Source organism: Collimonas antrihumi (assembly GCF_018304965.1).
Taxonomy (GTDB): domain Bacteria; phylum Pseudomonadota; class Gammaproteobacteria; order Burkholderiales; family Burkholderiaceae_D; genus Collimonas; species Collimonas antrihumi.
Genome location: NZ_JAGQED010000008.1, coordinates 57343 through 112630 on the forward strand (window position 1 = coordinate 57343; position 55288 = coordinate 112630).

Below are 55288 nucleotides of genomic sequence, written 5' to 3' on the forward strand. Positions count from 1 at the left end.
GTCGGCTATCGCCGCGATAGCTTCGCCGCCATGTGAGCGGATCGCGGCCACCGTAGCGTCTACGGCATCGCGGGCGCGGCCGTTGACGGCGACCCGTATGCCACAGCGGGCTAGCGCCAGGCAAGTGGCAGCCCCGATCCCGCGCGAACCACCGGTAACAAGGGCTACCTTGCCGCGCAGATCTGGGTAGGTCGGAACAAGGCTGTTTGATTCGGTCATGGCAGGTCTCCAGTGAATGCTTGACGCCAGATTACAAACTGATTAGGCTAAAATCAAATCATCAATTATTGGTCAATCCATCAAAAAAAAGATGTCTTACCTACTTCATCTGCGCAGTTTCATCAGCGTCTACAGGCACAATTCGATCTCGCGCGCTGCGCTTGCCCTGCAGTTGACCCAGCCTGCGGTATCCCGCCACATCAAGATATTGGAAGCACGCCTGCAGTCACAGCTGTTCACCCGTCTTCCGCGTGGATTAGCGCCGACGCCAGCCGCCATCGAACTGGAGCGGCAGGCCGGACTGCATTTGGACGCGCTCGAGGCCATCATCGGCAGCGGCGCGGGCCAGCGTGACGCCCTTGCCGGTGTCGTCCATGTGGGCGCGACCAGCGGCTTTTCCAGGCTGTTGCTGTCCGCATTGAGCATGCTGCCGCGCTACGCTATTCGACTTGACCTGCGCGCGATGCCGCCGCCGGCCTTGGTGAAGGCGCTTGTCGACCGCGAACTCGATGTGGCTGTCACGCTAGCGCGCATACCGCACAAAGGTGTCGACTATGAACTGTTGTATGAGGGGCGTCTGCAAATGGTATGTGCTCCGACTTTTCGGGACCGCCTGCCCAAGTCGGCTGCACCGAAAGGTCTGCCGCTGATCGACTTGCAGGGGCCTGTGCCGCCATTGGCGAGTTTTTGGCGCGAGGTGTTCGGCTGTAACGCTGAGCAGTGGGGGGATGTTTAGATTGATCCAAATAGAAAAGATAAAAAAAGTCCGTAAATGCTTGATTAAACAGGATTTAACGGCAATTTAAGGAATTATCAACAGACGTTTGATTTGATCCGATTTTTGATAAAAATGTGGTCTATTTATCAAAATAAATGACGGCAATGTGTTCGTTCCCTGTTCAAAAAAAGCGACAGCCGACATCGATACAATCAACACCGGCTATAATTGGTATCAAGATAAGTCAGTGGACTGGAAAAGGCCCAGCTTCCGAGCTTGCAAAAGACCGTATTATGAGGATTGCCGCACCTCCTGACTTATCCATCTAATCTAGCTTACCCGCCACCAGCGTAAATTGCGCTTGCTTCAAATTCGGCAACTCTGCCGTACCCAACGACACCACACTGACCACCGCCTCACCCCGATATTTCTGGTTAGGCCGCAACGCTACTTTGGGCACCCGCTTATTAAACGAACCTTTGGGAATGACAATCAGCGTCTTATTCTTGGTATCCCAAAGCACCGCACGATAATCACCCATCAATTCTGGCAAGCGTGCTATCCAGTCGGACGGCCACGCCTGCGCGGAGGCCGTTTTGTGCGCTCCTTCCAAATGAATCGTCTTGCTATCAAAGACCCCGATGGTCAGCGACTTCAATTGCACGTCTGGGAATGCTTTTGCCAGCCCCATCGTTACACCGTCCGGCAGATAACCAATAATTTGTGCTACGCCACGCGGCTTGCCATCTTTGCGGGTCGACTTGTACCAACTATGCCAGCGCTGTGACAGCACCTGTCGATAATCCGCATTGATTGATTGACGCACCGCCGTGCCTTGCAATTCCATCGGCATCGTCGCCAGCTTTTGACCAAGCGCCAACTCAGGCGATAACCAGGATTCACCAACGTTATGGTCCCAGCCCGCATCGACCCCGATAGGCACCACGTCTGTGACTTCGCCATCCTTGTCTTTGACGTCGCGCTTTTTGATTACTGGCGACTTGGATGGCTTCTTGCCTGCCGCTTCCAATTCCGCGAGAGAATAAGAACGCACCGTACACCGGCAATTCCAGCCGTTAGGTGGATAGTGCGTTTTCCAGAATGGATCGTCTACATGAAGAATCAGACCATCCCAGGCCAAATGCTCTGGCCGTGTGTTCTCATCCTTGACGGCGCGGTATTCCAAATAAGGTCGCCGATCCTTATTGCTCTCAATCTGCTGCCAGCGCCCGGCCATATAGGCACTCTGCATATTGGTGTTAAAGATCAACGCGGTGCGCCAACCTCGCTTGCCCTTGTACGTCCAGCCATTGCGCTGTACGGTATCGTCAAAGTCTCGCCGAAACTGGCTTAATGTCTGGCCGTCATCCAATGCCTTAAGCAGTGAGGTATGAATATCTCTAACCACATCCAGCGGCGCGCCGGCCACCGTGAACTGTTTCCCGTGAACCGGCCCGAGCAAGTCATTCCAGCGTTCGGTCGCCACCGGCACCTTGCCGCGTAGATTGGCAATCGCCTGATCCGCCTTGACGCCGAACGGATTAACGCTGGGCGTTGCCATCGGCGGCCCCTTTGGTAAAGGACCACATCAGAGCCTTGTTGGTCACGTCTATCAATTCCGCATTGTCGATATTACCCAGCAATTTCCCCAATTCTTCCCGCATGTCGGCGAGGCTTTTACCGTCCTTTTCACCTTGCGCCAGCATCCGCGCTATAGGTTCCAGCACATGCGCCTCCAACGCCGCATCGGCTGCTGTGGCCGCGCTGGCGATAATCTGGTTTTCCTCGTCTTGCCCCTTAAATACGGACGCTTTGTCCCCGCTGGAAAACTGTACTGAGCTGGAAGGCGTGCCTGGCAACAGCGCGTCGTCGTCATCTAAGGCCATCGGCATATTCAATTCTTCCAGCATGGCCTTACGTGACGGCTTAGCCCCCATATCCGCAGCCAGTTTATAGGTCTCAGCACGGCTTTTTCCTGCCTGGGTTGGTTTGAAAAACTCCAATTCGGGCGACGGCACATCCGCGCCAAAGTTAAAAGTCGTGATGTGCCGGAAGATGCGCGAGAACGACGATGCCGCAATGGCACGGTCGGAATCATTAATGCCAGCCTGCCGCTCCGCTGCCGTCTCGCTGGCCGCACGTGCCCCAGTGTTCTGCAATTCGGCCACCATCGCCTGGCCAGTCAAGACCTTCGACATCTCCCGATTACAAGCATTGATCAGTGACTCTTGCGGCAGGTGATTGCCGGCAGCGGGCACGATAAGTTCAACACCGTCACCTTTCGGCACCACGGCATAGCCACTTTCAACCATGGTTTCGATTGCTCTCGACAGATCGGTGATGTCCTTATCACTTGCACCCTCGGCGTAACGCCCCACCGGCCACGGCAAACCATGTCGTTCGCAGTATTTGACGAAATACTTCCAGCCGCCAGTTTTGAACGTCCACGGCCAGAAGCAGGAAGACAGCAGAGCCTGCCCGTATGGATTCGTCACCTTTGCCATGTGGCGAGAAATGACAAAGCGGTGCGGCTCAATGATGTCGCCGTTACGGTTGGCCTTGGTGATCAACAGCGGCACGGCATCGTAGTCAAAGCCGAAGCGGTGTAGCGGCCTGTCTAATACCCGCACGGGCACGATGTAACCATCCCAATAGTCCCAGACCAGTTCATGCGAGGTATAGCCGGTAAAGATCGCCGACATCATCTGCCACATGACCTCTTCCCAATCTGCCGCATCATTCGGACTCAGGCTTTGCATCCATACCTCGCACAGTTCCCGTGCCGCCTGGGCGCGTGGATCGTCCTCGGCCCAGGTCACGACCCGATAGTCCATATCCTTGAATTCACCACGGATAGAACGCACGTCACCCATCACATGGGCGTCGGCCAGGATGGACGCGTAGATGCTCTCGGCGATGCCCATGGAGCGCAAGATTGGATCGGGATTAGGTAGCATGTGCAGATTGCCGAAAAAGCGCGGGTCTGTATCTATCCCCGCCGCCTGCTTACCAAAGGTGTTTTTAACTGAACGAACCAGCTTTTTAATGTCGAGTGCCATAATGTTTTCGTGGACCTGTAATAATTCGTGGAACCGTGCCGGTGAAGGTGCTGAACGCCAGCATGAATAACATTTGTAGCGCGTCAGGACCGTCGTCGTGATCGGCTTCAGGATAATGGCGTAACTGCGAATTCAACACCGTGTGGCGCTGATGAGAGCGCACTGTACCGTTAGCGATATGCGGTTGCATCGATAGAATCCGCAAATCCTTATCGGTGCCCGGCACAATCCCCCTTGCTGGAATCGGAACACCAGCTTTGCGGGATTCCTTGACGATTTCATCCTTAAAGAACTCCTGGAACTGCACCGATTCGATGCCCCACACCAGGCAGTTATATTCGCGTTGCAATTCAATTAGCGTCATGGTCTGCAAACTTGGCACCATCCGCGCAATGCGGGCCTCGACCACGTCCAGGACACCGTGATTGCGATCCAAGCCGCCGACCAGAATGGCGCAAGGATCACGTCTCTTGTTTTTTTTGCCCATGGATGGATCGTGCGCGCCGAAGAATACCCAGTCACGGCTTGGCTGCACCCAAAATTCAATCACTTTAAAGGGGGCGTTTTCGTCGTTATCGGGATCGTTCTGATACTCGGCGTCGAAAGAGGCATGGTCGGCAGCGCGGATTTTCATCAACATCAGCAACGGGCGCATCGATGGCCAACTCACGATGGCACCTGCGTCCATCTCAGTCCGGCGCAACGTATAGAACACGTCTGCCGCAGTTTCCCCGTCGTTGATATAAACCTCTTCCCATTGCTGCCACAAATCCAGGCGGGCTGGGTATTCGATGATGGCTTTAAATTTAACCGAGGTCCAACGAACATTTTTATGCGTCCGATTGGCGACTGAGTCGTAATGCAGAATGGTGTTGAGATAAATAATGTCCATGCTGCCATCGGGTGGCCCCAGCGGCAACACAGTGCGATTGAGCCATTTTTCCAGCTTGTCGCGCTGCTCTTTTGACATCACATTTTCATCATTCTCGATATCGTCCAGAATCACCAGGTCCGGGCGATATGGCCCGTGGCGCAAGCCACGCATGCGCTTGCCAGAACCGAATGCCTGTATCTTGACGTTCGTCTTCGTCAGCAGTACGCCGACGTTCCAGACGCGGCCAGCGCCGCAGGCATCGGGAAAGTCCATCTGCAAGCGCGGATTACTTTCCAATTCGACTTTGATGGCTTCCAGCATGGATTGCGCCTGGTCGAGCGCATCCATGATTATTGGGATAAAACGCTTGCGTTTGGTGACGACGCACCACAAGGGTAGCAACTGCGTCACCAAGGTCGATTTCGCCTCACCACGCGGTGCAGAGACATCAACTTTCTGTCCAACGGCAGCGTCCAGTTTCTTCGGCAACTGGTCGAAGACCCACTGGTGAAAGACTGACGGTTCTGCCTTGATATAGTGCGGGAAATACGTTTGTACAAAGAACTGAAAACTGTTCTGCACGCGACTGACGCGCACATCCCGCGCCGCTGCATCGACAGGAAATGCAGCGCACGCGGTCTCGATCAGATTGCGCTGTTCCTCCGCAAATGCGGCCAGTTCGGCAATAAACTGTTTCGACGACAATGAGTTTGATTTCTTACCCATACTTTCTCGCTATCTCAGGGCCATAACCTTCGATCACTTCGAGAAATGGCTCACGCAATTGCGGGAATTTACCGCCGATGTAGTGCGACAGATCGCGCAAGAGATCCATTGCAATCGACAGTTCTGACAGCCGCGGATTGCCGCGTGCTGCAGCATTGACTGTTTTGACATAGCTGTCGGATAGCTGCGCAAGAATCTGCGCTTTCTGCGCTGGTGCCATGTCTTTTTTGACTTTGACATCCTCCAACGTCGCCAGAAATTGAACGGCCATTTCTTCCAACACCTGGCCGGTCAATTCCTCCATGCCGCCGCCCGACATGCGTCTGGCTGCACGTGCAATGTCCCAATCGTCGCCATCAGCCTTGGCCTTGCGTTTCCAATTACGCGCCGACTGATACGATGCGCCGCCCAGTTCGGCAGCGGTCGCCAGCGTCTGGCCCTGCACGTACTTGCTACGCACTTCAGCTCTTACCTTGTGGTCAATAGCCATTCAATTGCCGCCGAGTTTCATCCGAATGAATTCCACCGTCACTGCGGCGACAATAGCTGCCGCGCTGCCGGTGGTCGCACTCTTAAGCATCAAGGTGCGTTGTCCACCTTCCAACGTATGCACGCGAGATTCAACACTTTGCAAGCGCTGGTTGTTGGACTGAGTCATATCGTCAATGCGCCGATTTAGTGCGGCGTGATTGTTCTGTACTGCAGAACTCAAGCCTTTGAGTTCACCCATGATCTGGCCTAACAGCAGGCGCACTTCTTTATCGTCCACGGTGTATTCCTTCATGACGTTGTTGGCATCCGGCACAGCGTTGCGCGTTTCGGACGGCAGCGCGGCGGGCGACTGGGATCGGTTCATCGCAAGCGATGCAGAATTCCGCGCCCTTGCCAGCGCAGGCTTGGCGGCTTTGTTCGATACCAGCAACCCGTGCCGCTTCTTCCATCTTTTGCGCGAATTCAAATTGTTTTTCATTCATGTTTATCTTGCTCGTCGATATAGATCAAACATCCGGCCCGTTCTATGCCAAGCCGTCTCAATAGTCCGCAGGTTTGCGTAGCCAGCAGGTGATACAGGTGCGCTACGTCCCGGTGGTTTTCTTCCAGGTCGCGTAGTTCACCGCTGGCCGGTTGCGGCAGCATCGGCGGTGCTTGGGTGAGATTCGCGGGTGGCAGCACCGGTATCGGAACTGATGCCGGCATTCGCTGCACGCCAGCGCTGCAAGCGCTCAGCAGGTAACACACAAAGATCAACAGCATGCGGCGCATCATTGGAAGCCTCCCTGTCTAGTTTTTTAAAATTGGCGTGGATTTTCTGGCGGTTGATCTCGACGGCATGTCCCGTTTCCTGGTTCCGTTCCAGCTGATGCTCTACCCTGACGAACTCCGTCCGGTATCCGGCCAACGCTGCCTCCCTGCGTTCTGCGTCGCACTTGCCTTTCGTCCATTCGGTTGCCATGTAGCCGCCCGTGGCAAAGCCCAGTGCGCCAGCAATCAATGAAGCTAGTGCCAGGCGTAGTATCAGAATCATGAGCAACTCCCATTGCCCCAGCCCGCTCTCACGTAATGCGGTTCATGGCGATGCAAAATGCGGCGGGGATAGTCGGCGTTTTCGGATTGATTGGCGGCTGTAATACCTGGGTTGATCGCACACGTGGCACCTATGCAAACCAACGGCGTGGCGGATTTAGCCTTGCGCTTGTTGACCCATCCCAACCCACCGTTATAGGCTGACAATACAAAGGCCATGCGCTCACAGTGGTTTGTTGCAGCGACGCGGTCATAGAGAAATTTGTCATACCGCACCAGGGCGCGCATCGCCCATACAGGATTGGTCGGCGCATTGTGGGCGAGATCGGGGTAGACACCGCTAATCCAGTCGGCAGTACCAGGCATGAACTGCGATAGCCCTTGTGCGCCCACTCGACTACGTGCCGTCGCATTCCAGGCGCTCTCCTGGTGTATCTGCGCTGCGAAGGTCGCTGTCGGCGCTTCCAGTCCCCACACCAGATGCGCCTGCTGGCGCAACTGATGCTTATACTTGGCCGCGTCAGCAGGCACCTGCGCTTTGCATTCTTTGCTGACCAACATCGACATGAGCAACGATGCAATCAGTATGCCCGTGCACACCTTACTTGCCTCGTAGATGGCACCAGCTAACCACCTCAGAATGCGCTTGAAATTGATTTGAATCATGCTGCTAATCCAGCGCAGATCAAGCTGGCACCGATGATGATTGCGCGCCGAATGAAAGCGGCTTGCAGCAGCTGCGCGGTGGCGGACGGCAGAATTTCCAGCGAATAGCCGTCAACATTCGCCGCTTGTGTATCGGATGGCTGATCGATATGGCACACGCCATCCCGCTCCAAATAGACATGCGGCCGCGCATATGGAAAAACGGCGCGGTCAATCCAGTAGCCGCCCCAGCCGCCAAGCGACAGCAGATGAGCTTTATAAAAAGAAATCGACAGCAGGGTTTCCGATTGACGGAAGAAATACGCCAGCAGCATCAGCACAAGACTGACGACCAGGCACAGGGTCAAACGTGGGGTTTTGTGATGCATCACGCACTCCTAAACAACCAGGGTGCGCTTGCGGTGGCACCCGTAACCATGACAAGGTCAGGTTACGGGTTGGGGACTTTTATGTACTTATGAAATGCTTCACAGGATGAGCGTGACGGTAGTGACGCTCATTTATCGTTTGGAGAAGAAATTACTTGGAAAATGGAAACCGATTTTCTTTCTTCAATTCTACAGCGCCCTTTCCAAGGATACTATAGTGCAGGTTTCCATTTGGCATAACAATCGCAATCTCACCAGTATCGGTTGGACGCATTGCGTAATAGCGCTCACCGGTATCTGAGTATTTTTCAAAAAATACTGTGTAGCTACTGATTTTTTCTGCACCCCAATCATTCGCACTTGGGTGCGCATAAGATCTTTCCACCGTCCCATCAGGATGTATCACCCATTTGATCCACATGAAAACATATTCGTTTTTTGGATCAATGGGGCTCGTATATGTCCAAGTCCCAGAGAAATATCGTGTTGCATCTTCCACGCTTTGAATCGACGAAGGTAGCTTTTTGTGCTCTTCGTTCGCAGCTATCATGAGGCCGTATGCGCACAAACAAAAGAAAAGACTGCCGCCAAGTAATGCAATAACAGTTTTCCCTTTGCTAGGTACCGACTGCCCGCGCTTTTCCAGCGTTTCCGTGTATTTGGAGTAATTAAACTTAACTAGCAATAACTGGTAAATCCCGAGGACTGCCATGCCCGCGCTCAAGAGCGCGCCAGCCCAATAAGCGAAATAGATCAAGAGGATTTCCCTCTCCAGTGCTCAGCCCACGAACTCATCGCAAGGGCCAAAACACAGCGCATTCTCCAATAGTCCAAATCTTTAAGCGTCGAGGTTCCGAACTGACGCAAAGAAAACTGCTCCACTTCTGTTTTCAGAGTAGGGATAATTACCCACATGCGTATTACCTGGGCGATCATCGCGGCCTCCTGCTGCGGTTCTCCCAGGGCACAGGAACGCCATCCCGCCAAATAAGTAACAGCCTTGCGGAATATGTCGGGCGTCATTTGTTGTACGCCTTTTACATCCATTTCCTTATTCAATGCGACGCGAATGTGCATTTGGCTAATGATGGATTTTTCAGCCTGTTCCACCTCTACCACTAATTTCGTCAATTGTTGGCGCTGATCCCAGTTCAATGTTTGCTCTGGCGGAATTGGTGTCGTCACATTGATGATATGTAGGTCACCGCTAACTTGAATAATGCCGTTTCCCTTTGCTGACTGTTTGATACCGTCCTCCGTTCTTAGCTATTGTCATTTTCCCACTGGTGCAGGCAATGCTATGTTGGCAACGCTCTCGTGTCAATAACATGGTTCAACTCATATTCATTTGGACTTCAATTTTTTTGCACTAGAAATGCGGGCTGCGCCGCCTACCTGCACGATTCCATTCCCCTGCGCGACTTGTGCTTTGCCACTGATTTTTTTTGCGACGTTTTTTTCTTTTGCTGGTTTTTCTTTCGCCTCAGCCTCTTTCGATGCAGTGGATAACGTCGGCAACAAGGCCATAACCATGTTTGCAAACTGCTGTGGCGTGACTGTTATTCCACCTGATTCAACCATTTTGAACGCCGACTCCGCAGCAAGCGATACTGCTTTGGGATCAGGTTGCCGAATCCCAGTAATTATGTACTGAACATCCGCTCCAACACTGGCAAAGCGTTCTAGCACGAATGCATTCGGAAAGGCAGCACCTTTTTCCCATTCAATTTGCGTGCGCTTTGAGGCCTCTCCTAGCAGAGAGAAATCCTCCTGCGTGTAGCCGAGTCGCTCCCGTTCTTCCCTCAATCGAATGCCAATCATAGTGAACTAAATCCCGTAATTTTTTAAAAATGTGCAATTTATCTCTTTACAAGTGCAGTTTTCTGCACAATAATGAGCCTCATCTAATCATCAGATGATGTTCAAAAAAGAGAGGGAACTATGACAGGCGATCAGGTAAAGCGCAAGTTGCGTCAACAAGGAAAGACCCTGCGGCAATGGGCGCAAGAGAACGATTTTGATTACATCTTGGTATCCAGAATCATTCGTGGTGTTCAAAAGGGAAATTTTGGCAAGGGGCACGAAGTTGCTGTCGCTCTTGGTATGAAACAAGAGTCAGAAACCATTTGAATCAGATTTTAAGGAGCAAAAAGTGAAGAAAAATATGATCGTCATCAATCCGTTGGACGAAATGCCTGCTGCAAAGCCAGTAACGACGGCCAAAGCGCTTTCCAAGCAGGACGAAAAATCAAATCGGACAACCGTTGTCCGGTTTACAGAAGTGCAAATACGTCAGTTGGCGATGAGTTTCAATCTGGATTTTGATTTACCCAAGGATGTTCGGATAGATCGTGCTGTACAGCATATGAATCAGTCAGCGCGGTACATGCTTGCCGCTGGCATCGATTTTTTAGGATTAAAAGAAGAGTGTGAGCATGGCGAGTTTTTGAGCATGCTGGAATCACGCGGGATAGAGGAGCGATCTGCGCGCCGTGCCATGCAATATACCGAGTTCTTGTTGTCGCGCACCGAGGCCGAACGTGAACAACTCCTGGATTTGCCAAAAAGCCACGTCCTGGCTATCGCCAGCGCAGATCCAGAAGTTATCGACGACCTATTGCACACACCAGATCAAGAACTAAAAGATCTGTCCGTGCGCGAACTGCGCAACACGATCAAGGACTTGTCGTCCCGCAAAACCGATATGGCGGTGCAACTGGAAACCGCCGATCAAAAGATCGCGCATCTTGAAAAAATCATCAAAGATCTGCGCGAAGCGCGGGTTAAGACTGGCGGCAATGTGCCGGTAGTGGTGCAGGACATTCGCCTTGAATGCGCCGCCCTGCATAAAAAAGCAGCGTTATCGCTGGACGATATGGAGCATTTAATTATTGGCTTGCATTCGGGAGAACTCTCAGTAGGTGCTATATGGCACGACCCGACATTGCGCCATGTGTTCGCTTCCATTACAGCGTTACATGCCCACACCGGCAGCATGATTGCCGCGCTACAGGAGCACTTCGGCGACGCATCAGGTGGCGAAGTCACGGTTATGGATGTCTTCAGCGATGAAGAGGTTTTGCGCTGCGCCCAGGAGTACAAGCAACTGATCGCGGAACACGAGCATGAGAAAAAAGCGCGTGAATGGGATAGAGAAATGGAGCGCCCACGTGGCAAGGGGCGTCCGTCTAAACGACCTGAATTAGAGGTGTGAAATGGCTAATCCATCACGCCGACAATCGGATAATCTAGCTCATAGACCGGCCAGAGAGGAGATAGTAATTCCGATTCTAACTGCTCCAGAAAATTCGTCGCATCCAGAATCGCATCCTTGTAAGCCTGACCAACCAGCAACGGCGGTTGGCTTACCAACAGGCGCAGCAGTACCTGCGCTTCCTTTGCCAAGCGGTACATCACGCAAAGCACAGATAGCCGCTGAATTGGTGATGGAAAAGAGGCGGCAGGAGAGAAAACAAATTGCTTTGAGGCGGTTTTCGCGAGCTGTTTCCGAGCAATCGGTATCGCCTCATGTACAGCAAGTCGCCATTGCTCCACAGTCACCGCCGCGAACGCGTTTTGGTGCTTTTCTAGTAAATCTTGAATGGCCTCTTTGGCGCTTGCAGCGACGTCTGCTGCGTAGTGCGAATACTTGTAAGACATGGTTCATAACCTTTTCTAAGCGTGGATGACTGATATGGCTTTAACTCAACTTCGTATTGTGCCAGACGCGCAACTGCCCGCATTGCTGCATAGCGATCCATGGCTGGCTGCTTCGGAAGATCAACGCCGCGTCGCGCAATGGCGGCATCAATTAATTGCTCCTGCGCTGGCCCTGATGGATCAAGGCGCGTCCCTGAACCATGCGGCGGAACTGCTGGCTGTGAAGATCGTCGTCGGCAACCTGGACACGGAACAGCGTTTGCTGACCGCACAGCTTGCCAGCGATGCCAGAAAAATCATTTCCATGCCAACTATCAAGCGCTGGATAGCTGCCTACAAGCGCGATGGCAAGACGGGATTGTTGACCAAGCACACCGGGCGGGTGCGCAAGGATGCAGGCTGGGAGGCGCAGGCGACAGCCCTGTTTAACCTGCCAAGCAAACCGAGCTATGCAGCAGTGGCGTTGAAATTGCGTAAAGAAGGTTTCGAGACAGCGACGGATTCGCGAGTAAAGCGCTACCTGAAATCGTTACCCGCCACCCTGGGACAGAATTCGCCGCAACGTGTCGGGCGCAATCTGCACAAGCTACAACGCAGTATCTGGAAACAACGTGACCGCACCAGTCTTGAGGTCGGCGAGGTATATGCAGGCGACGGTCACACCATTGATTGCTACGTGGCGCACCCCAATACGGGTGGCTTATATCGGCCTGAATTGACCGCGTTTATTGATATCCGGTCTGCTTATATCACCGGCTGGTATTTGAGTGAGGCTGAATCGGCGCTATCGACGTTGTTTGCGCTGTCTTCATCCATGGTCACACATGATCATGTACCCGCCGCACTGTACCTGGATCGCGGCGCTGGCTATCGCGGCAAGTTGATGAACCACGAAACCACGGGGTTCTATGCACGCTTTTCGATGTCGGTGATTGCGGCATTGCCTGGCAATCCGCATGGCAAGGGCTGGATAGAGCGGTGGTTCCGCACAGTGCGCGAACACCATGACAAGTTCTTTTACGGCGGCATGGTCTATTGCGGTGGCGACATGGCGCAGGAAGTCAATCGTCGGCTCAGCGTAGACATCAAGAACGGCAAGCGGAAAGTGCCATCGCTCAAGGACTACGAACAGAGCTTGGCGAACTTCATTGACGAATACAACCATACACCGATGCCAGCCTTGGACGGCAAGACACCCGCCCAGGTATGGGCCGACTTACAAAAGGTCTCGGTGGAACTGCCTACCGAAGCGATCATCCGGCCTCGCGAGATTCGGAAGATTCAGAAGCGCCACATTGTCGAACTGCACAAGCGCATTTACTGGCATGAATCCCTGAGTCTGTATGAGCAAGGCACGGATATTCACATTGAATACGACCTGCATAACGATCAACAGGTATGGCTGTTTGAATCGTCAGGCCGCTTCATCTGCGCCGCGCAACTGCAGGAAACACGCGGCATTGTTGATGCCTCCCGCCTGGAGGAAATGCGCACCAAGCGACTGAGCGGTCAGGTAACGCGCATTGCGCAAAAACATGATGAAGCGCTTGCCAGGGCACAGGACTGCATCACGGTAGATGCCCAGCTCCAAGGGTTGGCCTCCATGACATCCGCGCCGCGCCTGGCAGATAGAAGCTGCAACAAAAAACGTAACGACGAAATAGTACTCAATCTTTTGGGAGACGACTAATGGCTAAGCCAGCAACCAAACAAGCAGCACCGTTATCCGTGCCAGTAACCTGGCCGGACAACTACGACGAAGACCACCAAGCAACTGTCGGACAGATTGTCCACTGGCTCAATGACAACGCGATGACGCAAAGCTGGCTGGCACGTTTGTCGAGGATGTCGCCATCGACGGTGTCGCAGATCCTGGGCGGTAAATATCCGACCTTGCCTAGCAAACAGTTGCGTGAAATGCAGGCCGCTATTGAAGCGCACGACAATCGCGCCTCCATTGCTACCGTACCGTTCGTGCCGACATCGGTCTATCAGATGGCGCGCCTGGTGTGTGACCGTGCCCGAAAATATGCCAACTTCGGCGTGCTGGTTGGATCCGTTGGTGTAGGCAAGACCGCCGCCCTAAAGCAGTATCAACAGGACAACGAACACACCACGGTCATCGAAGCCAATCCGAATATGACAGCCGGTGTATTGCTGACGGAACTACTGTCGGCCCTGGGCGCACCTTGTCCTAATTCGATGGACAAGAAGTTCAGCGCCGTAGTGGAAGCCCTGGCCGACAGTACTCGCCTGCTGATCATTGATGAGGCCGAAACCATGATGCCGCAATGTCTGCATTACCTGCGCCGTATTCGTGACAAGGCTAATGTCGGCATCGTACTAGCTGGCACCGAGCGCCTGATGCAGTTGATCAAACCAGCACGTGGGCAGTTCGATCAAATCCGCAGCCGAGTCGGCTTTTGGCCTAGTGCCATTCAACGCGTCGAGCGAAACGATGTCGATGCGATTGCCCAGGCCGCGCTGGCTGACCAGGGCGAATTGTCCGGCGAAGTGCTGGACGCGTTGTGGCATTACTGCCAGGGGTCCGTGCGGATGCTGGTTGAGAACATGATTCCGGCGCTGCGCGATTACGCGTTGTCCAAATACGACATTTCCGCCGAGGTCATCGACAAGACGGCAGAAAAAGTCCTGTTCCTGCCACCGCGCCGCGCTGCTTGATCCATCTTCAACACGTCCAAACAGGAGAAACCATGATGCACATCATTCAACAACTGAAACGCAAATGGCGCGAATTCCGCCTGCAATGGCTGATCAAGCGGCAGGAAGCAATCGATGCGGTATTGAACGAGCAAGAACGCGCCTATGAGGACGGTTTGCAGGAAGTACGCAATGTCCACGAAAAAATTACCAACCGCCTGGCGGCCAAACGCACCGCCATCCGTTCCGCGCTTATCCGCGGTTAACTTTACGAATAGGGAAACAGCATGAATCACGATCAACTCATAACGAAGTTAGCCAATATTGAAGAGTGCGCCACCTTGACCGTTGGTGAAGTGTGTCAAGCCATGACTGCGCTCGGCGCTGGTTACCACAACATGACGTTTACCGACAATGATGGTGAACCGGTATTGGTGATTGCCATGGCCCACGGTGTCAGCGCAAGGCGCCTCGATCGCACCTTGAAGTTCGTGGACACAATGACCGAGAAAGAGGAATAACTCGCCATGCCATTGCCTACCGTTTCCTGTCCTAACTGTCGCGCCGTGATGAGCTTCGATTTGTTGCTGACAGACGACGCGCCACGCGAAGCCCTGGCGGCGATTGTCGCGGCGCATCCGGCGGGCAAGACGTTTATTAAGCCGCTGCTGCGTTACGTCGGTCTGTTTGCGCCTGAGAAAAGTCAAATGAATCATCGCCGTATGGCAGCCCTGATTCTGGAGCTGGTGCCAGGGATTAGTGCGGCGCAGATAGAACGTAATGGCCGCAGCTGGGCTTGTCCCATCACTTACTGGCAAATGGCCTTTGAGCAGGTGCTGGCGCAACGCGATGCGGGGCAACTGCGGCTGCCGCTCAAGAGCCACGGCTATCTGTATGAGGTGCTGGTCGGTTTCGCTACGCGGGACGAGGGCAAGAAAGAGCAACGCCTGGAAGACCAGCGCGCCGGTGTTGCTGGTGCCGGATTGTCGCCATCGCGGCAAGCCGTGACCAGCACAAGCAGCGCCGGTCCGGTAATGCTCAATGCCGGGCTCCAGAAAAGCGAGATGCCGCAAAGCGTCAGGGACGCCCTGGCGATAGTGCGCAAGCCGAAAGACCCATAGCGCCACGTCTTCACAACAGGTTTGAAAGTTCATTCACATTAGGAGTCACAACATGCAAAACAACACACAACAAACCGCCGTACCAGCAGGTTACAAGAAAGATGCGCGGGGCCATCTGGTACCGCTCGAATTGATCAAGCCGATCGATCTGGCCCGCGACGACATTGTGCGAGAACTGATCAGCGCGGCGCGTACGCTCCAGGGCAATCTAGCCAGTTTCAAGAAAACGGCCTTTGCCGACGCCAATGCTTTTGTATCAATGAGCGCCGAACACTACAACGCCAAGGTCGGTGGGAACAAGGGTAATGTCACTCTCGCCAGCTTTGACGGCCAATACAAAATTCAGATTGCCAAGGCCGAAAACGTCACGTTCGACGAGCGGCTGCAGGCGGCCAAGGAATTGGTCGACGAATGCATCAATGAATGGTCTGCCGGTAGCGATCCCAAAATCCAGATGCTGGTACAGCAAGCCTTTGAGACCGACAAGGAGGGAAATATCAACACTGGGCGTGTGCTGGCCCTGCGTCGGTTGAATATCGAAGATGGCAAGTGGCAGCAAGCCATGACGGCCATCAGCGAATCGGTCCAGGTGATCGGCACCAAAACCTATATCCGCTTTTATGAGCGCGTGGAAGATAGCGACCAATACGTTGCCATCAGCCTGGACATGGCATCAGTGTAGTCAGGTGGTCCGCCCAGCCGACGGTGGCGTGGTCATGAAACAGCGGCAGATTGTGCCTGGACTCCTTCCTGTGTGAACAATCCGGCTGACCCACGATACGGGTCACCTTTATCTTTATCCATTACTTACGGAGTCACAATGAACAAAGCAGAACTGATTAAACATATCGCGGTACAAGCCGAAACCACCGCCACCGCAGCCAACAAGGTGGTCGACGCATTGATCGCCACGGTGGCCGCCGAACTTGCCGCTGGCAACGACGTGATGTTGCCTGGCCTGGGTAAATTCTCTGTCTCTGAGCGGGCTGCACGTATTGGCCGCAATCCGGCTACCGGCGAGGAATTACAGATTGCAGCTAAACGCGCCCCGAAATTTAGCGCCGCCACAGCCTTGAAAAACGCCTTGTCCTAAATCTTGCGAAACTGCCCAGTCGGGCAGTCTGCCAGGCGTCGCGCCCTGGCACTGATGAGCAGCGACAATCCCGCGTTTTGGCACTTTATAGAAGAGAAAACACCATGGATCAATGGATCAGATTTACGATGACGTATGACGACACCTATAGCGATGTAGTGGTAGATGTGTTGGAGCCGACTAGCGACAAGATGATCGCTTTGTGCACACAGATCAATGAGTTTTGGTACGCCGCAGATTGGCGTCTCAAAGAAAGCGATGGCGACGTAGTAAAAGCAGTCATGACGTTACTTTGCCGTAGCGCGTTACTGGAACATATGATCAACCCGTTGGGCGCGCTACACGCCTTTTCCGTTGATGGCATGGAGGGCTGGCCAAAACTCGATGGATCAGAAGGAATCAAACTGATTAGTGTCGAGAATTTTGATTTTGTTGGCGATGTTTCTGTCGCATGCGCGCCGCTTTCACAGTGTGAGCAACTGCAGGCCGAGGCTTAATATGGCCCTCTCCACCGATCCCGTCAAACGCGATTGCCAGGTAATCCGCTACAAAGCGATCAAAGCTGGCATGACCGAAGAGCAGTACAAGGACTGGCTGAACGATCAGTTCGGTGTGGCTTCGGCCACCGAGTTGACAGCGACAAAGCGCAAATCGGCCCATGGTCGATTGAATGCGCTGTTGCTTGCCACCGGCAAAGAACGCCCCAGCGAGACTGCCTGGCGCGATCCGCAGATTCACAAGCTGGAAGCGTTGTGGAACGCCTTGGCCACTGCAGGCGCGGTGCGTGTGCGTGAGCGCGCCGCCTTGGAGGCCTGGTGCAAGCGTCAGCAGCCTGCCATGTCGGCTTTGCGCTTTGCCAGTGGCCAGCAATTGTCCGAACTGATCGAAGCCCTTAAAAAATGGGAGCGCCGCGTCATGGCGAACCAACCCCAGGAAAAAACCAAGCCATAACATGGACACCCGCATCCACAATCCGCTAAAACTGCCAGAATCGCTACGCACCCTGATTGAGTGCATCGGCGAAGAGGCAGCGTTGCGCCTGATTGAATGGCGCGGCGGGGCGTATATCTGCGTTCCAGGCAAAGTCGATCCAGCCCATCCATTGCTAGACCATATCGGCGGCATCGCGTTTGCCAAGCTGGTCTACCGGTACTCTGGCGAGACCATCACCCTGGTCAAAAATGACGCTGTCGTGCGCCAGATCAAACACGCCTTGATACGGGAAATGCGCTACCAGCAGAATATGCAAATCGATGACATCGCTATCAAGGTCGGTTATTCGATGCGCCGCGTATTCCAGGTGCTGGCCGAAGAAGATGCGCCGATGAACGGTACATTGTTCTAACCGACCCTCTCCAATATCCCATACCCGATTTAAAAACGATCAGAACCGCTTTAAAAACCGCAACCGCTCCCGAGTTGCTAGCAGCGGCAAGGTTGTGATGCAAAACCGCTTACAGCGCGTTTTAAGAACTCTTCCAACTTGTGAAATACTTCACCATGATTTTGTGATCCGTCTCGCGCACACTGCGCAGCATGGACCCTACACAAAACACCCCAAAACCGACCTTACGCAATCGCTGGATCGAAGTATTCAAAGCAGGCACGAATACCGACGCCAAGGGCAACGTCTGCACGTTCACCCAGGCCGACCTGGATCAGATCGTCGTCAATCATCAACTCGGCGCTGCGCCTGCGGTATTGGGGCATCCCAAGCATAACGATCCGGCCTATGCCTGGACCGAAGATGTGAAGCGCGAAGGCGATCTGCTGTTCGTCAAGTTCAAGGATATCCATCCGGCCTTCGAGGCCGGGGTGCAAACCGGCGCATATCGCAATCGCTCCGTCTCCCTGGTCAAAGACAAGGAACACGGCTTTCGCCTGCGGCATGTCGGCTGGCTTGGTGCAGCAGCCCCTGCCATTGACGGCCTGACGCCAATCCAGTTCTCTGCCGATGGCGAAACGATGGAGTTTGCATCTTCTGCTGTATCCAGTGCGAGCTGGGCGTTAGAAAATTGTGCCCGCCTGTTTCGCGGCCTGCGCGAATACCTGATCGCCGAAAAGGGCCAGGAAGAAGCAGACCGCCTCATTCCAAATTATCAAATCACCAGCATCGAAGACGCTGCCGATGACGTCGGTCGCGACAACTCAGGTGCGCCCACTTTCTCAACAGGAGCAGATGCCATGCAATTTACCCAGGAACAAATGGATGCCGCGACAGCGGCGGCCCGAACCGAGGCCACCCAGCAGGCCAGCCAGCAATTGACCGAAGCGACAAATCGCGCCAACGCTCTGGAAGCGGAACGTCGTACCGAACGCATCACCGGCCAGATTGAGCAATGGAAAAAGGACGGCAAGGTACTGCCTGCCGAGGCCGGTGGTCTGTCGGAATTCATGCAGGCGCTGGAAACCGCGCCACAGACGTTTGAATTCTCGGCCAATGACGGCAAGCCTGCCAAGAAAACTGGTCCGGAATGGTTTGCCGACTTCATGGCAGCGCAACCGGCCAAGATCAAGCTGGGTCCCCAGGGTGGTGCTGGTGACACCCTTCAAACCGGAGCCAAGCGGCCGGAAGAAATCGCCGCCGACATCCGCGAGTACATGGCAACCCACGGCACGGTGTCGTATGCCGATGCGCTGGCAAAAGTCACCGCAGCGTAGTTCGCAGACGGCCTTCGATAACCGTTACTTCAATTTCACATACAGGAGCAAGACATGAACAACAAGCCAGGCTTGATCGCCAACTATACCGCTGTAGGCGTTATTGCCGCCCATACCTTTGCCTCTCTGGTGACGGTCGGCGAGGACGATACCCAAGTCGCCACCGCCAACGGCACTGGGTTGGTGCTGGGCGTTACCGCTGATGTCGGTGCAGCGGACGGCGGACGCGTTGATGTTGTTCTCACTCAAATCACCCCCGTGATCTACGGCGGCAATCTCACCCGAGGCGAACCGGTCAAGAGCGACGCGAACGGCCACGCGGTCCTGGCCGAAGACGGCGATGCAGTATGCGGCCAGGCGTTGCAAACCGGCCTGGCTGGCGAACTGGGATCGGTGCTGCTGCGCTAACGCATCTCTGCACGCAAGATCAGAACATTCACTCACCCATTTTAAGGACTTATCACGATGGACAGCCCATTTCCACAAGATCCGCAATTAACCGCCATTGCGATCGCGATCAGCAACAATGAACTGATTGCCGACCTGGTATTGCCACGCACCACGCCCCTGGGCAAGAGCAGCTTTAAGTACCAAGAATTTGAAACGGCGCAATTCTTTACCGTGCCCGATACCAAGGTTGGCCGTCGCTCCCAGGTCAACGAGGTCGAATTCCATGGCGAAATGAAAACGGAATCTACTGAAGACTTCGGCCTGGAACATCCGCTGCCGTTCGCCGACGTCCGCGATGCGCCAGACAACACCAATTTGGAAGTTCTGACAGCGCAGTGGCTGACCGGCCTGGTGCTGCTGGACCGCGAAGTACGCACGGCCCGCAAGGTCTTTGACCAGGATACCTATGGCGACAACAGCGAAGTCGTCGGCGCCACCGACCGCTTCGACAATCCCGATAGCGATCCGTTGAATCATCTGCTGGATGTATTGGACCGCACCATCTTGCGCCCCAACATGATCACGATGGGCCAAGCGGAATGGCGCGCTCTGCGCACTCATCCTGCCATCGTCAGCGCGGTGCAACGCAATAGCGGCATTAAAGGCGCTGTATCGAAGGAAGCCGTGGCCGAATTGCTGGAAATTAAGCAAATTCTGGTTGGTCGCTCCCTGGTCAACACCGCCAAGCCAGGCACCGCCGCAAAACTGAAACTGTGCTGGTCTGGTGGTATCTCGGCGATCTATCAGGACGAAACCGCCGCCAAGATTTCCGGCGTGGTCGATGGTGCAAACGTCACTTTCGGTTTTACGGCACAGACCGGTACGCGCTTTGGCAGTTCCTGGGACGACCGCAATATCGGCCTGACTGGTGGCCGTCGTGTCCGCATCGGCGAAAGCGTCAAGGAAGTGATTTGCGCCCCGTCGCTGGGCTATTTCCTCAAGGATGTGATTACACCGCGCTAACCATCGGCGGGGCAAGCAAACGTCTTGCCCCGCCCAACCAGTGCAACAGATCAACGCAGGAATCACTATGAAAACCAACTACACGGTAACGGCCAATCTCCGCATAAATGGCCGCAGCTTTATCACTGGCGACAGCGTAGCGATTGGCGATGGCATGGATGTTGATGACCTCATTAAATCCGGTCTGCTGATCGCAGATGCGACGGACTCTATCGACAAGCTGGATGCAGCCGAAGAAAACACGCTCACACCCGCAGCGGATGCGCCAACAGAGACAGCGCCGCCAGTTGCGTCAACGCCAGCCAAAGCACCTGTCGTCACGCCTCAGAAGGCGACAGCAAAGGTCGCGCCTAAGAAGGCGACAGCAAAGCAATGACAGCCGCACGTCTTACTTATGCGACAGCGGCCCAGTTTATCCAGGAATTCGGCCAGGAAGAAACGTGCCATCTGCTGCGTGATGAATTGCCGCTGTTGACTGAAGAACTGCTGCAGGAAGCATTAGAGGGCAAGTTCTCCGATGGACGTTCAGAGGAAGAGCAGCAGCAAGCCATTGCCGCCGCCAAGCGCCTGGACGATGCGATTATCGAGGCGGCCAACTGGATGGATGGCTATTTGATGAGCGCTGCGCCGTTGCCGCTCACGGCGCAGCAGATCGCGGCGGCACCCATCAAAACCTGTTGCCTGGAGTTGACCCGTTGCCAGTTGATGGATGACGACGACAACGCCACCGAGGGCACCGAGAAACGCTGCAAGCGCTGGATTAGCTGGCTGCGCGATGTAGCCAACCGCACTGTGCGCCTGGTGGCTGAACAGAAAGGCAGCGGCGGCGTAATGTCCGGCAAGTTGTCCAGTGCCTATAACTGGGATGCCTTTGATCGCGGCCAGTGGGGGCGCAGGAAGTGAACGGCACCTCCATCCAGTGGGATTTCGGCGATGCCGCCTTGCAGCAGCATTTGCAGCGCCTGGCGCATGCCGATCTGAGCGGCCTGAAAGAAAACATCGGCGAATACCTGGTGGGGCAGATTCAGGATCGTTTCGATCAGCAGCGACTCTGGGACGGCAGCGCCATGAAGCAATCGGCCGCGGCTAAGGAACGCGGCGGCCAGACCCTGATACGCAGACGGCTGCTGTACAAAAGTTATGTCTACAACGTCACCAGCGACGGCGTCGAGGTCGGCAGCAATTCCGCGTATGCCCGCATTCATCACTTCGGCGGTAACGCTGGGCGCGGCGGTAAAACCAAGATCGACGCGCGACCTGTGCTGGGCATCAACGATGCAGATGAGATATGGATAGGCGATCTGATGATGAATGAACTACGAGGTCTGGAATGAACGACACCAATAGCGCCAGGTTACTGGATGCGATTAAGGACCGCATCACACAGCACACCGCCGCGCTGTTTAAGCAGGTTGAAGACTACGGTGGCCAGTTTAGCGCCGAAGAGATGGACTTCAAGAGCTTTACGGCACCGGCGGCCTTTGTTTCGTGCCTGGGCTGGCAGAAAGTCGACCGAGGAAACTACCTGGGCGGCAAACATATCTGGCGCGGCCGCATGGCGATTTTCATCGCTACCAAGGATGTAAAGCGGGATTCCCGCATGCGGGAGGCGATGCTCCGCGCTGACGTGCTGACATCCCTGTTCTCCGACTGGAAACCGGACATGTGCGCCGGTAAGACCGAGAACATCGGTGCCGAAAATCTCTACAGCCGCAGCATAGACAAAAAAGGATTGGCGCTTTGGATGGTGGACTGGTGGCAGGAAATTGAAATGAAACCGCCGGTTCTGCCACGCCCTGACCTGGAGACCATTGCAGTGCATTCAACCGCCAGTACAAACGCCGATTCCGCGCTTGATCCGGCACCGAAAGAAATTACCGTTACCCATGAATTGGAGATGAAAGATGGCCAAGACAACTAATGCAACACCCGACATCGTTGCTACTACCGATGTTACACCCGTCGCCAAGACGCCACGCCTGGGCGAAATCATCAGTGTGCGGGCTGGCGCTGACCGCACGGTTCCCAACAACGAAGCGGGAGATTATTTCAGCGAGAAAGACGCTGTCGCAGTGACTGTCGATCTGCGCATCTTAAAACTATTGCGCGACGGCGATCTGCTACCAGCGACGGGCAAGAAATAGACCGCTGTATAGCTCTGCCAAATACCCTTTAAACCGACTTTGCAGCAATTTTATAGGTGGATTCCATGATTCCAAATTTACTCTCCCTGAATTTCCTGATGCCCTTTGTGGCCCACAAATTCGACGCGTCTAATGCGATCCGCAATCTGCGTGGCATGCCGCGCTGTGTGTTGCTGATCGGCCAGGCCAAACCACCGGCCACCCTCAATCTCAACCGTCGCCACCGCATCAGCACCGAGAGCGACGCCATCGGCACGCTCGGCGAAGGTTCGATGCTGCTTGCCATGTGGCGCGGTGCCCGAGCCAATGCAGCCCTAGGCATGCCTATCGACGTGATCATCCTGCCGGATGACGACACGGCAGTAGCAGCCACCGGCAAGGTCACGCTGTTGCTTGATGCGGCGCATGCGTCGGGCGAGCTGCCGCTCTATATCGGTGGTGAGCGCGTACGGGTTGGCGTCGCCGTGAACGACACAGTACAGTCCCTGACAACCAAGCTGATCAACGCCATCAACGCCGCCGTAAAACTGCCGGTCACTGCTACGGAAGGAACGCCGGATGGAGAAATTGTGCTGACCTGCAAATGGGGCGGCGCCACCGGCAATGATATCGATTTGCGCACGGTGTTCGCCCAGGACGATCTGCTGCCGCAAGGCTTGAGCGTGACAGTGACGCCAATGGCAGGCGGTGCCGTCAATCCCGACATTACCCCTGCCATCGTCGCCATGAAGGGCTACCGCGCCACAGAGATTGCCATGCCTTATACCGACAGCACCAATATCGGCATGTTGGAACTGGAAATGGAGGCGCGCTGGGGCTACGACAATATGCAGGATGGGCAGGTAGTGACCGTCATGCGTGGCACCGAGGGGCAGGTCACGACCTGGCTGACGCCGCGCAACAGCCTGCTGTTCCATACCATTTGCGTCACCGCAGATCGTTCCAGCCCGTGGGAAACCGCCGCCATGGCAGCCGCAGCCATTGAGAGCCACTGCGCCATCGATCCGGCCGTGCCGTTCACGGGCGTGCAACTGGTCGGCTACAAGGCAGCAGCTAAGGAAGACGACTTCGAAGACATGACCCAGAAAAACAACCTGTTGAATGCCGGCGGCTCGGTGCTGGAAGTGGCCGACGATGGCACGGCCAACCTGCTGCGCATGGTGACCAACTACACCAAGCATCCGAGCGGCGCTGTTGATCCGAGCTGGCGCAATCTGAACTGGGTCAAAACCTTGAGCTACTACCGCTGGTTCACCGTCACCGAGATGCAGATCCGGTATCGCGGATTCAAGCTGGACGAGTACCAGATCGAACCCATCCCAGGGCAAAAGATCATGACGGTGGATTTGATGAACGACATCATGCTCAACAACTACCAGCAGTTTATTGACGCAGGACTATTTACCAACATGGCGTATTACAAGGACACGCTGATGATTGAAGTCGATGCGCCGAACGGCAAGGTCAAAGTGGTTGATAGTCCGGTATTGATTACCCAGCACTACCAGACCGAAATCACCAGCCAGTTCGCCGCTGGGCACGTTTGACGGCCAGGCCAGCGCCCCATACCCACCTAACACGCCATCGCGAAAGGAATCATCATGGCTGGATGTAATAGCGAATTATTCAGAGTGGACACACTCACCATTGACGGCGAATCGATTGCCATTGAAGACAGTAGCGCCACGATTGAGGGGGCCATGGGTTTTGAGACTGAGGTAGTCCCTGCCTCCGTCGGTGACGATGGCACAAGCCGCAAGCGCGTGCCGCGTGTGATCAAGGCCAAGCTGTTGTTTATGGGCGGCGTCACACCCGATAAGTTTGCCCAGATATGCGAAGCACAGATTGTATTGACCAACCTGCACACCGGCAAGCGGGTACGTGCTGGCAAATGCCGCATCAAGTCGATGGGCGAAATCGGCAACGGCTCTGTCGATATCGACTTTAACTGCCTGTCGCCGTTTCAGTGGTTATAGCCGCCGCGCCCTAAGCGCCCAGGGCGTTGCCTTTCCCTTTGTGCCGGTCAATGCGATCCGGCATTTTCTTTAATTTGATCGCTGGAGAAACCCTATGAATGACTCAATTTTTATTCTGCAATTACTTGACGGCCTGCCGTCCAATGTCGGCGGCAAGCCGGTCAAGTACAAAACCGTGCATCTGCGTGAAACCAATGTCAACGACGAACTGACCGCCGTACAACTGGCAGAACGCATCAAAACCATCAACGGCAAGCCGACCTTGCTGGTGTCCGATGATCTGTATCGCACGGCCTTGACCATGCGCCATGTCGAAAAATTCACTTGTAGCGGCCTGGATGATATCGGCCAGGACGTGCTGGACTTGGAGATGTTCGGACGCCTGACTACCTACGATCTGCAACGAATTGAAGAGCGCTGCCTGGTCGTGTCGATGGCCGCGCAATTGCGCTATGGCTTGATCACCGAGGCAGAGTTCGACCAGATATTTGCCGGAACCACCAACACCACAACGGGACAAATCGGCCCGCGAGCCGAGGGCCAGGCTGCTGCAGTGGGAGCTGATCGCGACCAAGACCAGCCTGGCCCAGCAATGCTCACCGACTTCACTGCGACAAACACCTAAAAGCCTGCTGATGCTGTGGATTAAACAGATCGGCGACGCCAACCGAGCGAGGAACAAATAATGGGTAATCTCACTCTGCGGTATCACATCAGCCTGGCTTCCAATATCGCCAAGAACGCCGCCGCCAATGCCAAGGCGTTCGAGCAAGCCAGCAAGCGCCAGAACAAGGCAATGAACGAAACCGACAAAGTCGCTGCCAAGACTGACAAAACCATGTCGGCAGTCGGCAAGAAAACGGAGATTGCCAGGCTTGAGCGCGAAATGCGCCGAGCTTCCGTAGTACTGGACAGGACCGGTGAATCTGCCAAGCGGCTTCAGCGCGAAATAGACCGGCTCGGCACCGGCACATCGATTCAGCGCACCAATATGTATCTGATGAGCCTGGGGCGGCGCATGGAGACAGTACGTGAACAGGCGAAGAAGATGGGCGAAGCGATCAATAAAGGCAGCGAAGTGGCTGCAGGTGTTGGCGCAGGGGTAATCGCTGGCGCTGTAACGACCGGCGCAATCGCAAAGGCACCAGCTATCCGCGCCAACCAATTGACGATGGATGCAAATGCCGAGGGGCGCGGCAGTACATCCGAAGACTATAAATTGCTTGAGAAAAGAATCAAAGAATCAACCAATAAGACTGCCCTGGACTATTTCGGAAGCATTGATGAAGTACGCGCCATGCGTGCAGAGTTGGTCAGGACCACTTCGGCAATGTCCAGTACAGATGCGGAAATCATGCAAAACAGCATCCAAAAAACTGCCACTGCCACCGGTTCGTCTGTTGCTGAAGTGACTGCCGTAGCCATTGCGGCTATTAAGAGTTTCTTGCTGCAGCCTGATCAAATTTACGCCGCGTTGTCAAAAGCGAATCTCGCCGGACAGATGGGAGGGTTCGATTTTAAAGAGCAGGTAAAAGTGCTCCCTCAGTTGTTGGCAGACCTCAATAAAGACTTAGGCATGGCAGGAATTGATGACTTTAATGAGGTTATCACCTACATGCAGGGTGCATTTAAAGGGGCTGGTGGCGATGCCGGCATTGCCGCTATGAACGTACGCATGCTGGCGTCACGACTAGCGGCTCCAGAGACTAATGAAAAATTTCGAGAGCGTGGTTACACATACGATAAAGATGTGAGCGAGAAAATGGATCAAGGGCTATCGCGCCTTGCTGCATCAATGCAATACATGGAAGAGGCGCTGTTGAAAGATCAACAGTATGCCGAACTCAAAATCAAAGCTGCGGCTGAAACTGATGAACTAGTTAAAGAAGCCATCATTAATAAGATGATCGATCGTATGAAGGGTAGCGTTATTGGTGAAATTTTTACAGATCGAAAAACCCGCAACGCACTAGTTACGTCATTGGTTGAGAAGGAAACGGTTAAAAGCATTCGCAACGAGACGAATAAAGATAACGGCCAGCAATCTGATGAATGGTTCAACCGCAACAAGGAAACCACTGTCTCGAAAGCAAAAAGGGCACGGACTGAAGTGGAAATTGCCTCCAGCAACGTTTTTGAAAAAGTCGAGCCAGCTATACAAAGCATGATCACCGGAGCGACGCAATTGGCTGCGACCTATCCTGGTGTTACCACAGGTGCTTTCGGGGTAGTGTCGGCATTTGCCATCTTCAAAGCCGCGATGATGGGTAGCGGCATTCTGAAGCTACTTAGCGGCAAAGCTACCGGCCCAGGGGTGCCGGTGCGTGTCACCAACATGACTGCGGGCTTGGGCGGCTTACCCGATGCCCCTGGCGGTTCTGGAAAAGGCGGAAAGGCGGGCAAGGCCGGTGGGTTTGTTGCCCGTAATGCCGGATTGCTTCGCAAACTGGGATGGATGGCCCCAGTTGCGATGTCCGCCTACGAGGTCGGATCAGCTTTAACCGATAGCGATAAAAGCGCTGCTGAAAAAGCCAACGCTGTGGGGCGCACCGCCGCCGGTGCTGCCGGTGCCTGGAGTGGCGCAAAAGTCGGGGCTGCTGTCGGTACTCTCGGTGGCCCCGCAGGCACCGCTATTGGTGGCCTTGTTGGCGGCGGCCTGGGTTGGTTGGGCGCTACCTCTCTCGGTGATCGTTTAAACCGGCCGCATTACTCGGACCATCCGGCACTACAACCCGATGCCGCCTACAAGGCTATCAGCGAAATTCCCTTGCAGAAGACCGAGGTCGACCTCAAAGAGGGCCGTTTACGCATAGGTCTGACCGTCACCGACAGCCGAGTAGAGAGCAATCTCACCGTTTTGCAGCAATTCAATGGCGTCCATATGGACCTTGGCAACACCAACCCAGGAGGCTTTTAAGATGGATATCGAATGGCTGAAACAACTGCGGCAGGCAAGCTGGCGCGGCGTGCCGTTCCAGGTTGATACTGTCGATACGACTGCAGGACAGAATACGGTATTGCGCGACTATCCGTTCCAGGACTTGCCGACAGTGTTTTCCATGGGTGCGACAGCCGAAGAGTTTAAATTTTCGGCTTACGTGATCGGTGACGACTACCTGCAGCAATTGGACGCACTGCGTGAAGTGCTACAAGGCGACGGCATCCTGATCCATCCCACGCAAGGCAGCATCCGGTGCTATTACCACGGAAAATATACGGTCAAGGAAGCGCCTGCCAGTGAAGGCGGCATAGCACGCCTGGAACTCAATTTCGTGCGCGGAGAAGAACGCCGCTATCCAACCGGCACACAAAACACCACAGAGGCACTGGAAGAGGCCAATGCCGAGGCCAAGAAATCTGTCATCGACACTTTTACCGATCAGTTCAAGATAGACGGCCTGCCAGGCTGGTCGCTGGATAATCTACGCAACGGCCTACGCGGTGCCCTGGATGCGGCATGGTCCGTCATCTCTACCGTCAATAGCGGCGTCAACTATTACGACAACCTGGTGCAGCAGTTCATCATCAGTCCCAGCAATGAGCTGCTTGGCATATCCGGTGTGTTGGGCAATACGGTCGGTTCTATCATGCGCGTGCCGCAGAATCTCCCGACTTCGCAGGCCACCGCCATATTCGGGCAGATGCGCAATCTGTGGCCGATATCGTCCAGTCAGTCGGTGGCCAACGCCTATAAAACCAGTGGTGTGCCGCCCGTAACAGACGCCAACGTGCAACTGGCACGAGCGCTAACACCCCCTTACACGCCATATGCGACCGAGGCACGCCAACGCGAGGCCGAACTGTTTACCCGCTTGGCCGTGCTGTTTGAAGGTTTGGCGACGGTGGCCGCTGCCGAAGCAGTCGCCCAGATAGAACTGGACAATATCGACCAGGCTGCAGCGTTACGACAGGACTTTAATCAGCAGTTATCGCGCTTGCTGCGCCTGAGTGTCGCCGATCATGGCGTACTCATGCGCTTGCATACAGCCGTATTGGCGGATTTACAGGAGCGCTCAAAGGGATTGGCACGGATTACGAATTACACGCCGCAGAGTTGGCAACCAGCGCTGTATATCAGCTATCGGCTGTTCGGCACGGTGCAATGGATGGATGAAATTTTGCGAATGAATCCGCATATCCGCCATCCCTTGCTGGTTCCGCCAAATACCCCATTGCGCGTCATCAAACACAACCAGGATAACTGACATGCAACGTTATACCAAAGACCAGGCCAAGGTGGTCGTCACCGTCAACGGACGCAATTACGAGGGCTGGATCGAGTCAAGCATTGAGCGGTCGATAGAGAATATCAGCAGCCGTTTTACTATTCCGGTCACGTTCGTGCCCGGCAGTCCACCGGATATCCAACGCCAGGACGATATCAAGGTATTAGTCAATGAAACCTTGGTCGTTACCGGCACTGTGCTGGCGGCGGAACCATTTTATAAGCGCGATGATTGCGGTTTCAAGATCGAAGGCCGCAGCCGCACTGGCGACCTGGTGGGTTGTTCGGCCATGTATCAAGGTGGTCAGTGGAAAAGTGCCAATCTGGACCAGATTGCACGGGATTTATGCACGCCATTCGGCATTGAGGTGGTGGCCGATACGAATATGGGCGCGCCGCTGTCGGATTTTAAGATTGAACATTGCGAAACCGTCGTGGCGACGCTGTCCCGCGCCGCCCGCATTCGCGGCGTTCTGATGACGACCAATGCCCGTGGCCAGCTGTTGCTGACCAAGGCTGGCAAAGCCAGAAGCCACGGTGCTATTGTGCGCGGTCAGAACGTGATCAGCATGGAGTCCATCGGCACAGATGCCCAGCGCCATAGCGAATATATTGGTTATGGCCAGAAGAAATCGACGGGCAATTTTGAGGACGCGGTACAGCAAAAGGCCCGCGTTACCGACCCGGAGATGCGGCGCTATCTGCCGTTGATCATCGATGCCCAGGGCAATACCGAGACCGAGGACATGAAACGCCTGGTCGAACATACCATGCGGGTACGGCGAGGTCATGCTTATGGCTTGAAGTACCAGCTTGAGGGCTGGACCTGGGAAGGTAAGCCATGGGAAATCAATACGCTGGTGCCGATCTATGACGACATCGCCGGTCTGAATGGGGATCTGTGGCTAATCACCGATATCAATAACAAATGCGACATCAAGGAAGGTGATGTTAGCAATATCACGGTGCGGCCGGTCGACGCCTATGACACTGTGCCGATCAAGCCACGCCAGAACAAACACGGCAAAGGCGACAAGAAGAAACCAGAGATTACAGGCCCACGTTTTAATATTAGGAGGAGAGATCTTGAGTAAGCAAACCATGATCCGGCGCGCCAGGATGCGTGCCTTGAAAGAAGGTCAAATTCAAACTGTGCGCGTGGAGATATTCGACTCCAACGCCCGCGACGCAGTAGAACGCTTCCAGGACTACGGCCTGGCCTCCAATCCGGTAGATGGCCAGGGGCTGGCGGTGGAATGCGATGGCCATGTTGTCGTGTTGCGCATGGACCGCCTGGCCGAACGGCCGCAATTGGCCGCGCATGAAGTATCTGTATGGCACAAGGATGGGCACCGCATCACGCTGACCGATGGCAAAAAAATCATCGTTGATTGTGATGAATATATCGTTAATGCTAAAACCAAGGCGGCATTTAACACGCCGTTGATTGAAGCACCGAGTGCCATTATCCAGGCCAAAAATGTGCAGGGCAGTGAAGGCGGCACTTTTGGCGGCGTGGATTCGGTCACTCACGCGCACGATGGTGTTCAGCGCGGGAACGACCAATCTGGTGGTCCTGTCAAATAAGGTCAGCGCGGGCAGCGATAATTTCATCCTGCCCGCGCTATAGCATCGTCGCCACTTATGAAATGCTTCACCTTTAGCTAATCCCGCCTTTCCTAGATCATGGCTCCATGATCGATACCCGCACCATCACCCCACCAGCAAGTGACACGCTTGCATTGCCGTTTGACTGGCAATGCAAGCGTGTCTCCAAACAGTCGTCATTTCCCCACCACGATTACAGCAATCCGTGCGCCGCTCCTGGTCGTGGCGCGGTGGTACTGCAGGAGTACGCCCTGGGACTGGACGACACCTTACAAACAGCAGTCATCATTTCTTTGTTCTCCGACCGGCGTGCTGGCCGAGACACAGTGCTGCCACGCGGTCAGACAGATCGTCGCGGCTGGTGCGGCGATGAGTTTGCCAAGTCCCCCGATCCGTGGGGGTCTCTGCTGTGGACCTGCTATTTCACTAAATCGACGGTCGACAAATTGGAGGAAGCCCGCTTTGCGGCGTGGGAAGCACTGCAGTGGATGGTAGCCGAAGGCTTGGCCCAGCGCATCACGGTGACAGCGCAGTGGACCGGAGAAAACGCCGACCGTCTCGCACTGCGGCCGCAAATCTGGCAGGACGATGGCGAGACGCCCATTTATGACGTGCTATGGGGCACGACGTTACGCAAATCGTTGTAATCACACTGGAAAGAGCAATTAATGGCAACGCAGCAACCGAACATCCCGACGATTGATGAACTGCATCAGAACGCGGCAACCTTGCTGCAGCAAGCCTTGGTCGATGCCGACACCAGCGGCAACACCTTGTCGGCCAGCGATATCGCCCTGGTGCGCTCCAATACCGAGGCCCAGGCATTTGTGCAAGCGGTTGGTATCTATGGCGCTTATCGCTACTTGCGCGATTTTGTTGCCAAACAAGCGATCCCGACCAAATCGGCCGGCGAATTCCTGGACGAATGGCTGCAAGCATACGGCATCCCGCGCAAGGAGGCCACGCCATCTGGCGGCATCGTGCACGGCACGGGTGTGCCGTCTACACCGCTCAAAGTGGGCGGTACGCTGCAAGCCGAGACCGGCGTGGAATTCTTGCTACGTGCCGATGGCGTGGTCGATGCGGATGGTGTGCTGCAATTGTCACTGGTTTGCGCCACGGCAGGTAAAAGCGGCAATCTGGCACCAGGGACGACGTTGACCCTACTGGCAACCGAACCGGGCATCGACGCCGAGTTTGTAGTCGGCGCAGATGGTTTCTCCGGTGGTACCGAGAGGGAAACCGACCCCGAGGCAATTTATCGCTTGCGCCAGCGTCTGGCGAATCCGCCACGCGGCAGCGCACCCAGCGATTATGAGCGCTGGGCCTTGTCGATACCCGGCATTACCCGTGCCTGGGGCGTACGCAACCCCAGCGGCCCGACCTCGGCAGGCGTCATCATCATGGCCGACAACAACGTGCCGTATGGCTTACCCACCGAAGCCCAGCGCCAGGCTGTATATGACTATATCCGAGATCCCGAGCGCGGACCTTCGGACGAATTGTTCGTAATCGTGCCGAAGCCAAAATTTGTCGATGCGGTGCTGGGGATTGACCCCGATCAGCCGGATACTCGGACCGCGATTGAATTGGAACTCAAAGACCTGTTTTATCGGGCTGCGGTGCCAGGTGGTCGTATGCCGTTGTCACATCTGAGCGAGGCTATCTCCACTGCGCCAGGCGAATACAACCATCAGATGTTCGAACCTGAACCGATATCAGGTGGCTTTCTATTTGCCGGTCTCTATGAGTTGCTGATATTGCGTTCAACAACGTTTCAGCCAATGACTATTGGATAACCTGATGAACAAATTTGTACAGGCGCTTAGCCATTTGCTGCCAACCGGCTGGGCCTTCCCGCGACATCCGAAGTCGGTTGTCATGCGCTGGCTGAAGGCCTTTGCCGGTGTGCTCGAAGAGCATCACGACTTCACCAGCCAAACGATACGTCAATGGATGCCGCACCGCACCTGCTCCCGTATAGAAGAGTGGGAGGATGCGCTGGGCTTGCCTGATCCATGTTTTGGGGAGAACCAGGACATCGAGCAACGCCGCACCACCATGTTGGCGCGGTTTCGAGGCGGCGTGACGCTGGCTTATGACGATAGTTCAGCCGACAGCATCGGCGCCATTCAGCGCTATTTACGGCTTCATGGGTATGAGATTGAGGCCTGGTACAACACCCCGTTTCGTGTGGGCCGCAATCGTGTCGGGGAGAAATTGGGAACGCTTAACGGTGTATTGCACATCCGCGTACTGCATATTTGCAGCCCTTTTCGGACTGGCGCTAACCGCGCTGGCCAGCGCCTGGTGAACTGTAGCAAAAACAGCGAAGCCGTTGAGTGTTTGCTAAAACGCATCGTGCCAGCCCGCTTCGCGATCCATGTGATTTATTTTTAAGGTGAGGACACGATGAATTACACAGACAGCCTTGACCGGGTTATCCATCTCCCTACAGGTCAACCCATGCATACGGACAAGGCAGCGACCTGCACCGTCCAGTCGGCCAAGGACACCAATATGCCCATCTGGAGCCTGATGGAATTAGTCAAGGCAGCAGGATTTGCAGGACGACCATTTAATCCCGATGATCCGGGGACGTATACGTTGCTGAAAAGGGCGATAGACGCCATTTACGCCCCCCTGAAAAGCCCTGAATTTACCGGCGTGCCGAAGGTGCCAACGCCGAATCAGGGCGATAAAAGCAAGCAGGCGGTCAACTCCGAATTTGTAACGCTAGCGCTGGCCGACAAGGCGATCGGCGAAGGTTTCAATATGGAGTGGGCTGGCCTAGAAGGTCAACCTCCTTGGGTATTGGGTGGCCCCGATCCGGCGCGTATTAAAGTCTACGACCCGCGCAATTTTCACGTCAGTAAAGCAGATGACGCAGAACATGCCGGTGACGCTAGATATGCGACGAACGCTGGATATGCAGATGGCACCGGATACGCGGTGTATGCCGATAATGCGGGGAACGCCGGATTCGCAACGAATGCCGGTAATGCCGACACATTGGGGGGTATCCCAATGCGCCATCAAGAAAACCCCGGTCAGCCTTATTACCTCTATGGACGGAGTGGGGACGCCGCTGAAATTACGCTTTTTACCCGTAGCTGGTTGGCGGTGGGGTCCGCGGATTTCGCAACGACTGCGACCTATGCACATCAGTTGACCGGTCCGGGCTTGGTGGGCGGTAACGTCGGTTCTTACCTTCTCAACAAAAATCACACAACATCGGAGGCAGCAGGCGCGTGGGAATTGCGAGGATTTGCCTATGATTATGGATCATTCAATGATGGGCAACTTGGTTCGAGAGCAGCTTTATGGCAAAGGGTGGGATGATGAAAAAGACGAATGTGAAAGAGATTGGCACAACTTCGGCGGACCCGATGGAGGCCCATATTACCGGTAATGGTTTGCCACAAATCGTCATACCCGAGATGCTGGAGCCAGTAGAAACACCAGATCCATTTACTGTGATTGATGTTCGCAATCCAATGCGTAAGCCATCGGGGATTATTTGCGAAGTGAAGTTTGCCTCAAAAGACAAATATTTGACATTCCTGGCCAGACCAGACGACGTCGAGCTACATGGACAACAAATTTACAGGGATTGTGACGAAGGTGTATGGGGCGACGTGCCGAATTACGTGCCATCCGAAGAAGAGTTGTTGGTCGAAGCGGAAAACAAGCGTAGCGAGGCACTCACCGAAGCTGGCACAAAAATCTCCGATTATCAGGATTTGATTGATGTTGGCGAAGCAACCGGCGCGGATGCCGCCATGCAAAAGGAATGGAAAAAGTATCGGATAGCTGTCACTCGCGTACCGTCCCAGAGTGGTTACCCCGGCTCCATTGATTGGCCCGTCAAGCCTGAATAACGTTTGTGAAGCGGTTAGACAGTGCGACTACCCCTGTTAAACGCGTCATACCCCACGGTTTGCGATCAATGTGATTTTTTTATGATGAGAGTGAAATGAACTATACGGACAGTTTGGACAGGGTGACACATACGCCCACTGGCCATACCATGCATTCGGACACAGAAGCTATTCCCACTGTGCAATCGGCCAATGATACCAATATGGTAATTTGGTCTTTGATGGAGCTATTAGGGGCGGCAGACATCCCTGGAAAATCGTTTAATCCGGATGACCCGGAGAGCTATACGCTACTGAAAAAGGCGATGGATTCGGTTTACGCAAAATTGGATGGCCCCGAGTTTTCAGGCCCACCAACAGCCCCGACGGCTCCCGCATTCGACGACAGCAGAAATCTGGCAACGACGGAGTATGTCGAACGGGCTATTGAGCTTCACACGGTTAATCTACTTAGCCACATGACGCCTCAAGAACGAATCGATTTTGCCACCCGACCACAGCCGTTAGAGTTGGATTTGCAAGCGGCATTTTCCCGTGCGCAGGCGGCATTGCCAAATGGCGGGTATGTTGAATTGCCTGTTGGCGTGATGCCAGCATCGCGTATCACCATATTGCGCAAGTGCGTGTTGCGCGGCAAGGGAGTGGCGTCTAGCATTATTAGGCAGCGTGCCGGTAGCAATCAAGATTTCATCATTTCAGAAAATTTTCAGGTTTTGACAGGGTCGAAATTAACTATCAACGACCCTCGCGTGCCATCGTGGTTTGGCCTGGTGGATTTACATGTGGACGGGAATAGGTTTAATGCAACGACTAATCCGACTGGAAATACTGTTGGAACCGGTGTGAGTTTCTATGGCCCGGCTCAAATTCTTGGCGGTAAAGTGATGGTTCGAAATTGTGCTGGACGCGGCATTTATACAGAAGATTCAAGTATAGCTTCAGCAGTCTGGGAAGGGCAGGAAGAGGGGCAGTTCGAAAATATCATCGTGCGCGACAATACCGGCGACGGATGGCTCTCGCGCGGTCCGCACAATTCGCTTTGCAAGTCCATTACCTCCGGCTTCAATGGCGGGTGGGGATTCAAGTCAGAAGAAAGCGACGAATATAGTGGTAGTTTCGATGCTATTGGCAGCCTACATACCTACGGCAACGGCCGGGCGATTTTGCCGTCAGTTCGCACAGGCGCATCTCTTGGCGCAATTTGTCGCATTGGCAAGCTCATCACGGACGGCGACAATCTGACAATCGAAGCCAGCCGCGTCCAGATTCAAACCTATCGTTGCTACAACATGGGGGCTGCGCGTGACGGCCTGGTGTGGAACGGGCACGAGGGCTTTATCGGTGCCATGAATGGGAACATGTGGAGTAATTCTGTCGGACGAGCGGCAGTCGTGATTAATGGTAGGCGCAACCGTATTGGAGCTGCCCTTATCAGTACTAATAACCCGGACAATGACGGATTTGTTATCAATGGTGTTTCTACTCAAATCGATGGAATTAATATTTCGGGATTTAATGCCGCCGGACGCACGGCGTTGAGTCTGAATAGTTCCAAGTGCAGAATTACGGGCGAAATCACCAACAGTTCAATCGCGTTTAACTATGTCGGGGGAGCCAGCAATATCGTCGATCTGGAAATTTCCACCGATAGAGAAGATCAAATTGCCGTAACTGGAGGTAGACCGGGCCAGAGCGATCGCTTTAGCATTAGAAGCACTGGATATAACAGCGGGGGAACAAGCGCTTCAATTATGTCAGGTGCCATAGCAATGGATACGACAGCGCCACAAATCGTAACGATCCCACATTCCCTTCTTTACACGCCAGCACGTGAGCAATGCGCAATGTCTTTGTTGGGAGGCTCCCCGACAAGCACGGCATATGTGATTGCGTATATGCAAATTACCTCAACCAGTCCAACGGCTATCGTTGTGAATTATCGGTTGGTTACTGCTGGCCCGCCAGGAACGGTGGCGCGTATTGGTATCCGTGTCGCTTTGTAAGTTCTAAATTCTTCATTGAAAGGAAGTTATGCCTATTTTTTTAAAAAAAGTACCGCTTGATAAACTCCTGCATTTTTTGGTTGGCGGTGTTATTGCAGGCGTTGTTTATGCACTTTTCTTGAACCAGTGGCTTGCACTCATTGCTACCGTAGTTGCTGGTGTAACCAAGGAAATCTACGATTATTTCCATCCTGATCAGCATACAGTCGAGTGGCTTGATGTGGTTGCCACGGTGGTCGGCGCTGCACCGGTGCTGCTGGCAGTTGGCATTCAATATGTCATGTGGGAATAGCCTGCCCGGAAACGCCAGAGTAAGGAAGTAATAGACAGAGCGACCGAATCAGTGCGTCAACACCGGTTCGGCCACTCGGCAAACAGCGTTAACTGCTTGCTCCGCCAAGACTCTGCCACCCCGATCGGAGGCGGCAAATATTATCACGGAGAACTACCATGCAAGAAATACGCTGTGGAAATTGCCATAAAAAACTAGGTGTTGGGACATTTCAGCAACTCAACATGAAATGCCCACGCTGCAAAACAATGAATAATCTCCGTGCCACGAGCACACCACCAGCATGCCCTAGCGCATCCAATCTTAAGGATGCCCAGGAATGTCAAATCACAAAATCGACCGACCATCGGTAGTCTGTCCGCAAGTTATGGATTGAATCGCCTGTAACTTGATTCGGGTATTAGGGGCTTAACGCCACATAGAGTGCCCAGTGCACCGCACCAGTACGCCCTGCGCGTCTTATTCACTCCCTCACACATGAAAACCAACTATTTGCACCAGGGCGACTGTTTGCCATTTCTGGAAGGACTACCCGACAGCGCTATTGATGCGCTGATTACCGATCCACCCTATGCCAGCGGCGGCCTGCACATTGGCGCAAGGCAGCAATCACCCACGATTAAGTATACGTCGTCAGGCCGCAATCAATTGCATAGTGATTTCACTGGCGACCATCGAGACCAGAGGTCCCACTTGCGGTGGATGCTGTTGTGGCTCAGTGAATGTTTTCGCGCACTTAAACCGGGTGCACCGATTTGCTTGTTCACCGACTGGCGGCAACTACCAACCACCACAGACGCGCTACAAGCCGCCGGATTTACTTGGCGCGGTATCGCGGTATGGGATAAGACGGAAGGTGTGCGCCCACAAATGGGGCGGTTTAGGGCGCAATGTGAATATGTAGTCTGGGGTAGTAAAGGAGATATGCCGATTAAGCGGGATGTAGGTGTGTTACCTGGCGCAATCCGTCAAGTGATCAAACAGACAGATAAGCATCACATTACTGGCAAACCGACCGAAGTTATGCGCCACTTCAACCGAATATGTAAACCAGGTGGGATTATCCTTGACCCGTTCGCCGGTTCTGGCTCAACATTGGTGGCGGCTCAGATGGATGGCTATGAATGGATAGGTTGCGAACTGTCCGACCATTATCACGAAATCGCACAGGCCAGATTAAACGGCCTTTAATCGCTCTTTAACAACCCATCACACAATCGGTAAGCCTGGCTGGAATCACACGATTTTAGCCAGTTAATTGCTGGTTCAAATCAAACGTTCGGCTGGATCAATTTAAGCGTCGCGCTACTTGAGCTGCCATCCGCCATCGTACCTGACTATCACACGGCACTAGAGGCGGCGGCAGCGGGTGGCGGCTTGGCTGTCCTGCCGGAATGCTTATGCCGGCCGCTGCTTCATGCCGGCCAACTGATAGCGCTGCCATTGCCGAAACGCGCACCGCAGTTTTCGCTCTATCTTGCACGCGGCAAGGGAGGCAGCTCAGTTGAACGGGTTGACCTTTGCTGCCAGCAGTTGACCGATGCTGCACGTAACTGGTAACAAAAGCGTCACCTTTCAGTCAACGCCAGCTTAACCGCCAAGGCGCCAAATGCCGCGGCGAAGCTGCGGCGCATCCAGGCCATCACATTCGGCCGCGATATTACCCGATCGCGCATGACGGCCGCAAACACGCCATAGCCTGAAAAAATGACGAAGGTGGCCAGCATGAAGGTACCGGACAATTCCAGCATGCGCAGTAGCGGGTGCACTTCCAGAGGGCTGACAAACTGCGGCAAAAACGCAACGAAGAAGATGGACAACTTCGGATTGAGAATGTTGATGAGGATGCCATCGGCGATCACGCGAAAATCAGTCCGCTTGTCGTCGACTCTGTCTACCCGCAATGCGCCTTTTTCTCGCAAGGAATTCCAGGCCATGAACAGGAGATAGGCTATACCTGCGTATTTGATGGTGTTAAAAGCGAGCGCACTGGCATGCAAAATTGCGGCTAGTCCGAACATGGCGGCGCCGAGATGCGGCAAGATACCCAAGGTACAACTGAATGCGGCGAGGATGCTGGCTTTTGCTCCGCGCGAAAGGCCAGCGGACAAGGTGTAGATCACTCCTGTGCCGGGCGACGCGACAATGATCAAGGTTGTTAACAGAAATCCGAGTGTCATGGGTTCACCCTCAAAGGTTTGTAATGTGCGTAGATACAAAAATGGCGGCTGATCTTGCGACCACCGCCATTTTATATCTTCGGCGCTGTTGTGACAGCGTTGTTAATTATGCTGGTTTAGGCCCCTTGCGATGGGGTTTGGCAGGTCTGGCTTTGCTGGCATCGGTACGGCCGGCAAAATCGCTTTTCCCTTTGAAAGGCGGCTTTTTAGCACCATCCTTTTCAAATACTCTTCGATCGCCACCGGACTTTCCCGGTGTCAGCTTGTCGGCAAATCTTTTGACAGGCTGATCACCATGCGACATGGTTTCATCAGCGGCGCTAATCTTCAACTGCTGTCCGGAGACCCATACTTTTTTCAGATGCTCCATCAACTCTTTCGGCATGCCTGCAGGTAAATCCAGGGTGCTGTAGTCATCAAAAATTTCGATGCGGCCGATGTGCTTGGCTTCCAATCCTGCTTCATTGGCAATTGCGCCGACAATATTGCCGGGCTTGACGCCGTGGCTGTGACCGACTTCGATGCGAAAGTGCGCCATGTCAAAATCGTTGCTGTGGCCGCGATCTTTTTTAGGTGAAGCCGGACGTTCGCTGCGATCACCATGCTCTGCACGTGCCGGACGCTCGAATTCATCTGGCCGTAGTGCTCGTTCAGTGCGTTCAAAGCGTTCTGACGGCGCCGGTTTTTCAAAACGTTCGCCACGTTCAAATCTGCCACCACGCACAGGTTTTTCATCTGACCAAGATTTGGCAGTTGCTGATTTGCGTGCTTCAAATGGCTCAGGGGTACTTTGCTTTTTATCCAACAATAATGGCTCATTGCCGCGCGCCATTTTTGCCAGTGCCGCCGCAATTTCTACTGCCGGTATGTTTTGTTCGCGTTCGAAATCTTCAATGATGGAAGCGTATTCTTCCAATGCACCTAGAGCCAAGGTGGCGCTGATCTGTTCTTTAAATCTGGCGATGCGGACGTCGTTGACGGCTTGTACGGTCGGCAAAGTCAATGGCGAGACGGGTTGACGGGTCGCACGTTCAATCGCTTTCAGCAGATTTTTTTCACGTGGCGTGATGAACAGAATCGCTTCACCGCTACGACCGGCACGGCCGGTCCGGCCGATACGGTGGGTATAGCTTTCCGGATCGTGTGGCACGTCGTAATTGATGACGTGACTGATGCGTTCAACATCCAGGCCGCGAGCAGCAACATCGGTGGCGACCAGAATGTCGATCTTGCCGTCTTTCAGTTGCTGAATGGTGCGTTCGCGTTGTTGCTGATTTATATCGCCGTTAATCGCCGCAGCGGAAAATCCACGTGCCTGCAATTTACCCGCCAATTCTTCCGTGCCCATTTTTGTGCGCGAAAAAATGATCATGCCGTCGAAAGTCTCGGCTTCCAGAATGCGCGTCAAGGCATCCAGCTTGTGCATGCCGCTGACCAGCCAATAACGCTGGCGAATATTATCGGCCGTGCCGGTTTTGGCGGCGACGGTGATTTCTGCCGGATCACGCAAATACGTTTTGGCGATGCGCTTGATCACCGATGGCATGGTCGCGGAGAACAACGTGGTCTGACGGGTTTCCGGAGTCTCTTGCAAAATCCGTTCGACATCGTCGATGAAACCCATGCGCAGCATTTCGTCGGCTTCATCCAATACCAATGTCTTTAATTTGGACAGATCCAGCGAACCTTTATCCAGATGGTCAATCACGCGCCCCGGCGTTCCTACCACCACATGCACACCACGGCGCAAGGCACTTAATTGCGGACCGTAACTTTGGCCGCCGTAAATCGGCAATACATGGAAACCCGGAATATGGGTGGCATAGCGTTGGAAGGCTTCCGCGACTTGAATCGCCAGTTCGCGGGTTGGCGCCAATACCAGCGCTTGCGGCGTGGTTTGTTTGAGATCGATGCGAGACAGGATAGGCAGCGCAAAAGCGGCAGTCTTGCCGGTGCCGGTTTGCGCTTGTCCCAGCACATCGCGATTGCTGAGCAAGATCGGAATGGTCGCCGCTTGTATCGGTGATGGTGATTCATAACCGACTTCCTTGAGCACGCGTATCAACGGCTCGCTCAGGTTTAAATCGGTAAATAACGGGATTGGTTTTTCAGACATGACATCACTCGCTGGTTTGTGCTTGTTGGCTCGAATCGCACTACGCGAAACAATGACAGGATGTACGCAAAACAGAGCCCGGGGGGCTCCATTTTTGCGTAAATCTCTAATGAGACGCGTAGTTTACTCTGTTGTGATGCCAAAGGCGGCGAATTGATGGATATTGCTCAGCAGCGCGCGTCAAAGCATGTTGAAACACCAGTATTTCAGTATAGCAACATGTTTTTTTCGTAACATGGCTTTGGCCTCATGCGGCCTCGGCTTCGCGCATGGTCGGATAATCGGTGTAGTCCTGCGCCGTACCGCCGAAGAAGGCGTTGCGATTAGCGTCGTTCAGAATGGCCATCCTGTCAGCGCCGATTTCCTCGGCGATCGCAGTGGCCACCTGGATGGCAAAGCGGGAAACTGCGTCGCATCATGCCCGAATGGTACGGCGCGCCGGTGCCTGTCTATGCCATTACCGAAACCCGTCTGCTGCCGGCAAAGACGCAGCGATTCATCGAGTTTCTACGCGAGCGCCTGGGGCGGCGCTGACCGCTGGCGTCCAGCGCTGTGACAACAGATCAAACAGCTGATCGGCCACAATCGCCAGCAGCGCAACCAGTAACGCGCCCTGGATCACATAGGCAGTATTGAATCCGCTAAGGCCGACGATAATCGGCAGTCCAAGTGTTTTGGCGCCGACGGTAGAGGCGATTGCCGCCGTGCCGATATTGATCACTACCGAGGTGCGTACGCCGGCCAGTATCACCGGCGCCGCCAGCGGCAGCTCCACCCGGTAAAGAATTTGCCAACGATCCATGCCGATGCCGCGCGCAATTTCCAGGATCGAAGGCTGGATCGATGACAAACCAGCTATCGCTCCTTGCGCCACCGGTAGCACACCGTACATGACCAGCGCAATCAGGGCAGGGGTTTCGCCGAAGCCGATTAGCGGTACGGCTACTGCCAACACCGCTACCGGCGGAAACGACTGGCTGATGGCGAGTACCGTTTCCAGCGAAGAACGGAACGGCCGTCCCGCTGGCCTGGTGACCAATAAGCCCGCCGCCACGCCACCCAGCACCGCGATCACGCCAGAGAGCAACACAATGCTCAGATGCGCCAGCACCAGCGTGGCAAACGAATCTTGCCGATACATAGGGCGGGCCAGTTCGGGGAAGGCTTTGGCGAATAACGGCGCTGTCAGCGGCATGCCGAAGGTGAAACCCAGCAGTAAAAGAGTGCTGACGGCAAGCCAGCGGTGGCGATAAAACCGTCTCATTGCGGACTCTCCGAAGGACTCTCCGGAGGACTCTCCGAAGGACTCTCCGGAGGACTGCCCACCAAATCGGCGAAATGCAGTACCCCGGCAGGTCGGCCGTGTTCGTCGACAACGGGCAAGCTGTGTTCTTTACGGGTGATGAAGACCGACAGTGCCTCGCGCAGCGTGCTGCTGCTGCGAATCGGCTCGCCGGGTATGGCGGGTTGCATCCGTACCCGGTCGGCGATCTTGTCCAGCCCCAGCAGACGGACGCCGACATCGCTCTGTCCGACGAATTTGCGCACAAAATCGTTCTCGGGCGATAGCAGGAAATCCCGCGGCGCACCCTGTTGCACGATGCGTCCATGATCCATCAGGACGATGCGTTCACCCAATGCCAAGGCTTCGTCGATGTCATGCGTCACCAGCACGATCGTCTTGCCGGAAAGTTTGTGGATATTGGCCAGTTCCTGCTGCAGGCTGGCGCGCGTAACCGGGTCAAGCGCGCCGAAGGGTTCGTCCATCAGCAGCACATCAGGATCGGCCGCCAGCGCGCGCGCCACTCCCACCCGTTGTTGCTGGCCGCCGGAAAGCTGGTCCGGATAGCGGTGGCGGAATTCTTCGGGAGGCAGATGCAACAAGTCCAACAGCTCGCCGACGCGATCGCGGATGCGTGCTTTCGGCCATTTCAACAACGCTGGGACGGCGCCGATGTTTTGTTCCACCGTCCAATGCGGAAACAGACCGACCGATTGGATCGCATAGCCGATACGGCGCCGCAGCTGTTCCGGCGAGTGCTCGATAATATTCTTGCCGTGCAACCGGATGCTGCCGCTATCCGGCTCCAGTAAGCGATTGAGCAGTTTCAGCATGGTCGACTTGCCGGAGCCGGAAGTGCCGATCAAGACGGCGAACTCGCCACTGTTGATCGTCAGAGACAGCGCATTGACCGCGTGCGAGGCGTTGAATGATTTGCTTACCTGGCTGATTTCAATCATGGCTTTGCCCCCTGAAAATAGAGATCGCCACCTTGAATAGCGTATCGACACCGATAGCCAGCAAAATTACCGGGATTACCCCCAGCAGCACAAGATCCAGCGCGCTGCTCGACATGCCCTGGAACATGAGGACGCCAAACCCGCCGGCCCCGATCAACGCCGCCACTACGGCCAATCCAATCGCCTGGACTGCGGTGACACGGATGCTTGCCAGGAATATCGGCAAAGCCAGCGGCAGCTCGACACGAAAGAATATCTGCCGCGGCGACATGCCGATGCCGCTCGCTGCGTCGCGCACGGCGGGCGGCACTTGTTCCAGTCCGGCCAGGGTGCCGCGGGTCATCGGCAGCAGTGAATACAATGTCAACGCCAGCAACGCCGGCGCCTGGCCGATGCCGCCAATTCCAGATTGTGGAAGCAAACTGCCAAGCAGCGCCAACGGGGCGATGAGCAAGCCGAACAGTGCGATCGAGGGGATGGTTTGTATTGTGTTCAGCAGTGGAAACAGCAGCTTGCGCGCTTGCCGGCTACGAAAAGACAGCATACCGAGCACAGCGCCGATTAGTACTGCGGGTAATACGGAAAATGCCACTAACTGCAGGTGCCGTAACAGCGCCAGGTCGAATGCTTCCCGATGATTCTGGTATTCCTTCAACAGTGAAAGACTGTCCAGACGGCCCGATATGATCAGTGCAGCGACGGGTATCAGGGCTGCCAGTATTACCACTACTCGCATCGGCAGCGACAGGGCAAGGCCGTGCAGCGCTTCTGCCAGTTGCAGCCAGGCGGTCAGCAGCAATAACCAAAAAGCCCCGCCGAACGAGACCCGCACCAAGGAATCGATTTCCCCGGTGCGAAGCCGGGCTTCATGTCCGGCAAACGCCAGCAGACCGATGCTCAGGCACGCTGCCGCAATGATCACGATAGTGTGGCTGGCCCGGGTTGGTGGCAGCCAGGGAGCAAGCAGCAACGGCAAAGCAGGAATCGCCAATAGCCAGAAGCGAGTGTTCAATTGGTAAAGGAGGATGCCCTGGCCGCTGAGCAGGCGGTTGGGGGCGGTGGTCAGCAAGGGCAGGGCGGTGCAGGCGAAGATTGCGACGAAGATCAGCAGCAGGTGCACCGGGTTCTGCAGTTTGAATAGTGTGACGAGTTTAACGAAGCGCAGCGCGCCCTTGCCAGGTCGCGACGGCAGTTTCGCCGGCTGCGTCACGGTCATTTGATAAAACCTTTGCTGCGCAGGTAATCGCCGGCGATTTTGCGGGCGTCGCGGCCTTCGATAGCAATGCCGGCGTTGAGTCTTTGCAGGGTCGGACTATCCAGCGAGATGAATACCGGTTTCAGCAAAGCCGGGATGTTTGGATACTTCGCCAGCACCTCGTTGCGGATGACCGCGGTTGGCGCATAAATCGGTTGCACCGCTTTCACATCGTCGAGTGCCACCAGTCCCAGTGCGGCTATGGCGCCGTCGGTGCCATACACCATCGCGGCATTGACGCCGGAAGTCTGTTCCGCGGCAGCTTTGATCGTTGCCGCCGTGTCGCCGCCGGCCAAGGTCAGCAATTGATCCTGTTTCAGCTTGAATCCATAGCTGTTTTCAAATGCCGGCAAGGCGTCCGGGCGTTCAATGAATTCGGCCGAAGCCGCCAGCTTGAAGCGGCCGCCCTGGTTGATCCAGCGCCCCAGATCAGTCAGCGTCTTGAGCTTGTTGGCCTGCGCGATTTCCTTGCGAATCGCGATAGACCAGGTGTTGTTGGCTGGGGAAGGGGTTAGCCATACCAGTTTGTTCTTTTCAAAATCCAGCTTTTTCACCAATTGATAAGCATTTTCGGCATTTTTCCAGGCCGGGTTCTTTTCATCGGAAAAGAAAAAGGCGCCGTTGCCGGTGTATTCCGGATAGACATCCACCTCGCCGGAGATCAAGGCGCCGCGTACCACCTTGGTGGTGCCGATCTGCAGACGATTGACGGTCTTGATGCCATTAGCTTCCAGCACCAGCTGGATCAGATTGCCCAGCAAGGCGCCTTCGGTGTCGATCTTGGAACCTACGCGAACCGGTTCGGCCGCCTGCGCGCAAGGGGATAACAGGACAGCGGCTAATGTGGTTACCAGTACGGCACCGAGCAGGCGGCGGTAGATACGCATGTTGACTCCGTTATGGCGCGATGACGATTCAGGTAAAGCTATCTTATATGCCCTAGAGATCTGCCGCCGCCATTTCAGACAAAACTTCTTGCGCCGCACGGAATGCATCGACCGCCAGGGGCACGCCGCAGTACACGGTTGCGTGCAGCAGCACTTCCTGTATTTCTTTCACCGTGGCGCCGTTGTTGCGGGCGCCGCGCACATGTCCTTTGAGTTCCTGTGTGCGTCCAAGGGCGGTCAGCATTGCCAGCGTAGTCAGGCTGCGGGTCTTCAGGTCCAGGCCATCCCGGCACCAGACCGTGCCCCAGGCATTGCGGGTGATGTATTCCTGCAGCGGCCGCGTAAAGTCATCGGCATTGGCGAAAGCCTTGGCCACGAATTCCTCACCCATAACCTGTTTGCGTATTTGCAAACCATCTTCATATTGCTCGTCCATGCACTTCCCTCCGTTGGCGTCATGCGTTTTGTGTGATTTGTGGGTGCACTACAAATATAATGTAAAACATGATAAATAAAGCATAATCGATTGTTTATAAAGGTATTTATACATTTTATTGCAAGTTTAAGTGAAGGAGTTTGCAAAAAAACAAAGCGTGCTCTTGTCTTGCCCGGATATCGCAAGAATCGACTAGATAATAAATTGAAAGCTAATTGCAAGCTTTGGAAGAGTATTGTCCAACGAAAATAATTACAACCAGGGAGACAACAATCATGAGAACGCTTATTGCAGCGTCCGCCGCGCTTTTTTTCTTGGCATCCGCAGCAATCGCCAATGCACAGGAAAAGATCGTCATTGGACAATCGGTAGAGTTATCGGGCGAAGCCACCGGCAAGGAAAACATGGAGGGCGCGCTGGCTTACTTCGCCTGGGTTAACGCGCAGGGCGGCGTATACGGGCGGAAGATCGAGCTTAAGTCCTATGACGATAAACGCAAGCCGGAAACCACCAGGCTCAATACCGAAAAGCTGTTAAAGGAAGACAACGCGCTGGCTCTGTTCGGCTATCGCAGCACGCCAACGGTAGAAGCCGTGCTGCCGTTGTTATTGGCGGAGAAGGTGCCGATGATCGCGCCGTTCTCGGGCGGACAAAGCTTGCACCAGCCATTCAATCCATATCTGTTCAATCTGCGCGCCAGTTATCAGGCCGAAACGGCGAAAATGGTTGAATTGTTCGGTTCATTGGGAATCCGCAAGGTGGCCATCCTGTATCAGGACGACAGCTTCGGCAAGGATGGGCTGGCAGGGTTCGAACGCAATCTGGCGGCACATAAGCTAAATGCCGTGGTAACCGCGAATTATGACCGCAAGGACCTGAAAATCGACAAAGCCGTCAACGCCATAGTGGCGGCCAACCCGCAAGCGGTGCTGATGGCTTGCACGCCCTCTGTCTGTGCCGACTTTGTCAAACAAGTCCGCAAGCAGGGATTTCATCCGGCCTTCATGATGCTGTCCAATGTCAGCTCCGATACCTTCTTCGAATCGCTGGGCGACGACGGCCGCGGCGTGAGCGTGATGCAGGTGATGCCTTACCCGAAAAATTATGGTGCAGGCGCAGCACGGGAATTCCAGAGCGTTTTGAAAGGAATGGCTAAACCGCCGCCAGCTTCTTATTCGACATTCGAAGGCTTCGTGGCCGCAAAGCTATTGACGGAAGGACTGCGCAGGGCCGGCCCCAATCCAACCAGGGCGAAACTGATGGCGGCACTGGAGACATTACGGGATTTTGACCTGGGCGGGGTGAGGGTGTCATACACCCCAACCAATCATGACGGATCGAAATTCGTGGAAATGATCATGATCGGCAAGCATGGGTCGATTCTGCGTTGATGCAGGATCGGGGGGAAGTGAGGTTTGGTGCGTAAGGAAAGCTAGCGAGCGCCTGCCTGCCCAGATTTGCGAGACGAGCCAAAGGAGTATTCAGGATCACGCCGAATCCACGCCGAATCCGGCGTGGATTCGGCGTGATCGTTGCCGGGCGCATCATTGCCGAGAGCCGCCACGCGTTAACCCTTGGATATTGCCATGGCGCATTGAAGCTCGCCGGTTCCAACCATGTACCGCACCATGGCGGTCGCCTGTCAAATTATCCGTAAGCGGCAACGTGTGAGGAAACCATCGATACTTTGCACGGTACCGGCGTGGCGACGGATAATAGCGGTTACATCATTTTAGAGTTCCCCCATGGAAATTAAGGTCAACTTTCTCGATAAACTACGTCTTGAAGCCAAGTTCGATGACTTCACGGTAGTGGCCGACCAGCCTATCCGTTATAAGGGCGATGGCTCGGCGCCTGGTCCCTTCGATTATTTTCTGGCCTCATCGGCCTTGTGCGCCGCTTACTTTGTGAAGTTGTATTGCGTAACTCGCAATATTCCTACCGAAAATATCCGCCTGTCGCAGAATAATATTGTTGATCCGGAAAACCGGTATCAGCAGATTTTCAAGATTCAGGTTGAGTTGCCGGCGGATATCTCTGCCAAAGACCGCCAGGGAATTTTGCGCTCCATCGAGCGTTGTACGGTGAAAAAAGTGGTGCAAGCCGGACCCGAGTTTGTCATTGAAGAGGTAGAGAATCTGGATGCCGATGCGCAGTCGTTGCTGACCTTGAAGCCGGCTTCTGACGTCAGCACCTATATTGCGGGCAAGGATCTGCCGTTGGAGCAAACCATCGCCAATATGTCAGGCGTTTTGGCGAACTTGGGCATCAAGATTGAAATCGCTTCGTGGCGCAATCTTGTTCCCAACGTGTGGTCGCTGCATATCCGCGATGCGCACTCGCCGATGTGCTTTACCAATGGCAAGGGAGCGACCAAGGAAAGCGCGTTGGCGTCGGCGTTGGGAGAGTATATCGAGCGACTGAATTGCAACCATTTCTACGCCGGCACGTTTTGGGGCGAAGACATCGCCAACGCGGAGTTTGTACATTACCCGAACGAGCGCTGGTTTAAGCCTGGCCGTAAAGATGCGCTGCCGGCTGACATTCTGGATGAGTACAGTCTGCAAATTTACAATCCCGACGGCGAGTTACGTGGCTCGCATCTGGTCGACACCAACTCCGGCAATGCTCAGCGCGGTATCTGTTCGCTGCCGTATGTGCGGCAGTCGGACGGCGAGGTGGTGTATTTTCCGTCCAACCTGGTCGAAAACCTGTACGTCAGCAATGGCATGAGTGCCGGTAACACGCTGGCCGAAGCGCAGGTGCAATGCTTGTCGGAAATTTTCGAACGGGCGGTAAAACGCGAAATTCTGGAAGGTGAAATCACATTACCTGATGTGCCGCAGGAAGTGCTGGCGAAATACCCTGGCATTCTGGCTGGCATTCAGGGGTTGGAAGAGCAGGGCTTTCCGGTGCTGGTGAAGGATGCGTCGCTGGGAGGGGTGTACCCGGTGATGTGCGTCACCTTGATGAACCCGCGCACAGGCGGTGTGTTCGCCTCGTTCGGCGCGCACCCAAGCCTGGAGGTGGCGCTGGAGCGTAGCCTGACGGAACTGCTACAGGGTCGCAGTTTTGAAGGCCTCAACGAATTGCCGCGGCCCACCTTTACCAGTGAAGCCGTGACTGAGCCAAATAACTTTGTCGAACACTTCATCGATTCCAGCGGTATCGTGTCATGGCGCTTTTTCAGTGCCAAAGCGGATTTCAATTTTGTTGAATGGGATTTTTCGGGCCAGGGTGAAAACTCCAATGCCGAGGAAGCCGCGACCTTGTTCGGTATTCTCGAAGAAATGGGCAAACAGGTGTACATGGCGGCGTATGACAATTTAGGCGCCATAGCCTGCCGGATTTTGGTGCCCGGTTATTCGGAAATTTACCCGATAGAAGATTTGATCTGGGATAACACCAACAAGGCGCTGTTGTTCCGCGCCGATATTTTGAATCTGCATCGCCTTGACGATGCCAGCCTTGAAGCGCTGCTTGAGCGTTTGGATAACAATGAGCTCGATGAACATTCCGACATCGCTACATTGATCGGTATCGAATTTGACGAGAATACGGACTGGGGGCAACTAACCGTTCTCGAGTTGAAGCTGCTGATTCACCTCGCCTTACAGCAATTTGAGGAGACGCAAGAGTTGGTGGGAGCCTTCCTGCAGTATAACGACAACACGGTCGAGCGCGGATTGTTTTACCAGGCATTGGATGTGGTGCTGGAGGTGCTGCTGGATGACGACCTGGAGCTGGATGATTACGTGGTCAATTTCCGCCGAATGTTTGGCGATGCTCGGATGGACGCGGTAATGGGCTCAGTGGACGGCAGCGTGCGCTTCTTCGGGTTAACGCCAACGAGTATGAAACTGGAGGGTCTGGACAGGCACCAGCGCCTGATCGACAGCTACAAAAAAATGCATAAAGCTCGGGCCAATGTGACGGCGACAGCCAGTTAGGGTTACGAGTCATGGCTGGATGCGCTTGAGATTGGAGATGCTGTCGCGCCTGTTTTGCGCCTGTTAATACAGCGTGGAGGACCTGCCTTTAAGTTTAACGCAGGCTGACACGTCGCCTCTGCAGCGCCAGCAGGAACATCCAGGAAGCAACGCAGAATGGCGCGCTCAGCGAGGGCAAGCCGGCGAATCGCGATAATGGCATCATGGCGCCGGTAGCGATCGCCGCGACTGCCGAGCACAGGAGCGCCGTAACCACGGGCTTCCAGCCGGGTTTTGGAATCAACGTCGCTACGGCAAGCGCGCTAAGCGTGGCGTTAAAGCCGTATAAACCATGGAACACAGCCGAGTCCGGCGCACCGATGAGCAGGGCGACGATGGCCCCGGTCAAGGAACCGGCTGCCGCCAGCATGGCAGCCCTGGCCGAGCTCGCAGATATGCCGAGCAAGAAGATGCAGCCGGCGATGAGGTCGTCCTGATAGAAAATCTGGCTGACTCCTCGCAGCGTTCCATTCAGGATCAGGCTGAAGGTATAGTGACCGTTGGTGAATTGATCGGTCCATGCCCGCGCCGCATCCGGTAGCAACTGGCCGCTGATTCCTACGGCCGGGCCCTGGGCGTAAGCCAGGCGCCCCATATGCACGACCGCCAGCAGAATCAGCCAAAGCACACAAACGAAAGGAGCGCTGAGCGCGGGCAGGCGCATGCGGCCCAGCAGTCGCAGGAAAGCGTAAGTCAAGACGGCCGACAGCGCACCTGCAAGCGCCACGACAACCCAGAGTTCCAGGGTTGGACTGAAGATGGAGCCCAGCGCGATACCGGTGAAAAAGCCGTTGAAGCCGTAGACCCCGGCCAAGATAAGGCTGCGCTCGACGCCGATCGCCCATGCAGCCGAGGTGCTGGTGAGTACGCCCAGCAGCGCCGCCAGGCCGACCCAGGGCGAACTGAGGAAGACACCGGACAGTAGAATCAGCCCTGTGTATCCGTTCTGCTGGAACACGCTCTGACTGACGCCGAAAAATGACGCCGAAAAAAGGGCTCGCAAGCCGTCCATGGCGTCCTCATTCGGCGCAGATATCGGTCCAGATACCGGGCACCACTATTCGATCTCCCCAATGCAGGATGTCCTGGGCATCGGGCTCAAGCGGGCTCACTTTTACTTTCAGGACAGCGCCGTAGCCATCGGTCTGAACCGGCTGTATCCACCAGCCGTTGGTGGCATCCCAAATTTGAATCCGGATTCCGTCAAGGCTGACCGCCACGGCTTCGTGATATATCTTGTCTTCGGCCAGCCAGTTGAGGTAACCGGGGCCATCGCGCCATATCTTGCGCAGCTGGCTGATCGCGTGGCTGGACAAACGCTGGATCAGTTGCACCGGTGCGGCCCTTACTCCCCGCGACAGGTAGACTTCGCGGGAAAACGCCGCCAGGGCTCCGCAGTCGAGTTTGTACATCGCGATAGCGTCGCACCAGAACAGCGGCCAGGAATTCGGGCCCCATTCATAACGTTCGGGAATCCAGCGCGGCGCGGACAACAGCTGGCCGTCCCCGCTTACGGAATCGAGATTGTAGTCCTGGTTGACCAGCCAGTTTTTCGCGATGTGGCAGCAATCCTGCCCATGGTGCGAAATGTAAGAGGCCGGATACGAGTGCCAGAAATCGATGGTGACCTGGTCGGCCAACGGCAGCTTAGAGTCCATTGCTTTTACCTCGTCCAAAAGTGTAGGCCATGCTGCTTTCATAAGCGCCGGCATCGCAGATCGCCAGTAGTTCACCTTCTTTGATGTCCGCCCGCAGCTGGACATTGGGAGCGACGATATCGTCCTCCATGCAGAGTCTTCCCAGTATCCTGGCCATGCCGCGCGGCATTGGCTGCCAATCGCCGGTTTTGCAGTCCCGTTCCAGGATCCGATGCGGGAACTGCCACGCGAGCGGCAGCTCGGCTATCGATCCGTCGACGACGATATCTTGCGGGAATCCCATATATTTCCGTACTTCGAGCACGCGCATCGCCACCGCCATCGAATGCTGGACCATGGCCCGGCCCGGTTCCAGTACGAACACACGCAGGTTCGGCAGCGCTTCGCGCGCCTGCCGGACTGCATCGCCGAGCTTCGGCACCAGTTCGCTCTCGAAATCGTCCGGGAACCAGCCGCCACCGATATCCACGCACTCCACCGAGCGGTCCGTACAGGATTCGATGGATTTCGCGCAGCGCAATGAAGAATCGTAGAGCCGCCACCATTGTCCAATCCCGAAATTGCTGCTGGCGATGTGGAAATGGCAGCCAAGCCGGACGTGCTGCGGGAGCTCCCGCAGCAGTTCGATCATTTCGTGGAAAATCAAACGCGAATAAACCGGGATGCCAAAGCGGGAGATCAACTGCGGACCGCGCAGTCTGACACCGATGAATTCCGCGAGATCCTCGCCACTCGCTATCCGTTGTACCACTTGCCGTAATTCATCGACTGAATCGCAGAAGATCGCGTGCACCGGGTACGCCACGGTCGGATTCGGCCACGCCTTGGCAGGGCCGTTGAGAATGATCTGCTCGGGGAGAAAACCCTGATTAAGCGCCTGGCCGACTTCGAGTTCGCTGATCGCCTCCGCCAGAAAACCCGCATTACGGGCAAGTTCGATCAGACGTTCATCCGGATTGGTCTTGATGCTATAGGCGGCCCGCACCGCGCAAGCGGAGGACGATGCGGCGCTTGCCGCTACGGCAAGCTGGTTGAAACTGCGCGCGGCGGTGCGGGGAAGAAGAATACGGTGTGGCGTCTGGACCTTATCGAGATCGGCGCCCAGGATGTCTTCGATGAAACTGGCAGGTACGATTGCAGGCGTGGACACGGGCTCCGGGTCCACTGTGACCGCGGGGCGCTCGTGATTGCGCATTGCCTGGAGCCGGTGCGCCAGCATCGGCATCCCCGACGGATATTTTCCTGAATGATGCTGGCTGCCGTTAAGCGGCTCTTGCAGGGGAGGGATCGGATAGCCGGCGCGCACTGGCATTTCGACCACGATGCGGGCGAACTCGTTTGATTGCCGCTCCGCCGCGCGCATGGGAATGCCACTCGCAGCTTCGACCAGGCGGCCCACCAGGTTGCGCCCGGCAATGGTCGCCCCGTGGATCCAGGCGGGAAAGCGCGGGTTCATCTCCATCAGCCAGAGCTCCCCGGCAGGACTACGGATCATCTCCAGCTCCGCGCCTCCAGTCCACTTCAACGCGCTGACGATGTCTCTGAGAGGATTGAGAAAATCCGGCACAGGATCTTCGATATGTCCGCCCCAGGTCTTGCCCTCCGGGGTGATATCGCGCTTGACCATATGCACCGCGTCCAGAAGACGTCCTTGGTAGGCGCTGAAGCTTACCGACTCTTCCAGTCCGCGCACATGTGCCTGCAGAAACAGTTTTTCAGTTCCCCAGGTTGATTGGAAAGCCGCACGTAACGACAAGAAAGAAGGCCACCAGTTAATCTGCACCGCATCGTAGTACGGCCCCTTCAGCCAAATCTTCCATCCGTGGCGGCGGCAGAAGGCGTTCAGCGTCCAGTCCTGCTCGGTGGTGGAAATGAAAGGCGGTATACCGACGGGAAGTCCCTCATGGGCGGGGACGGCGGGTTTGGCAATTCGATCGAGGGCGTCGACAGACGGCGTAAGCAGCCTCGGATGCGGGCCCAGGACTTGCGCCATCCACAGGATCTCCAGGTCCAGGCACGAGATCCAGAAAGAATCTTCCGGCTCAAGGCGGTCGCGGATACTGGCGGCGTAAGCGTCCAGATCAAGCCTGGCCCATGGCTGTTGAATCCAGACATCGTCAAAGACTGGCGCGTGGATGCCACTGCTGCGGCTTGAGTAATCGACGCCGATGAGGGTGGCGTCGGGATAGGCCAGCCGCAAGGAACGCGCCACACCGACGCCTGAAGAAGGATTCGGGCCGCAGTACAGCCCACTGATATATATTTTCACGGCTGGAGTCCCCCTGAGCATCAACAGGTTGCTGAAAGGCACGAATGCCTCCGGACTCTACCGATACATAGCGCTAGCGCCCGGAGTTTCTCCAATCCGATGAGTCGCCCGCTGCACAGTCCCCCAACCGTTTTGCTCCATCCAAAACATCTTTTCGGCCAACTTGCGCTTTTTCAATCACTGTCATGTTTTCTTTCCCTACGACTGCAGAGTAGGCGACGCCAAAAAGTAAAACTAGGGATAATAAAAAATATATGGATTCCACGCGGAAACATCGCTTCATGGCGCGGGTGCCGGATGATTTTTTTAATGGCTCGCAGGGTGTGGGCACAAAGGCGTGTCCACCCTGCGGATTACTATCGTGCAGTCGTCCGAGGCTGCAGCAATTGCCTCAGCGTCGCCACCGTATAGTCGATTTCCTGCTCGGTTGTGTAGCGGCCGAATGAAAAGCGGATCGCGCTGCGCGCCAGCGCATCGGATCGCCCCAGGCTGGACAACACGTAGGACGGCGCGGCGTTGGCCGAGTTGCAGGCGGAGCCGGCCGAGACTGCGATATCCAGTAATTGCGCCGAGATCGGCGTGGCGCCGTCAAGCTCGAAGCTGAGATTCAGATTGTGCGGGACGCGTTGCAGGAGGTCGCCGTTGAGCACGACGCCGGGGCAATCGCTCAAACCATTCCACAAGCGATCACGCAAGCTGCTGATCCGCGCACTTTCGCTATCCAGCAACTGTGCCGCCAGGTTGAATGCCTCACCCATGCCGACGATTTGATGGGTTGCCAGGGTGCCGGAACGCATCCCGTTCTCGTGGCCGCCACCGTCGATCTGGGCCTCCAGTTTCAACGCCGGATCGCGGCGGACGAACAGCGCGCCGATTCCTTTGGGGCCATAAATCTTGTGCGCGCTGAACGACATCAAATTGACTTTCAAGGTACGCAGATCGATCGCAACCTTGCCCGCCGCCTGTGCCGCGTCAACGTGAAACACGATATTCCTCTCGGCACAGATTTCTCCCAATTCGGCAATCGGCTGGATCACGCCAATCTCGTTGTTGACCATCATGACCGAGGCGATGATGGTGTCCGCGCGCAGTGCCGCCTTGAATGCCGCCAGATCGATCAAACCGTTTGGCAACGGCTGCAGATAAGTCACTTCGAAACCTTCACGCTCCAGCGTGTGCATCGTGTCGAGGACTGCCTTGTGCTCGATGCTCATGGTAACCAGGTGGCGTCCACGGCCGCTATCACGCAAGGCATGGGCGGCGCCTTTCAGTGCCAGGTTGTTGGATTCCGTTGCGCCAGAGGTCCAGACGATCTCGCTGGCTTGCGCACCGACCAGCGCAGCTACCTGCCGGCGCGCTTTTTCG

The 55288-nt window shown here is 55.1% G+C and carries 66 protein-coding genes, 1 other RNA gene and 1 pseudogene (2 of these 68 running past the window's edge); 42 read left to right on the forward strand and 26 right to left on the reverse strand.

What is annotated here, in order from left to right; genetic code table 11:
- A protein-coding gene (locus KHU29_RS09610) for an SDR family NAD(P)-dependent oxidoreductase (protein WP_211452586.1) crosses the window boundary here: on the reverse strand, positions 1–219 show its beginning. It extends 567 nt beyond the left edge of the window; 219 of the gene's 786 nt are visible here — the first part of the coding sequence; its start codon is at positions 217–219; the stop codon falls past the left edge of the window.
- A 91-nt stretch (positions 220–310) separates the two neighbouring features.
- On the opposite strand from KHU29_RS09610, the gene KHU29_RS09615 reads away from it, so the two are divergent.
- The gene (locus tag KHU29_RS09615) at positions 311–955 is read left to right on the forward strand and encodes a LysR family transcriptional regulator (protein ID WP_211452587.1); all 645 of its coding nucleotides are present in this window, start codon (positions 311–313) and stop codon (positions 953–955) included.
- Between the two features lie 307 nt (positions 956–1262).
- On the opposite strand, the gene KHU29_RS09620 is transcribed toward KHU29_RS09615, so the two are convergent.
- The 12 genes from KHU29_RS09620 to KHU29_RS09675 form a co-directional block, all read right to left on the reverse strand.
- A complete protein-coding gene (locus KHU29_RS09620; protein WP_211452588.1) occupies positions 1263–2498 on the reverse strand; it encodes a phage head morphogenesis protein in 1236 nt (411 codons plus the stop codon).
- A complete protein-coding gene (locus tag KHU29_RS09625) occupies positions 2479–3996 on the reverse strand; it encodes a phage portal protein family protein (protein WP_211452589.1) in 1518 nt (505 codons plus the stop codon). The genes KHU29_RS09620 and KHU29_RS09625 overlap by 20 nt, the downstream gene beginning before the upstream one ends.
- Entirely contained in the window at positions 3980–5596 is a 1617-nt protein-coding gene (gene terL / locus KHU29_RS09630; protein ID WP_211452590.1) for a phage terminase large subunit, read from the reverse strand. Before terL ends, KHU29_RS09625 begins: the two co-directional genes overlap by 17 nt.
- On the reverse strand, positions 5589–6086 hold the full coding sequence (locus KHU29_RS09635) for a DUF1804 family protein (RefSeq protein ID WP_211452591.1): 498 nt from the start codon (positions 6084–6086) through the stop codon (positions 5589–5591). Before KHU29_RS09635 ends, terL begins: the two co-directional genes overlap by 8 nt.
- Positions 6087–6365, reverse strand: coding sequence for a hypothetical protein (locus tag KHU29_RS09640; protein WP_211452592.1), 279 nt, complete (start codon positions 6363–6365; stop codon positions 6087–6089).
- Positions 6355–6570 carry a TraR/DksA C4-type zinc finger protein gene (locus KHU29_RS09645; protein ID WP_211452593.1) on the reverse strand — a complete coding sequence of 72 codons (216 nt, stop codon included), beginning with the start codon at positions 6568–6570 and terminating at the stop codon, positions 6355–6357. The genes KHU29_RS09640 and KHU29_RS09645 overlap by 11 nt, the downstream gene beginning before the upstream one ends.
- Positions 6571–6707: 137 nt before the next feature.
- Positions 6708–7121 (reverse strand): hypothetical protein, encoded by a 414-nt coding sequence (locus KHU29_RS09650; RefSeq protein WP_211452594.1) that lies wholly within the window; start codon positions 7119–7121, stop codon positions 6708–6710.
- Positions 7118–7687, reverse strand: a complete 570-nt coding sequence (locus KHU29_RS09655) for a transglycosylase SLT domain-containing protein (protein WP_246541798.1) — start codon at positions 7685–7687, stop codon at positions 7118–7120. Before KHU29_RS09655 ends, KHU29_RS09650 begins: the two co-directional genes overlap by 4 nt.
- A gap of 95 nt (positions 7688–7782) precedes the next feature.
- Positions 7783–8154, reverse strand: a complete 372-nt coding sequence (locus KHU29_RS09660) for a putative holin (RefSeq protein ID WP_211452596.1) — start codon at positions 8152–8154, stop codon at positions 7783–7785.
- A gap of 151 nt (positions 8155–8305) precedes the next feature.
- Positions 8306–8911, reverse strand: a complete 606-nt coding sequence (locus KHU29_RS09665; RefSeq protein WP_211452597.1) for a hypothetical protein — start codon at positions 8909–8911, stop codon at positions 8306–8308.
- Positions 8908–9309, reverse strand: coding sequence for a hypothetical protein (locus tag KHU29_RS09670; RefSeq protein WP_211452598.1), 402 nt, complete (start codon positions 9307–9309; stop codon positions 8908–8910). Before KHU29_RS09670 ends, KHU29_RS09665 begins: the two co-directional genes overlap by 4 nt.
- Before the next feature lie 189 nt (positions 9310–9498).
- Positions 9499–9975: a helix-turn-helix domain-containing protein gene (locus KHU29_RS09675; protein ID WP_211452599.1), complete on the reverse strand. Its 477-nt coding sequence runs from the start codon at positions 9973–9975 to the stop codon at positions 9499–9501.
- Positions 9976–10095: 120 nt separating this feature from the next.
- On the opposite strand from KHU29_RS09675, the gene KHU29_RS09680 reads away from it, so the two are divergent.
- Together KHU29_RS09680 and KHU29_RS09685 are read left to right on the forward strand one after the other, a co-directional pair.
- Positions 10096–10284, forward strand: coding sequence for a DNA-binding protein (locus tag KHU29_RS09680; protein ID WP_211452600.1), 189 nt, complete (start codon positions 10096–10098; stop codon positions 10282–10284).
- 22 nt (positions 10285–10306) lie between these two features.
- A complete protein-coding gene (locus KHU29_RS09685; RefSeq protein WP_211452601.1) occupies positions 10307–11368 on the forward strand; it encodes a hypothetical protein in 1062 nt (353 codons plus the stop codon).
- A gap of 5 nt (positions 11369–11373) precedes the next feature.
- Here KHU29_RS09685 and KHU29_RS09690 read toward each other — a convergent pair whose 3' ends face one another.
- Entirely contained in the window at positions 11374–11814 is a 441-nt protein-coding gene (locus tag KHU29_RS09690) for a hypothetical protein (RefSeq protein ID WP_211452602.1), read from the reverse strand.
- Positions 11815–11848: 34 nt separating this feature from the next.
- On the opposite strand from KHU29_RS09690, the gene KHU29_RS09695 reads away from it, so the two are divergent.
- From KHU29_RS09695 to KHU29_RS22520, 36 genes are all read left to right on the forward strand, one after another.
- A complete protein-coding gene (locus tag KHU29_RS09695; RefSeq protein WP_211452603.1) occupies positions 11849–13504 on the forward strand; it encodes a Mu transposase C-terminal domain-containing protein in 1656 nt (551 codons plus the stop codon).
- A complete protein-coding gene (locus KHU29_RS09700) occupies positions 13504–14496 on the forward strand; it encodes an AAA family ATPase (protein WP_211452604.1) in 993 nt (330 codons plus the stop codon). The genes KHU29_RS09695 and KHU29_RS09700 overlap by 1 nt, the downstream gene beginning before the upstream one ends.
- 32 nt (positions 14497–14528) lie before the next feature.
- A complete protein-coding gene (locus KHU29_RS09705; RefSeq protein ID WP_211452605.1) occupies positions 14529–14741 on the forward strand; it encodes a hypothetical protein in 213 nt (70 codons plus the stop codon).
- A 21-nt stretch (positions 14742–14762) separates the two neighbouring features.
- Positions 14763–14996, forward strand: a complete 234-nt coding sequence (locus KHU29_RS09710) for a hypothetical protein (RefSeq protein ID WP_211452606.1) — start codon at positions 14763–14765, stop codon at positions 14994–14996.
- Positions 14997–15002: 6 nt separating this feature from the next.
- Positions 15003–15596 (forward strand): hypothetical protein, encoded by a 594-nt coding sequence (locus KHU29_RS09715; RefSeq protein WP_211452607.1) that lies wholly within the window; start codon positions 15003–15005, stop codon positions 15594–15596.
- Between the two features lie 52 nt (positions 15597–15648).
- On the forward strand, positions 15649–16278 hold the full coding sequence (locus KHU29_RS09720; protein WP_211452608.1) for a DUF3164 family protein: 630 nt from the start codon (positions 15649–15651) through the stop codon (positions 16276–16278).
- Positions 16279–16350: 72 nt separating this feature from the next.
- Entirely contained in the window at positions 16351–16689 is a 339-nt protein-coding gene (locus KHU29_RS09725; RefSeq protein WP_425514462.1) for an HU family DNA-binding protein, read from the forward strand.
- Between the two features lie 3 nt (positions 16690–16692).
- An RNA gene (locus KHU29_RS09730) (hammerhead ribozyme type II) lies at positions 16693–16757 on the forward strand.
- Positions 16758–16793: 36 nt separating this feature from the next.
- On the forward strand, positions 16794–17186 hold the full coding sequence (locus tag KHU29_RS09735) for a DUF2528 family protein (RefSeq protein ID WP_211452610.1): 393 nt from the start codon (positions 16794–16796) through the stop codon (positions 17184–17186).
- Between the two features lies 1 nt (position 17187).
- Positions 17188–17640: a regulatory protein GemA gene (locus tag KHU29_RS09740; RefSeq protein WP_211452611.1), complete on the forward strand. Its 453-nt coding sequence runs from the start codon at positions 17188–17190 to the stop codon at positions 17638–17640.
- 1 nt (position 17641) lies between these two features.
- Entirely contained in the window at positions 17642–18034 is a 393-nt protein-coding gene (locus KHU29_RS09745; RefSeq protein ID WP_211452612.1) for a hypothetical protein, read from the forward strand.
- A gap of 191 nt (positions 18035–18225) precedes the next feature.
- Positions 18226–19350 carry a hypothetical protein gene (locus KHU29_RS09750; protein ID WP_211452613.1) on the forward strand — a complete coding sequence of 375 codons (1125 nt, stop codon included), beginning with the start codon at positions 18226–18228 and terminating at the stop codon, positions 19348–19350.
- 54 nt (positions 19351–19404) lie between these two features.
- Positions 19405–19758, forward strand: a complete 354-nt coding sequence (locus tag KHU29_RS09755; protein WP_211452614.1) for a DUF2190 family protein — start codon at positions 19405–19407, stop codon at positions 19756–19758.
- A gap of 57 nt (positions 19759–19815) precedes the next feature.
- Positions 19816–20763 (forward strand): phage capsid protein, encoded by a 948-nt coding sequence (locus KHU29_RS09760; RefSeq protein ID WP_211452615.1) that lies wholly within the window; start codon positions 19816–19818, stop codon positions 20761–20763.
- A 67-nt stretch (positions 20764–20830) separates the two neighbouring features.
- On the forward strand, positions 20831–21139 hold the full coding sequence (locus tag KHU29_RS09765) for a hypothetical protein (RefSeq protein WP_211452616.1): 309 nt from the start codon (positions 20831–20833) through the stop codon (positions 21137–21139).
- Positions 21136–21666 carry a phage protein Gp36 family protein gene (locus KHU29_RS09770; protein ID WP_211452617.1) on the forward strand — a complete coding sequence of 177 codons (531 nt, stop codon included), beginning with the start codon at positions 21136–21138 and terminating at the stop codon, positions 21664–21666. Before KHU29_RS09765 ends, KHU29_RS09770 begins: the two co-directional genes overlap by 4 nt.
- A complete protein-coding gene (locus tag KHU29_RS09775) occupies positions 21663–22097 on the forward strand; it encodes a phage virion morphogenesis protein (protein WP_211452618.1) in 435 nt (144 codons plus the stop codon). The genes KHU29_RS09770 and KHU29_RS09775 overlap by 4 nt, the downstream gene beginning before the upstream one ends.
- Positions 22094–22684 (forward strand): phage protein Gp37, encoded by a 591-nt coding sequence (locus KHU29_RS09780; RefSeq protein WP_211452619.1) that lies wholly within the window; start codon positions 22094–22096, stop codon positions 22682–22684. The genes KHU29_RS09775 and KHU29_RS09780 overlap by 4 nt, the downstream gene beginning before the upstream one ends.
- A complete protein-coding gene (locus tag KHU29_RS09785; RefSeq protein WP_211452620.1) occupies positions 22668–22907 on the forward strand; it encodes a hypothetical protein in 240 nt (79 codons plus the stop codon). The genes KHU29_RS09780 and KHU29_RS09785 overlap by 17 nt, the downstream gene beginning before the upstream one ends.
- Before the next feature lie 65 nt (positions 22908–22972).
- On the forward strand, positions 22973–24454 hold the full coding sequence (locus KHU29_RS09790) for a phage tail sheath subtilisin-like domain-containing protein (RefSeq protein ID WP_211452621.1): 1482 nt from the start codon (positions 22973–22975) through the stop codon (positions 24452–24454).
- A 54-nt stretch (positions 24455–24508) separates the two neighbouring features.
- The gene (locus tag KHU29_RS09795; protein ID WP_211452622.1) at positions 24509–24883 is read left to right on the forward strand and encodes a hypothetical protein; all 375 of its coding nucleotides are present in this window, start codon (positions 24509–24511) and stop codon (positions 24881–24883) included.
- 94 nt (positions 24884–24977) lie between these two features.
- Complete coding sequence (locus KHU29_RS09800) at positions 24978–25508, forward strand: phage tail assembly protein (RefSeq protein WP_211452623.1); 531 nt, start codon at positions 24978–24980, stop codon at positions 25506–25508.
- Positions 25509–25568: 60 nt separating this feature from the next.
- Positions 25569–27800, forward strand: a complete 2232-nt coding sequence (locus tag KHU29_RS09805) for a phage tail tape measure protein (RefSeq protein WP_211452624.1) — start codon at positions 25569–25571, stop codon at positions 27798–27800.
- A 1-nt stretch (position 27801) separates the two neighbouring features.
- A complete protein-coding gene (locus KHU29_RS09810; protein ID WP_211452625.1) occupies positions 27802–29088 on the forward strand; it encodes a DNA circularization protein in 1287 nt (428 codons plus the stop codon).
- A gap of 1 nt (position 29089) precedes the next feature.
- Positions 29090–30202, forward strand: coding sequence for a phage baseplate assembly protein (locus KHU29_RS09815; RefSeq protein ID WP_211452626.1), 1113 nt, complete (start codon positions 29090–29092; stop codon positions 30200–30202).
- Positions 30203–30227: 25 nt separating this feature from the next.
- Complete coding sequence (locus tag KHU29_RS09820; RefSeq protein ID WP_246541802.1) at positions 30228–30695, forward strand: phage baseplate assembly protein domain-containing protein; 468 nt, start codon at positions 30228–30230, stop codon at positions 30693–30695.
- A gap of 107 nt (positions 30696–30802) precedes the next feature.
- Positions 30803–31363 (forward strand): phage GP46 family protein, encoded by a 561-nt coding sequence (locus tag KHU29_RS09825; RefSeq protein WP_211452627.1) that lies wholly within the window; start codon positions 30803–30805, stop codon positions 31361–31363.
- 21 nt (positions 31364–31384) lie between these two features.
- Positions 31385–32515 (forward strand): baseplate J/gp47 family protein, encoded by a 1131-nt coding sequence (locus KHU29_RS09830; protein ID WP_211452628.1) that lies wholly within the window; start codon positions 31385–31387, stop codon positions 32513–32515.
- 4 nt (positions 32516–32519) lie between these two features.
- Positions 32520–33116, forward strand: coding sequence for a putative phage tail protein (locus KHU29_RS09835; protein ID WP_211452629.1), 597 nt, complete (start codon positions 32520–32522; stop codon positions 33114–33116).
- A gap of 12 nt (positions 33117–33128) precedes the next feature.
- Entirely contained in the window at positions 33129–34058 is a 930-nt protein-coding gene (locus KHU29_RS09840; RefSeq protein ID WP_211452630.1) for a hypothetical protein, read from the forward strand.
- Entirely contained in the window at positions 34055–34597 is a 543-nt protein-coding gene (locus KHU29_RS09845; RefSeq protein WP_211452631.1) for a tail fiber assembly protein, read from the forward strand. The genes KHU29_RS09840 and KHU29_RS09845 overlap by 4 nt, the downstream gene beginning before the upstream one ends.
- A gap of 95 nt (positions 34598–34692) precedes the next feature.
- The gene (locus KHU29_RS09850) at positions 34693–36600 is read left to right on the forward strand and encodes a hypothetical protein (RefSeq protein WP_211452632.1); all 1908 of its coding nucleotides are present in this window, start codon (positions 34693–34695) and stop codon (positions 36598–36600) included.
- 28 nt (positions 36601–36628) lie between these two features.
- Positions 36629–36892, forward strand: coding sequence for a hypothetical protein (locus KHU29_RS09855; protein WP_211452633.1), 264 nt, complete (start codon positions 36629–36631; stop codon positions 36890–36892).
- Between the two features lie 158 nt (positions 36893–37050).
- A complete protein-coding gene (locus KHU29_RS09860; RefSeq protein ID WP_211452634.1) occupies positions 37051–37245 on the forward strand; it encodes a Com family DNA-binding transcriptional regulator in 195 nt (64 codons plus the stop codon).
- 124 nt (positions 37246–37369) lie between these two features.
- Positions 37370–38083, forward strand: coding sequence for a DNA-methyltransferase (locus KHU29_RS09865; protein ID WP_211452635.1), 714 nt, complete (start codon positions 37370–37372; stop codon positions 38081–38083).
- Between the two features lie 135 nt (positions 38084–38218).
- Positions 38219–38452 carry a LysR substrate-binding domain-containing protein gene (locus tag KHU29_RS22520; protein WP_425514464.1) on the forward strand — a complete coding sequence of 78 codons (234 nt, stop codon included), beginning with the start codon at positions 38219–38221 and terminating at the stop codon, positions 38450–38452.
- An 8-nt stretch (positions 38453–38460) separates the two neighbouring features.
- Here the strand turns inward: KHU29_RS22520 and KHU29_RS09875 are convergent, their stop codons facing one another.
- The 3 genes from KHU29_RS09875 to KHU29_RS09885 form a co-directional block, all read right to left on the reverse strand.
- Positions 38461–39072, reverse strand: coding sequence for a LysE family translocator (locus KHU29_RS09875; RefSeq protein ID WP_211452636.1), 612 nt, complete (start codon positions 39070–39072; stop codon positions 38461–38463).
- A 106-nt stretch (positions 39073–39178) separates the two neighbouring features.
- Positions 39179–41188, reverse strand: coding sequence for a DEAD/DEAH box helicase (locus tag KHU29_RS09880; RefSeq protein ID WP_211452637.1), 2010 nt, complete (start codon positions 41186–41188; stop codon positions 39179–39181).
- Between the two features lie 247 nt (positions 41189–41435).
- Complete coding sequence (locus KHU29_RS09885; RefSeq protein WP_211452638.1) at positions 41436–41573, reverse strand: hypothetical protein; 138 nt, start codon at positions 41571–41573, stop codon at positions 41436–41438.
- Between the two features lie 11 nt (positions 41574–41584).
- Here KHU29_RS09885 and KHU29_RS22165 point away from each other — a divergent pair.
- Positions 41585–41722: pseudogene (locus KHU29_RS22165) on the forward strand (LysR family transcriptional regulator); the annotation flags it as partial.
- On the opposite strand, the gene KHU29_RS09890 reads toward KHU29_RS22165, so the two are convergent.
- Genes KHU29_RS09890 through pcaC form a run of 5 tightly spaced genes read right to left on the reverse strand, consistent with a single transcriptional unit; the run spans position 41685 to position 46007 of the window.
- Positions 41685–42452: an ABC transporter permease gene (locus tag KHU29_RS09890; RefSeq protein WP_211452639.1), complete on the reverse strand. Its 768-nt coding sequence runs from the start codon at positions 42450–42452 to the stop codon at positions 41685–41687. The pseudogene KHU29_RS22165 and the gene KHU29_RS09890 overlap by 38 nt on opposite strands.
- Positions 42449–43429, reverse strand: a complete 981-nt coding sequence (locus KHU29_RS09895) for an ABC transporter ATP-binding protein (RefSeq protein WP_211452640.1) — start codon at positions 43427–43429, stop codon at positions 42449–42451. Before KHU29_RS09895 ends, KHU29_RS09890 begins: the two co-directional genes overlap by 4 nt.
- Positions 43422–44645, reverse strand: a complete 1224-nt coding sequence (locus KHU29_RS09900) for an ABC transporter permease (RefSeq protein WP_211452641.1) — start codon at positions 44643–44645, stop codon at positions 43422–43424. The genes KHU29_RS09895 and KHU29_RS09900 overlap by 8 nt, the downstream gene beginning before the upstream one ends.
- A complete protein-coding gene (gene osmF, locus KHU29_RS09905; protein WP_211452642.1) occupies positions 44642–45571 on the reverse strand; it encodes a glycine betaine ABC transporter substrate-binding protein OsmF in 930 nt (309 codons plus the stop codon). The genes KHU29_RS09900 and osmF overlap by 4 nt, the downstream gene beginning before the upstream one ends.
- A gap of 52 nt (positions 45572–45623) precedes the next feature.
- Positions 45624–46007 (reverse strand): 4-carboxymuconolactone decarboxylase, encoded by a 384-nt coding sequence (gene pcaC / locus KHU29_RS09910; protein WP_211452643.1) that lies wholly within the window; start codon positions 46005–46007, stop codon positions 45624–45626.
- 275 nt (positions 46008–46282) lie between these two features.
- Here pcaC and KHU29_RS09915 point away from each other — a divergent pair, with 275 nt between their 5' ends.
- Entirely contained in the window at positions 46283–47398 is a 1116-nt protein-coding gene (locus KHU29_RS09915) for an ABC transporter substrate-binding protein (protein ID WP_211452644.1), read from the forward strand.
- Between the two features lie 354 nt (positions 47399–47752).
- Positions 47753–49957 carry an OsmC domain/YcaO domain-containing protein gene (locus KHU29_RS09920; protein WP_211452645.1) on the forward strand — a complete coding sequence of 735 codons (2205 nt, stop codon included), beginning with the start codon at positions 47753–47755 and terminating at the stop codon, positions 49955–49957.
- 94 nt (positions 49958–50051) lie between these two features.
- Here the strand turns inward: KHU29_RS09920 and KHU29_RS09925 are convergent, their stop codons facing one another.
- The 4 genes from KHU29_RS09925 to KHU29_RS09940 all read right to left on the reverse strand — a co-directional run.
- Positions 50052–51008, reverse strand: coding sequence for an urea transporter (locus tag KHU29_RS09925; RefSeq protein WP_211452646.1), 957 nt, complete (start codon positions 51006–51008; stop codon positions 50052–50054).
- A 7-nt stretch (positions 51009–51015) separates the two neighbouring features.
- A complete protein-coding gene (locus KHU29_RS09930) occupies positions 51016–51654 on the reverse strand; it encodes a hypothetical protein (RefSeq protein ID WP_211452647.1) in 639 nt (212 codons plus the stop codon).
- On the reverse strand, positions 51644–53965 hold the full coding sequence (locus KHU29_RS22425; RefSeq protein ID WP_211452648.1) for a hypothetical protein: 2322 nt from the start codon (positions 53963–53965) through the stop codon (positions 51644–51646). Before KHU29_RS22425 ends, KHU29_RS09930 begins: the two co-directional genes overlap by 11 nt.
- Before the next feature lie 314 nt (positions 53966–54279).
- On the reverse strand, positions 54280–55288 hold the 3' portion of the coding sequence (locus KHU29_RS09940) for an IscS subfamily cysteine desulfurase (RefSeq protein ID WP_211452649.1). 242 nt of this gene lie beyond the right edge of the window; the window shows 1009 of its 1251 coding nt (coding positions 243–1251); its start codon lies beyond the right edge, outside the window; it ends in the stop codon at positions 54280–54282.

What these genes read in the sequence shown, in the direction of transcription:
- KHU29_RS09615 (WP_211452587.1), top strand. Translation starts at nt 311, where the DNA reads ATGTCTTACCTACTTCATCTGCGCAGTTTCATCAGCGTCTACAGGCAC.
- KHU29_RS09620 (WP_211452588.1), bottom strand. Translation starts at nt 2,498, where the DNA reads ATGGCAACGCCCAGCGTTAATCCGTTCGGCGTCAAGGCGGATCAGGCG.
- KHU29_RS09625 (WP_211452589.1), bottom strand. Translation starts at nt 3,996, where the DNA reads ATGGCACTCGACATTAAAAAGCTGGTTCGTTCAGTTAAAAACACCTTT.
- terL (WP_211452590.1), bottom strand. Translation starts at nt 5,596, where the DNA reads ATGGGTAAGAAATCAAACTCATTGTCGTCGAAACAGTTTATTGCCGAA.
- KHU29_RS09635 (WP_211452591.1), bottom strand. Translation starts at nt 6,086, where the DNA reads ATGGCTATTGACCACAAGGTAAGAGCTGAAGTGCGTAGCAAGTACGTG.
- KHU29_RS09645 (WP_211452593.1), bottom strand. Translation starts at nt 6,570, where the DNA reads ATGAATGAAAAACAATTTGAATTCGCGCAAAAGATGGAAGAAGCGGCA.
- KHU29_RS09650 (WP_211452594.1), bottom strand. Translation starts at nt 7,121, where the DNA reads ATGATTCTGATACTACGCCTGGCACTAGCTTCATTGATTGCTGGCGCA.
- KHU29_RS09655 (WP_246541798.1), bottom strand. Translation starts at nt 7,687, where the DNA reads ATGTCGATGTTGGTCAGCAAAGAATGCAAAGCGCAGGTGCCTGCTGAC.
- KHU29_RS09660 (WP_211452596.1), bottom strand. Translation starts at nt 8,154, where the DNA reads ATGCATCACAAAACCCCACGTTTGACCCTGTGCCTGGTCGTCAGTCTT.
- KHU29_RS09675 (WP_211452599.1), bottom strand. Translation starts at nt 9,975, where the DNA reads ATGATTGGCATTCGATTGAGGGAAGAACGGGAGCGACTCGGCTACACG.
- KHU29_RS09680 (WP_211452600.1), top strand. Translation starts at nt 10,096, where the DNA reads ATGACAGGCGATCAGGTAAAGCGCAAGTTGCGTCAACAAGGAAAGACC.
- KHU29_RS09690 (WP_211452602.1), bottom strand. Translation starts at nt 11,814, where the DNA reads ATGTCTTACAAGTATTCGCACTACGCAGCAGACGTCGCTGCAAGCGCC.
- KHU29_RS09695 (WP_211452603.1), top strand. Translation starts at nt 11,849, where the DNA reads ATGGCTTTAACTCAACTTCGTATTGTGCCAGACGCGCAACTGCCCGCA.
- KHU29_RS09700 (WP_211452604.1), top strand. Translation starts at nt 13,504, where the DNA reads ATGGCTAAGCCAGCAACCAAACAAGCAGCACCGTTATCCGTGCCAGTA.
- KHU29_RS09705 (WP_211452605.1), top strand. Translation starts at nt 14,529, where the DNA reads ATGATGCACATCATTCAACAACTGAAACGCAAATGGCGCGAATTCCGC.
- KHU29_RS09710 (WP_211452606.1), top strand. Translation starts at nt 14,763, where the DNA reads ATGAATCACGATCAACTCATAACGAAGTTAGCCAATATTGAAGAGTGC.
- KHU29_RS09715 (WP_211452607.1), top strand. Translation starts at nt 15,003, where the DNA reads ATGCCATTGCCTACCGTTTCCTGTCCTAACTGTCGCGCCGTGATGAGC.
- KHU29_RS09720 (WP_211452608.1), top strand. Translation starts at nt 15,649, where the DNA reads ATGCAAAACAACACACAACAAACCGCCGTACCAGCAGGTTACAAGAAA.
- KHU29_RS09735 (WP_211452610.1), top strand. Translation starts at nt 16,794, where the DNA reads ATGGATCAATGGATCAGATTTACGATGACGTATGACGACACCTATAGC.
- KHU29_RS09740 (WP_211452611.1), top strand. Translation starts at nt 17,188, where the DNA reads ATGGCCCTCTCCACCGATCCCGTCAAACGCGATTGCCAGGTAATCCGC.
- KHU29_RS09745 (WP_211452612.1), top strand. Translation starts at nt 17,642, where the DNA reads ATGGACACCCGCATCCACAATCCGCTAAAACTGCCAGAATCGCTACGC.
- KHU29_RS09750 (WP_211452613.1), top strand. Translation starts at nt 18,226, where the DNA reads ATGGACCCTACACAAAACACCCCAAAACCGACCTTACGCAATCGCTGG.
- KHU29_RS09755 (WP_211452614.1), top strand. Translation starts at nt 19,405, where the DNA reads ATGAACAACAAGCCAGGCTTGATCGCCAACTATACCGCTGTAGGCGTT.
- KHU29_RS09760 (WP_211452615.1), top strand. Translation starts at nt 19,816, where the DNA reads ATGGACAGCCCATTTCCACAAGATCCGCAATTAACCGCCATTGCGATC.
- KHU29_RS09765 (WP_211452616.1), top strand. Translation starts at nt 20,831, where the DNA reads ATGAAAACCAACTACACGGTAACGGCCAATCTCCGCATAAATGGCCGC.
- KHU29_RS09770 (WP_211452617.1), top strand. Translation starts at nt 21,136, where the DNA reads ATGACAGCCGCACGTCTTACTTATGCGACAGCGGCCCAGTTTATCCAG.
- KHU29_RS09780 (WP_211452619.1), top strand. Translation starts at nt 22,094, where the DNA reads ATGAACGACACCAATAGCGCCAGGTTACTGGATGCGATTAAGGACCGC.
- KHU29_RS09785 (WP_211452620.1), top strand. Translation starts at nt 22,668, where the DNA reads ATGGCCAAGACAACTAATGCAACACCCGACATCGTTGCTACTACCGAT.
- KHU29_RS09790 (WP_211452621.1), top strand. Translation starts at nt 22,973, where the DNA reads ATGATTCCAAATTTACTCTCCCTGAATTTCCTGATGCCCTTTGTGGCC.
- KHU29_RS09795 (WP_211452622.1), top strand. Translation starts at nt 24,509, where the DNA reads ATGGCTGGATGTAATAGCGAATTATTCAGAGTGGACACACTCACCATT.
- KHU29_RS09800 (WP_211452623.1), top strand. Translation starts at nt 24,978, where the DNA reads ATGAATGACTCAATTTTTATTCTGCAATTACTTGACGGCCTGCCGTCC.
- KHU29_RS09805 (WP_211452624.1), top strand. Translation starts at nt 25,569, where the DNA reads ATGGGTAATCTCACTCTGCGGTATCACATCAGCCTGGCTTCCAATATC.
- KHU29_RS09810 (WP_211452625.1), top strand. Translation starts at nt 27,802, where the DNA reads ATGGATATCGAATGGCTGAAACAACTGCGGCAGGCAAGCTGGCGCGGC.
- KHU29_RS09815 (WP_211452626.1), top strand. Translation starts at nt 29,090, where the DNA reads ATGCAACGTTATACCAAAGACCAGGCCAAGGTGGTCGTCACCGTCAAC.
- KHU29_RS09820 (WP_246541802.1), top strand. Translation starts at nt 30,228, where the DNA reads ATGCGTGCCTTGAAAGAAGGTCAAATTCAAACTGTGCGCGTGGAGATA.
- KHU29_RS09825 (WP_211452627.1), top strand. Translation starts at nt 30,803, where the DNA reads ATGATCGATACCCGCACCATCACCCCACCAGCAAGTGACACGCTTGCA.
- KHU29_RS09830 (WP_211452628.1), top strand. Translation starts at nt 31,385, where the DNA reads ATGGCAACGCAGCAACCGAACATCCCGACGATTGATGAACTGCATCAG.
- KHU29_RS09835 (WP_211452629.1), top strand. Translation starts at nt 32,520, where the DNA reads ATGAACAAATTTGTACAGGCGCTTAGCCATTTGCTGCCAACCGGCTGG.
- KHU29_RS09840 (WP_211452630.1), top strand. Translation starts at nt 33,129, where the DNA reads ATGAATTACACAGACAGCCTTGACCGGGTTATCCATCTCCCTACAGGT.
- KHU29_RS09845 (WP_211452631.1), top strand. Translation starts at nt 34,055, where the DNA reads ATGATGAAAAAGACGAATGTGAAAGAGATTGGCACAACTTCGGCGGAC.
- KHU29_RS09850 (WP_211452632.1), top strand. Translation starts at nt 34,693, where the DNA reads ATGAACTATACGGACAGTTTGGACAGGGTGACACATACGCCCACTGGC.
- KHU29_RS09855 (WP_211452633.1), top strand. Translation starts at nt 36,629, where the DNA reads ATGCCTATTTTTTTAAAAAAAGTACCGCTTGATAAACTCCTGCATTTT.
- KHU29_RS09860 (WP_211452634.1), top strand. Translation starts at nt 37,051, where the DNA reads ATGCAAGAAATACGCTGTGGAAATTGCCATAAAAAACTAGGTGTTGGG.
- KHU29_RS09865 (WP_211452635.1), top strand. Translation starts at nt 37,370, where the DNA reads ATGAAAACCAACTATTTGCACCAGGGCGACTGTTTGCCATTTCTGGAA.
- KHU29_RS09875 (WP_211452636.1), bottom strand. Translation starts at nt 39,072, where the DNA reads ATGACACTCGGATTTCTGTTAACAACCTTGATCATTGTCGCGTCGCCC.
- KHU29_RS09880 (WP_211452637.1), bottom strand. Translation starts at nt 41,188, where the DNA reads ATGTCTGAAAAACCAATCCCGTTATTTACCGATTTAAACCTGAGCGAG.
- KHU29_RS09890 (WP_211452639.1), bottom strand. Translation starts at nt 42,452, where the DNA reads ATGAGACGGTTTTATCGCCACCGCTGGCTTGCCGTCAGCACTCTTTTA.
- KHU29_RS09895 (WP_211452640.1), bottom strand. Translation starts at nt 43,429, where the DNA reads ATGATTGAAATCAGCCAGGTAAGCAAATCATTCAACGCCTCGCACGCG.
- KHU29_RS09900 (WP_211452641.1), bottom strand. Translation starts at nt 44,645, where the DNA reads ATGACCGTGACGCAGCCGGCGAAACTGCCGTCGCGACCTGGCAAGGGC.
- osmF (WP_211452642.1), bottom strand. Translation starts at nt 45,571, where the DNA reads ATGCGTATCTACCGCCGCCTGCTCGGTGCCGTACTGGTAACCACATTA.
- pcaC (WP_211452643.1), bottom strand. Translation starts at nt 46,007, where the DNA reads ATGGACGAGCAATATGAAGATGGTTTGCAAATACGCAAACAGGTTATG.
- KHU29_RS09915 (WP_211452644.1), top strand. Translation starts at nt 46,283, where the DNA reads ATGAGAACGCTTATTGCAGCGTCCGCCGCGCTTTTTTTCTTGGCATCC.
- KHU29_RS09920 (WP_211452645.1), top strand. Translation starts at nt 47,753, where the DNA reads ATGGAAATTAAGGTCAACTTTCTCGATAAACTACGTCTTGAAGCCAAG.
- KHU29_RS09925 (WP_211452646.1), bottom strand. Translation starts at nt 51,008, where the DNA reads ATGGACGGCTTGCGAGCCCTTTTTTCGGCGTCATTTTTCGGCGTCAGT.
- KHU29_RS09930 (WP_211452647.1), bottom strand. Translation starts at nt 51,654, where the DNA reads ATGGACTCTAAGCTGCCGTTGGCCGACCAGGTCACCATCGATTTCTGG.